This window comes from Pedobacter metabolipauper, assembly GCF_004362715.1.
In the GTDB taxonomy this organism is placed as follows: domain Bacteria; phylum Bacteroidota; class Bacteroidia; order Sphingobacteriales; family Sphingobacteriaceae; genus Pedobacter; species Pedobacter metabolipauper.
On sequence record NZ_SNYC01000005.1, the window covers coordinates 636,166 to 693,836 of the forward strand.

Annotated in this window: 45 protein-coding genes (2 of these 45 only partly in view); 15 read left to right on the top strand and 30 right to left on the bottom strand. The window is 40.6% G+C overall.

Annotated features, from left to right (window positions below; genetic code table 11):
* A protein-coding gene (locus tag ATK78_RS15160) for a TonB-dependent receptor (protein ID WP_133576956.1) crosses the window boundary here: on the bottom strand, nt 1–2,291 show its 5' portion. Its footprint begins 598 nt before the window's first position; the window shows 2,291 of its 2,889 coding nt (coding positions 1–2,291); its start codon is at nt 2,289–2,291; its stop codon lies off the left edge, out of view.
* A gap of 277 nt (nt 2,292–2,568) precedes the next feature.
* Here ATK78_RS15160 and ATK78_RS15165 point away from each other — a divergent pair, with 277 nt between their 5' ends.
* Genes ATK78_RS15165 through ATK78_RS15175 form a run of 3 tightly spaced genes read left to right on the top strand, consistent with a single transcriptional unit; the run spans nt 2,569 to nt 6,371 of the window.
* Entirely contained in the window at nt 2,569–5,004 is a 2,436-nt protein-coding gene (locus ATK78_RS15165) for a penicillin acylase family protein (protein WP_133576957.1), read from the top strand.
* Between the two features lie 4 nt (nt 5,005–5,008).
* On the top strand, nt 5,009–5,359 hold the full coding sequence (locus tag ATK78_RS15170; protein WP_133576958.1) for a hypothetical protein: 351 nt from the start codon (nt 5,009–5,011) through the stop codon (nt 5,357–5,359).
* A gap of 28 nt (nt 5,360–5,387) precedes the next feature.
* Complete coding sequence (locus ATK78_RS15175; protein WP_133576959.1) at nt 5,388–6,371, top strand: LuxE/PaaK family acyltransferase; 984 nt, start codon at nt 5,388–5,390, stop codon at nt 6,369–6,371.
* Nucleotides 6,372–6,379: 8 nt separating this feature from the next.
* Here the strand turns inward: ATK78_RS15175 and ATK78_RS15180 are convergent, their stop codons facing one another.
* The 3 genes from ATK78_RS15180 to tyrS form a co-directional block, all read right to left on the bottom strand.
* Entirely contained in the window at nt 6,380–6,832 is a 453-nt protein-coding gene (locus ATK78_RS15180; protein WP_133576960.1) for an RES family NAD+ phosphorylase, read from the bottom strand.
* Nucleotides 6,832–7,311, bottom strand: a complete 480-nt coding sequence (parS, locus tag ATK78_RS15185) for a type II RES/Xre toxin-antitoxin system antitoxin (RefSeq protein WP_243732544.1) — start codon at nt 7,309–7,311, stop codon at nt 6,832–6,834. Before parS ends, ATK78_RS15180 begins: the two co-directional genes overlap by 1 nt.
* An 80-nt stretch (nt 7,312–7,391) precedes the next feature.
* Nucleotides 7,392–8,678: a tyrosine--tRNA ligase gene (gene tyrS, locus ATK78_RS15190; protein WP_133576962.1), complete on the bottom strand. Its 1,287-nt coding sequence runs from the start codon at nt 8,676–8,678 to the stop codon at nt 7,392–7,394.
* A gap of 102 nt (nt 8,679–8,780) precedes the next feature.
* Here tyrS and ATK78_RS15195 point away from each other — a divergent pair, with 102 nt between their 5' ends.
* Genes ATK78_RS15195 through dapA form a run of 3 tightly spaced genes read left to right on the top strand, consistent with a single transcriptional unit; the run spans nt 8,781 to nt 12,414 of the window.
* Entirely contained in the window at nt 8,781–9,470 is a 690-nt protein-coding gene (locus ATK78_RS15195) for an ACP phosphodiesterase (protein ID WP_133576963.1), read from the top strand.
* Nucleotides 9,471–9,507: 37 nt separating this feature from the next.
* Nucleotides 9,508–11,523, top strand: coding sequence for an NAD-dependent DNA ligase LigA (ligA, locus tag ATK78_RS15200; RefSeq protein ID WP_133576964.1), 2,016 nt, complete (start codon nt 9,508–9,510; stop codon nt 11,521–11,523).
* 9 nt (nt 11,524–11,532) lie between these two features.
* Entirely contained in the window at nt 11,533–12,414 is an 882-nt protein-coding gene (dapA, locus tag ATK78_RS15205; RefSeq protein WP_133576965.1) for a 4-hydroxy-tetrahydrodipicolinate synthase, read from the top strand.
* 77 nt (nt 12,415–12,491) lie between these two features.
* Here dapA and ATK78_RS15210 read toward each other — a convergent pair whose 3' ends face one another.
* The 19 genes from ATK78_RS15210 to ATK78_RS15300 form a co-directional block, all read right to left on the bottom strand.
* Entirely contained in the window at nt 12,492–12,668 is a 177-nt protein-coding gene (locus tag ATK78_RS15210; protein ID WP_133576966.1) for a histone H1, read from the bottom strand.
* Between the two features lie 256 nt (nt 12,669–12,924).
* Nucleotides 12,925–14,166 carry an aminotransferase class I/II-fold pyridoxal phosphate-dependent enzyme gene (locus tag ATK78_RS15215; RefSeq protein WP_133576967.1) on the bottom strand — a complete coding sequence of 414 codons (1,242 nt, stop codon included), beginning with the start codon at nt 14,164–14,166 and terminating at the stop codon, nt 12,925–12,927.
* A 154-nt stretch (nt 14,167–14,320) separates the two neighbouring features.
* Entirely contained in the window at nt 14,321–15,961 is a 1,641-nt protein-coding gene (gene ftsZ / locus ATK78_RS15220) for a cell division protein FtsZ (RefSeq protein ID WP_133576968.1), read from the bottom strand.
* 129 nt (nt 15,962–16,090) lie between these two features.
* Nucleotides 16,091–17,449 (bottom strand): cell division protein FtsA, encoded by a 1,359-nt coding sequence (ftsA, locus tag ATK78_RS15225; RefSeq protein ID WP_133576969.1) that lies wholly within the window; start codon nt 17,447–17,449, stop codon nt 16,091–16,093.
* A 26-nt stretch (nt 17,450–17,475) separates the two neighbouring features.
* The gene (locus ATK78_RS15230) at nt 17,476–18,558 is read right to left on the bottom strand and encodes a cell division protein FtsQ/DivIB (protein ID WP_243732545.1); all 1,083 of its coding nucleotides are present in this window, start codon (nt 18,556–18,558) and stop codon (nt 17,476–17,478) included.
* The gene (gene murC, locus ATK78_RS15235; protein WP_133576970.1) at nt 18,551–19,906 is read right to left on the bottom strand and encodes a UDP-N-acetylmuramate--L-alanine ligase; all 1,356 of its coding nucleotides are present in this window, start codon (nt 19,904–19,906) and stop codon (nt 18,551–18,553) included. The genes ATK78_RS15230 and murC overlap by 8 nt, the downstream gene beginning before the upstream one ends.
* A complete protein-coding gene (gene murG / locus ATK78_RS15240) occupies nt 19,906–21,021 on the bottom strand; it encodes an undecaprenyldiphospho-muramoylpentapeptide beta-N-acetylglucosaminyltransferase (RefSeq protein ID WP_133577286.1) in 1,116 nt (371 codons plus the stop codon). The genes murC and murG overlap by 1 nt, the downstream gene beginning before the upstream one ends.
* A gap of 10 nt (nt 21,022–21,031) precedes the next feature.
* The gene (locus tag ATK78_RS15245; protein ID WP_133576971.1) at nt 21,032–22,201 is read right to left on the bottom strand and encodes an FtsW/RodA/SpoVE family cell cycle protein; all 1,170 of its coding nucleotides are present in this window, start codon (nt 22,199–22,201) and stop codon (nt 21,032–21,034) included.
* A 2-nt stretch (nt 22,202–22,203) separates the two neighbouring features.
* Nucleotides 22,204–23,550 (bottom strand): UDP-N-acetylmuramoyl-L-alanine--D-glutamate ligase, encoded by a 1,347-nt coding sequence (gene murD, locus ATK78_RS15250; RefSeq protein ID WP_133576972.1) that lies wholly within the window; start codon nt 23,548–23,550, stop codon nt 22,204–22,206.
* On the bottom strand, nt 23,547–24,785 hold the full coding sequence (mraY, locus tag ATK78_RS15255; RefSeq protein WP_133576973.1) for a phospho-N-acetylmuramoyl-pentapeptide-transferase: 1,239 nt from the start codon (nt 24,783–24,785) through the stop codon (nt 23,547–23,549). Before mraY ends, murD begins: the two co-directional genes overlap by 4 nt.
* Nucleotides 24,785–26,242: a UDP-N-acetylmuramoyl-L-alanyl-D-glutamate--2,6-diaminopimelate ligase gene (locus tag ATK78_RS15260; RefSeq protein WP_133576974.1), complete on the bottom strand. Its 1,458-nt coding sequence runs from the start codon at nt 26,240–26,242 to the stop codon at nt 24,785–24,787. The genes mraY and ATK78_RS15260 overlap by 1 nt, the downstream gene beginning before the upstream one ends.
* Nucleotide 26,243: 1 nt before the next feature.
* Nucleotides 26,244–28,337, bottom strand: coding sequence for a penicillin-binding protein (locus ATK78_RS15265; RefSeq protein ID WP_133576975.1), 2,094 nt, complete (start codon nt 28,335–28,337; stop codon nt 26,244–26,246).
* Nucleotides 28,327–28,737: an FtsL-like putative cell division protein gene (locus ATK78_RS15270; RefSeq protein WP_133576976.1), complete on the bottom strand. Its 411-nt coding sequence runs from the start codon at nt 28,735–28,737 to the stop codon at nt 28,327–28,329. The genes ATK78_RS15265 and ATK78_RS15270 overlap by 11 nt, the downstream gene beginning before the upstream one ends.
* Nucleotides 28,734–29,639: a 16S rRNA (cytosine(1402)-N(4))-methyltransferase RsmH gene (gene rsmH / locus ATK78_RS15275; RefSeq protein ID WP_133576977.1), complete on the bottom strand. Its 906-nt coding sequence runs from the start codon at nt 29,637–29,639 to the stop codon at nt 28,734–28,736. The genes ATK78_RS15270 and rsmH overlap by 4 nt, the downstream gene beginning before the upstream one ends.
* Complete coding sequence (gene mraZ / locus ATK78_RS15280) at nt 29,629–30,102, bottom strand: division/cell wall cluster transcriptional repressor MraZ (RefSeq protein WP_133576978.1); 474 nt, start codon at nt 30,100–30,102, stop codon at nt 29,629–29,631. The genes rsmH and mraZ overlap by 11 nt, the downstream gene beginning before the upstream one ends.
* Nucleotides 30,103–30,303: 201 nt before the next feature.
* Complete coding sequence (locus ATK78_RS15285) at nt 30,304–31,497, bottom strand: phosphoglycerate kinase (protein ID WP_133576979.1); 1,194 nt, start codon at nt 31,495–31,497, stop codon at nt 30,304–30,306.
* Nucleotides 31,498–31,528: 31 nt separating this feature from the next.
* Nucleotides 31,529–31,963 carry a GNAT family N-acetyltransferase gene (locus ATK78_RS15290; protein WP_243732546.1) on the bottom strand — a complete coding sequence of 145 codons (435 nt, stop codon included), beginning with the start codon at nt 31,961–31,963 and terminating at the stop codon, nt 31,529–31,531.
* On the bottom strand, nt 31,953–32,948 hold the full coding sequence (gap, locus tag ATK78_RS15295) for a type I glyceraldehyde-3-phosphate dehydrogenase (protein ID WP_133576980.1): 996 nt from the start codon (nt 32,946–32,948) through the stop codon (nt 31,953–31,955). Before gap ends, ATK78_RS15290 begins: the two co-directional genes overlap by 11 nt.
* A gap of 90 nt (nt 32,949–33,038) precedes the next feature.
* Nucleotides 33,039–33,800, bottom strand: coding sequence for a glycosyltransferase family 2 protein (locus tag ATK78_RS15300; RefSeq protein ID WP_133576981.1), 762 nt, complete (start codon nt 33,798–33,800; stop codon nt 33,039–33,041).
* A gap of 159 nt (nt 33,801–33,959) precedes the next feature.
* Between ATK78_RS15300 and ATK78_RS15305 the strand changes: the two genes are divergently transcribed.
* The 6 genes from ATK78_RS15305 (at nt 33,960) to ATK78_RS15330 (ending at nt 42,921) form a co-directional block, all read left to right on the top strand.
* A complete protein-coding gene (locus ATK78_RS15305) occupies nt 33,960–36,326 on the top strand; it encodes a GumC family protein (RefSeq protein ID WP_133576982.1) in 2,367 nt (788 codons plus the stop codon).
* Nucleotides 36,323–37,480 (top strand): glycosyltransferase family 4 protein, encoded by a 1,158-nt coding sequence (locus tag ATK78_RS15310; protein WP_133576983.1) that lies wholly within the window; start codon nt 36,323–36,325, stop codon nt 37,478–37,480. Before ATK78_RS15305 ends, ATK78_RS15310 begins: the two co-directional genes overlap by 4 nt.
* Nucleotides 37,473–38,588: a glycosyltransferase family 4 protein gene (locus ATK78_RS15315; protein ID WP_133576984.1), complete on the top strand. Its 1,116-nt coding sequence runs from the start codon at nt 37,473–37,475 to the stop codon at nt 38,586–38,588. The genes ATK78_RS15310 and ATK78_RS15315 overlap by 8 nt, the downstream gene beginning before the upstream one ends.
* Nucleotides 38,578–40,023: an exosortase Y-associated Wzy-like protein gene (locus ATK78_RS15320; protein ID WP_133576985.1), complete on the top strand. Its 1,446-nt coding sequence runs from the start codon at nt 38,578–38,580 to the stop codon at nt 40,021–40,023. The genes ATK78_RS15315 and ATK78_RS15320 overlap by 11 nt, the downstream gene beginning before the upstream one ends.
* A complete protein-coding gene (xrtY, locus tag ATK78_RS22785) occupies nt 40,020–41,501 on the top strand; it encodes an exosortase Y (RefSeq protein ID WP_166664895.1) in 1,482 nt (493 codons plus the stop codon). The genes ATK78_RS15320 and xrtY overlap by 4 nt, the downstream gene beginning before the upstream one ends.
* A gap of 82 nt (nt 41,502–41,583) precedes the next feature.
* Nucleotides 41,584–42,921 (top strand): TCR/Tet family MFS transporter, encoded by a 1,338-nt coding sequence (locus ATK78_RS15330; RefSeq protein WP_133576986.1) that lies wholly within the window; start codon nt 41,584–41,586, stop codon nt 42,919–42,921.
* On the opposite strand, the gene obgE is transcribed toward ATK78_RS15330, so the two are convergent.
* The 7 genes from obgE to ATK78_RS15365 all read right to left on the bottom strand — a co-directional run bounded on the left by obgE (nt 42,911) and on the right by ATK78_RS15365 (nt 53,645).
* Nucleotides 42,911–43,909 carry a GTPase ObgE gene (gene obgE, locus ATK78_RS15335; protein WP_133576987.1) on the bottom strand — a complete coding sequence of 333 codons (999 nt, stop codon included), beginning with the start codon at nt 43,907–43,909 and terminating at the stop codon, nt 42,911–42,913. The two genes, ATK78_RS15330 and obgE, sit on opposite strands and share 11 nt — an antisense overlap.
* Nucleotides 43,910–43,982: 73 nt before the next feature.
* Nucleotides 43,983–44,552, bottom strand: coding sequence for an adenylate kinase (locus tag ATK78_RS15340; RefSeq protein ID WP_133576988.1), 570 nt, complete (start codon nt 44,550–44,552; stop codon nt 43,983–43,985).
* A gap of 525 nt (nt 44,553–45,077) precedes the next feature.
* On the bottom strand, nt 45,078–45,722 hold the full coding sequence (locus ATK78_RS15345) for a DUF6266 family protein (protein ID WP_133576989.1): 645 nt from the start codon (nt 45,720–45,722) through the stop codon (nt 45,078–45,080).
* Between the two features lie 415 nt (nt 45,723–46,137).
* The gene (locus tag ATK78_RS15350; protein WP_133576990.1) at nt 46,138–47,655 is read right to left on the bottom strand and encodes a RagB/SusD family nutrient uptake outer membrane protein; all 1,518 of its coding nucleotides are present in this window, start codon (nt 47,653–47,655) and stop codon (nt 46,138–46,140) included.
* 17 nt (nt 47,656–47,672) lie between these two features.
* On the bottom strand, nt 47,673–50,882 hold the full coding sequence (locus tag ATK78_RS15355; protein WP_133576991.1) for a SusC/RagA family TonB-linked outer membrane protein: 3,210 nt from the start codon (nt 50,880–50,882) through the stop codon (nt 47,673–47,675).
* A gap of 226 nt (nt 50,883–51,108) precedes the next feature.
* Nucleotides 51,109–52,614 (bottom strand): family 43 glycosylhydrolase, encoded by a 1,506-nt coding sequence (locus ATK78_RS15360; protein WP_133576992.1) that lies wholly within the window; start codon nt 52,612–52,614, stop codon nt 51,109–51,111.
* A 146-nt stretch (nt 52,615–52,760) separates the two neighbouring features.
* Nucleotides 52,761–53,645 (bottom strand): AraC family transcriptional regulator, encoded by an 885-nt coding sequence (locus ATK78_RS15365; RefSeq protein WP_133576993.1) that lies wholly within the window; start codon nt 53,643–53,645, stop codon nt 52,761–52,763.
* Nucleotides 53,646–53,991: 346 nt separating this feature from the next.
* Here ATK78_RS15365 and ATK78_RS15370 point away from each other — a divergent pair, with 346 nt between their 5' ends.
* The 3 genes in view from ATK78_RS15370 to ATK78_RS15380 are tightly spaced (at most 11 nt apart) and all read left to right on the top strand, a layout consistent with a single transcriptional unit that may run on beyond the window.
* On the top strand, nt 53,992–54,501 hold the full coding sequence (locus ATK78_RS15370; RefSeq protein WP_133576994.1) for a (2Fe-2S)-binding protein: 510 nt from the start codon (nt 53,992–53,994) through the stop codon (nt 54,499–54,501).
* Nucleotides 54,494–55,513, top strand: coding sequence for an FAD binding domain-containing protein (locus tag ATK78_RS15375; RefSeq protein WP_133576995.1), 1,020 nt, complete (start codon nt 54,494–54,496; stop codon nt 55,511–55,513). Before ATK78_RS15370 ends, ATK78_RS15375 begins: the two co-directional genes overlap by 8 nt.
* 11 nt (nt 55,514–55,524) lie before the next feature.
* Nucleotides 55,525–57,671, top strand: partial view of a xanthine dehydrogenase family protein molybdopterin-binding subunit gene (locus tag ATK78_RS15380; protein ID WP_243732547.1) — the 5' portion only. Its footprint extends 115 nt past the window's final position; the window shows 2,147 of its 2,262 coding nt (coding positions 1–2,147); the start codon lies at nt 55,525–55,527; its stop codon lies off the right edge, out of view.

Consider the following 57,671-nt stretch of genomic DNA (forward strand, 5'->3'; position numbering starts at 1 on the left):
CCTCTGGCATCAAAATCATACGTTTGCAGTAATGCTCTGTTTGGAGCTCCTGTAGATACAGAAGTAAGGTATGCCCGGTAACTTGCATCCGTATATGGCTTGTTTGTAAACAAATTATATTTATTTAAGCTTTCTGGTAATCCACCGATCAGACGTTGTCTTCCACCGGCTACAGACAGGTCAATGTATTGATTCTGCGTAGTTGGATTCCGGTAACCCGTTTGATAAGATACGCGGATATTATTGTTTGGTGCCACAGTAAACACACCAGATATTCTCGGTGTAAAACGTCCGTCAAAATTGGTGCTTTTATCGTATCTGCCCGATACGGACAATTTAAACTTTTCCTGAAATAACTTTTTACTCAGTTGTGCATAAGCGCCATATTCATCGATATTAAGATCGCGTGTAAGATCGTCAAATATCGTTCCTCCTGATCTCAACTGATAAATTCTATACGAACCACCAACCTGCAGTTCAAAAACATTATTTAATGCATTGGATAAGTTATACATTCCTTCATAATGATAAAGATTTGTTTTATCATCAAATTTGGCTCCCTGGCCGGAAGAAATTGTCGCATTTGCAATGCCGTTTTTTACCGTATTAAATTGAGTGGTACCAGGCATTAAACGTCCCTGATCTGCTACTCCCCTTGCCGCATTGTGCGCTACTTCATCAGTAGCGCCTTGTGCACGTGCAGTCGAGTAGGCTAAAGCATATTGTGCAAACCATCCTGATGTTGGGTTAGCAGCAGGGCCTACACTAGGTTTATACGCTTCATTAATGAAAGAACCAAGAATAGATGAAATATAAGAATCACCAGAACGCTCCTGGGTAGTATATGCCCGGACAAAGAAATCCTGACCCTTTAATTCTAATTTATATTGACCGATGTTAAAATTTCGTAAAGAATAGCGGTCTGAACCAGTATATACAGAAGTACCTGTTCCCCAGTTTAATTGTGCAATAGCTTCAATTGTAGGTGAGAACCTGTAATGCATGGAACCAGACATTTTCATAGATTCGGTATCGTAGTCTACTAAATTCGCCTCATTATATCCTGTTCTGGAAACATCCTGGCTGCTTGTTGTATTCTTATTTAAGCTATAAAGTACGCCAAGGTATGGAAGTGCCGGGCGTAATGTTGCATAAACAGGGTTGGTATTGATGGCAGTAACCAGGTTCGCATAGCTTGCTCCTGATCCGATCAGATTGTTAAAAGCTGCAAATCCTGCAGGAGACGCTGCAGCAAAACCTTGCTGTAAACTTCTGGATACCGACAAGATGTTTGAATTTGTCTCATCACCATATACGTTTACCCCATCATAATTTGGATCAGTTACCCGGTTTCCACTTTTAACCGTGCGGGATGTACGGTCGAAGTTATTATAGTTATCCGCCTGCCAATCCTGAGCCTGCAAGAATGAGAACGTACCTTTGATTGCAAACTTATTACCCCAGGCTTTAGCCATACGCACATCAAGTTGCTTATATTCCTGATTTCCTGTATTGTCATCATTCACATGATTAATCCCCGTTTTAAACTGAAAACTTACACCCTGGTAATCAAATGGGTTTTTTGAGGTCATCAGCATCGTACCATTTATACCACCCGCACCATAAAGTGCAGATGACGCACCTGGCAATAACTCCACATTATCGAGGTCCAGATCTGAAATACCCACAATATTACCTACTGAGAAGTTTAATCCCGGAGCCTGGTTATCCATTCCATCCACATATTGATTGAAACGGGTATTACCATTCGAGTTAAATCCCCTGGTATTTATTGATTTGAAAGTTAAACTCTGTGTACTGATCTCTACACCTTTCATATTATTTAACGCATCATAAAATGATGGGGCAGAGATTTCCTTAATTGCATTTACCCCCATGCGCTCCACAGTTACCGGTGATTCAAGGATCCGCTCTGGTGTTCTGGACGCAGAAATTACCACATCCTGGCCCAGGGTAACCCCGGCTTCTATTTCAAGATCAAGACTGGATGTGCTTCCTGTAATTTCTTTTTCAACCGTAGTATAACCTACATAAGTAATTACAATAGTAAAAGGGGCTTTTTCTGTAGTGCTTAAAGAGAATCTTCCTGCACTATTTGTTGAAGTTGCTGTGGTTCTTCCTTTAATGGTAACACCAACACCTGGCATTGGTTCTTTAGTAGCTTTATCTTTAATAATACCACTAATTGTTACACTTTGTCCCTGTGCGAATGATGCTGTAAAAAACAACATTGAAAGCGCAAAGATTGCTCTGGTAAAAGTTTTGCTCATACGTGAATTTGTTTGTATTTGGTTAACGTGTACATAAATCTAAAACATTTTTTTAATTATCCAAATTATAATTTTATTAAAATTTTTTATATCAAAATATAATTTTCATCATATGATATTTATTTATAAAATTTTCCGCAAATCTAATTTTATTTGTGTGTTTATTTCAGCTTTATAATTATTTATGTTTCCGTCTTAACTGACATAGTTTTTGTTAAATTGCAGAATTAAAACCAAATCTTTACTTTGCAGGATCAGGTATCCTTAAATGAGCGATATGAATAAAATCAAAGCCTTTATTTGCGTAGTTATACCAGTTCTGCTGATCTATGCGCTCAATACAAAATTTGGCGATACACCGCCCATTCTTAAATTCCTTAATCCCTTTACCGGTTTTTGGCAAAATGCGGAAAACACTACAGTTAGACTTAGCAAAAAAATAGTTCTTAAAGAAACCCATAACACGGTTGATATCTTATTTGATGACCGTATGATCCCTCATGTGTTTGCACAAAATGACCATGATGTTTATTATGCACAGGGTTATGTTACTGCCATGCACCGGTTATGGCAAATGGACTTTCAAACACGGTATGCCGCCGGCCGGCTGAGTGAAGTTGTTGGTAAAAAAGCCATTGAACTGGATAGATATCAGCGCCGTATGGGAATGGTGTTTGGCGCAGAAAAATCATTGGAAGGAATGTTGGCAGACCCTCAATCTAAAGAAATGATCCTGGCTTATACAGCTGGTATCAATGCTTATATACATAGCTTATCTCCTGCTAAATTTCCAGTTGAATATAAGATACTGGACTTTAAACCTGAAGACTGGACCCCAATTAAATGTGCGCTCCTCCTGAAACAAATGTCCGCAGTTTTAGCCATGGGCTCCGATGAATTTTACATGACCAATATCCGGAAGAAATTTGGTACGGACGTAGTTAAAGACCTGTTCCCGGACTATCCATTTAAAGAAGATCCGATTATTCCTGTGGGGACTAAATGGGATTTTGACCCGCTGCCTATCCCTACCCCTCCTGCTGACTTTACAGAAACAGCATTCGCAGCTGTTAAAACAAAGGAGAAAGAGGAAAGTATTGGCAGTAACAACTGGGCAATATCCGGCAGCAAAACTGCATCGGGCTATCCCATTCTGGCAAATGACCCGCATCTTGATCTCTCGCTTCCATCCATTTGGTACCAGATCCAGCTCCACTCACCAGGCTTAAACTCATACGGTGTTTCCCTTCCGGGAGCCCCTGGTATAACCATTGGTTTTAATCAGGACATTGCCTGGGGAGTAACCAATGTTGCCGCCGATATACTTGACTTCTACCAGATCAAATTTAAAGACAATTCTCACCAAAGCTACTGGCATGACAACCAATGGAAAAACACAACGGTTCGTTTAGAAAAGATTGCGATCAGGGGTGGTAAAACGGAAACAGACACCGTTTTTTATACCCATCATGGGCCTGTTGTTTATTTACAGCAGCCAAAAGACTTCTCCAGATCCGATAACGTTCCTATCGGAAATGCACTGAGATGGATTGCCCATGAAAAATCTAATGAGCTCAAAACATTTTACCTGTTAAACCGGGGTAAGAACTATGCAGATTACCGGAAAGCACTTACCTTCTATACTGCCCCTGCACAGAACTTTATTTTTGCATCGGCAGAAAATGACATCGCCATCACTGCAAACGGGAAGTTCCCATTAAAATGGAAAGACCAGGGTAAGTTTATCCTGGATGGTACAGATCCAAAGAGTGACTGGCAGGGCTGGATCCCTGCATCGCAAAACCCAACGGTAAAAAACCCGCCAAGGAATTTTGTCAGTTCAGCCAATCAATCTTCAACAGATCAAACCTATCCATATTATATAAACTGGTCCTTTAGTCCTTATGAAAGGGCTAAGCGCATTAACGACAGACTGTCTGTGATGACAAACGCCACGGCAGACAGCATCCGGGCCATGCAAACGGATAGCTATAGCATTTATGCGCAAAATGTATTGCCCGCTATCCTGTCAAAGGTTGATGGAAGTACATTGAATGCCACACAGAAAGAAGCGCTAAACATCCTCAGTAAATGGAACAAGTTCTATCGTGCCAATGAAATTGCACCCGGAATATTTGACCTTTGGAACAAACGTCTCGATTTTAACATTTGGTCTGATGAATTTACGGTTGCCGATGTTCCAATGCGACACCCATCAAGAGACAGAACATTACACCTTATTCTAAATGAGCCCAATTCGAAATGGATTGACAATGTAAATACGCCGGCTAAAGAAAGCTTAAAAGATCTTGTTAATGAAGCTTTTAAATATGCGTGCGACAGTATGGAGCGTAAATATGGAGCCATTGGTAAAACCTGGCAATGGGCCAATGTAAAAAACACCAATGTTCCACACCTTGCAAAAATCCCGGGATTCGGTTCTAAGATCCTGATGAATGATGGTGGAAAAATGACCATCAATGCACTTAGCGAAAGTAATGGTCCTTCATGGAGAATGGTAGTTGAATTAGGGAAGACACCTAAAGGGCATGGCGTTTTTCCTGGCGGACAGTCTGGAAACCCGGGCAGCAAATTTTATGACAACATGATCGACACCTGGGCAAGCGGCCAGCTATATGATCTGTTCTTCATGCAATCTGAAAATGATCCCTCTGCTAAAATAATTTCTAAATTAAAAATAACCAAAAAATAACCTTATGGTATTTATAGTCATACTTATCGCTTCGTTTTTATTGCAGATGGTATTACCTTGGTGGATCATCGTACCCGTTTGTTTTGCAACAAGCGGCTTGATTGGAAAAACCGCAAAAATCTCTTTATGGGCTCCATTTTTTGCCATCTTTCTATTGTGGACCGGAATGGCTCTTTATAAAACGCTGCCAAATGACAACATTCTTTCGTTAAGGGTTGCTCAAATGTTTGGCGTAAAGGCCTGGTGGCTTATCTTGCTGCTGAGTTCAACACTTGGAGCTTTTGTAGCCGGCATAAGCGGTTACTGCGGGTATCATTTTAGAAAAGCAGTACTTAGCATGAAAACAACTGCGTAATTAAACTTTCTTGTGTATTTTTGCAGCCGTGAAAGATCTAATCCCTCAAGTTTTCTCTATTGATACGCCGCAATCCTTTGAAAAAGTATGCCTGGATGTATTTAATTATCAAGCTGAAAATTGTGCAGTATACAGAGAATACATTTCACATCTGGGAATCGTACCTCAAAAAATAACACAGTCCGCTCAAATCCCTTACCTACCGGTCAGCTTTTTTAAAACACATAACATTATAAGCAATACCGATCCTGTACAAATCATATTCAGCAGTTCTGGCACCACAGGGATGTCTCAAAGCCAACACCTCGTAACAGATGTATTGGTTTATGAAAAAAGCTTTAACCTGGCTTTTGAACAATTTTACGGCGAAATTGAAAACACCTGCTTTTTAGCCTTGTTACCATCCTATCAGGAAAGAGATGGTTCTTCATTAATTTATATGGTGGATGCACTGATTGGTAAAAGCAGACATCCGGATAGCGGCTATTTTTTACACAACCATACCGATCTTTTTGAGAAACTTAAAGCGTTAAAACTGACCAATCAGAAAACAATCTTAATTGGTGTAACCTATGCCCTGCTTGATTTTGTGGATCAGCATCACATTGACTTCCCAAACCTCCTCGTTATGGAAACTGGTGGCATGAAGGGAAAGCGTAAGGAAATGGTTCGCGAAGAACTGCACCAGACCTTACAGGATGGCTTTGGCATATCCGCAATACATAGCGAATATGGTATGACAGAGCTCCTGTCTCAAGCCTATTCTTTTGGAAATGGGATCTTTAACTGTCCACCCTGGATGAAGATCCAGCTACGCGAAACTAATGACCCTTTAAGCGCAGCACCAATCCATAAAACCGGCGGGATCAATATCATTGATCTGGCAAATATCAATTCCTGCTCTTTCATTGCCACACAAGATCTTGGAAAAATATTTCCTGATGGTTCATTTGAAGTATTGGGCAGGTTTGATAATGCTGATATCCGTGGATGTAACCTGCTTGTGAATTAGCAGTTTGGTTAGTACAAACGTTTATCGAAAATAAAAGATTTAACTTCTTTTATTTTAATAGTTCCAAACAATGGATGATTGACGTTTACGATGTAATTATACTCATCTTCAACAATTGCCGAAGGAACTTTCAAAAGAAGATGCTGGTTTGATCTTATAAAAGCGTTACCTGTAGCTTTAAGGACAGATGGGGCCGGATAGCTATTCCAGTTTACAGGTAAAAAAGTCTTTTCTATTTCGCCAATACTTTTATCCGGGACTTCAAAAACACCGATACAAAAATCTTCAGGATCTTGTATGGCGGTTAAATGAGCTAAAACTTCCAATGCCGCCAGGGCTCTGCTGCCAGCAAGGTAAAGCATGGGCACACCGATGCTATTCCACCGTCCGCCAAATAGTTTGGCTCCTGTACCGCTAAGATCACGGGCACGTTTACATAAAGAAATCCGGTATAGTAACATTAACTAAAAATACCATATTCGATACGGCCGAGCGTTTGCAGGATCAAATCAAAACCGATAGAGGTATCTAAGAGATTAAATGGTGTTTCGCCGTTTAACGTGTAGTTTGGCGTTTTCATCCAATCGTTAAAATTATCCATTGTACCAAAAACTTCTACGCCGCGCTCATATAAGCGGGCCAGTTCAATGGCTTTTTCTGCATGTTCTGTTTTAATGATGGTTGCAGGCGCATAACGCTGCAGGGTGCGCTCTGAAATGTGCATAATCCCTGCAACTTCTTGTATGGTTAAAGAAATTTGTTTTACCAGGCTGATGAGTGCTTTTTTTGAAACCCCTTTACGGGCTAGATTTAAAAGATCAAAATCTGTTGATGGTGTATAATCTGTTCCAAGCAATCCAATTAAAGAGGTTGTACCTAAAGTACCATAGGCAGCTACAGGTTCTGAAACCTGGTTCTCAATTTGTATTTTCTTTTTCATATCCATCAGACATTATACACAAACATAATCCTTTTTGTCTGGTAATGCAATATTTAAATCAACAAATAATCTATCAGAACTTATTTGGCAATTAACAAATAATAATTCTTTTTGCCTTTCTGAACGATGATGAATTGTCCGTTTAAAAGGTGTGATGTGGTCATCCGGCTTCCAGGATCAGCTAATTTTTCCTTATTAACAGAAACACCTCCACCCTGAACCAATTTTTTAGCTTCTCCTTTTGATGTAAAGACAGTAGATTTCTCTGCAAGTAAAGTAGCTGCATCAATACCTTCTTCAAGTTCAGTCATGGAGATCACGTATTGCGGAATGCCTTCAAAGATCTCCAGTACCTGTGCCTCATTTAGTGTATTAAAAAACTCCAGAGATCCATTACCAAATAAAAAATCAGATGTTTTTATTGCCGTCTCTAAAGCTTCCTCAGAATGTGTCCTGACTGTAATATCTTCTGCCAAAGCCTTTTGAAGCACGCGTAAATGCGGTGCTTCGTTATGAGTAGTTTCCAGTGCTTCTATTTCTTCTTTGGTTTTAAGCGTAAAGATCCTGATCCATTTTTTGGTGTCGTCATCTGATGCATTTAACCAGAACTGGTAAAATTTATAAGGAGATGTTTTCCCGGCATCCAGCCAAACTGCACCGCTTTCAGTTTTACCAAATTTGGTACCATCAGCCTTCTTGATCAGGTTTGTGGTAATAGCATAGGCCGTACCTGAATCTTTTCTACGGATCAGTTCAGTTCCCGTTACAATATTACCCCATTGATCAGAGCCACCCATCTGTACCAGGCAGTTGTGGTGTTTCCATAAATAATAAAAATCATACCCCTGGATCAGCTGGTAACAAAACTCAGTGAAAGAAAGACCAGACTCTCCTTCAAGACGTCTTTTTACACTGTCCTTAGCCATCATATAGTTTACAGTAATGTGCTTACCAATATCGCGGATAAAGGTAAAAAGACTCATATCCTTAAACCAGTCTGCATTGTTGATCATAACTGCACCATTTCCGGCATCCTCAAATTTAAGGAACCTGGAAAGCTGTTTCTTTAACTCCGAAAGGTTATGTTCTACCATGTCTTCCGTTTGCAGGTTCCGCTCTGCAGATTTACCGGAAGGATCACCAACCATCCCGGTAGCACCGCCTACCAATGCATATGGCTTATGGCCAGCAAGCTGAAAATGAATCAATGTCATGATCTGGGTCAGGTGTCCAACATGCAGAGAATCTGCCGTAGGGTCAAAACCGATGTACCCTGAAGTCATTCCTTCATTCAATTTTTCTTCTGTACCAGGCATAATATCCTGCAACATGCCTCTCCAGCGTAGCTCTTCAACGAAATTGGTCATTATTATATCCTTTTGTCGCAAATATAGGAAAAGCTCCGTTATACTATAAATTCAACACGATCTAAACGCCCAAAATCAATAAAAATAGCTACTTTTAGAAAAATGAACTTCTTATCACACTTCTACTTTGAACGAAATAATCCTGACGAAAACATGGTTATGGGCGTCGTTTTACCCGATTTTATCAAGAACGCCGAAAAAGGTAAAAACCTGTACCCTGCAAAAGAAAAATACATTTTCGAAACTATCCCATCTCAAAATTCTATCCTTAAAGGATGGGAAAGACATGTACTGGTAGACAATATTTTTCACAACTCAGACTTTTTTAAGTTACAAACTGCTGCTTTAAAGCAAATTATACTTCCTATTTTTGAAAACAGTCCAGTTAAGCCATTTTTCCTTGCACACATTGGCCTGGAACTTATCCTGGATCACCTTCTAACGATAGACAGGGTCGTTAACACGAACATATTCTACGATCAGCTGATCAAAACAGACAGACAGGCATTGGATTCATTTTTACAAACCTGCTCATTGCATGATACTTCCACCTTTTTTAAATTTTTGGACAGCTTTATTTCCAGCAGATACCTGCTCAGTTATCAAAAGATTGAAAACATATCTTATGCATTGAACCGGATCTGTATGCGCTTATGGGACAATCCATTTACAGATACACAGGTTGCGCTGCTTACTGAAAAGCTAATTCTGTTTAAAGACAGTTTAGCACAAAACTACCTATCTATATTTGAAGACATAGAACTTAGTTTAAATGTAATACGGGCTAAATAAAACGCCATAAAATTATTTAATTTGTATCTTCGCTCTCATGTCAAGATCTGATATAAAAGACGAAATGGATGCATTGGTTAAGGAGCTTAATCAACATACTTACAATTATTATGTACTTGCAATGCCCACCATTGCAGATTATGAATTTGACAAGAAATTAGAAATCCTCAGTAAATTAGAACTGGAGCATCCTGACCTTGCAGATCCAAACTCACCTACTTTAAAAGTTGGAGGTGATATCACCAAAACCTTTACCACTGTAAAACACCGCTGGCCAATGCTCTCTTTAGGAAACACCTACAATGAGCAGGATTTGAAAGATTTTGATGAGCGGGTAAGAAAAACACTGGGCGACAGTTTTGAATATGTATGCGAACTTAAGTTTGATGGGCTGTCTATAAGTCTTACCTATGAAAACTCAAAACTTCAAAGGGCAGTAACCCGCGGCGATGGTACAAAGGGCGACGACGTTACTACAAACATTAAGACCATTAACAATATACCACACCACCTGAAAACAGGCGCTGATATTCCCGGGCTCTTTGAGATCCGGGGAGAGATCTTTATGCACCGTGCAGCCTTTGAGCGGTTAAATAAGGAACGGGAAGAGCTTGGAGAGGTGCAATATGCAAATCCAAGGAACTTTGCTTCAGGCACCGTAAAAATGCAGGATTCAAGTGAAGTAGCAAAACGGCCGCTAGATTGCTTTTTATATTCTTTAAACACAGATAAAGACTACTTTAAAACCCATTGGGAAAGCTTACAGGCACTAAAAAGCTGGGGCTTTCATGTATCAGAACATACTAAATTAAGCACAAATATTGATGATGTACTCGCTTTTATAGCCTATTGGGAAAATGAGCGTTTCAACTTATCATTCGATATAGACGGTATTGTCATAAAGGTAAACAGCTATGCGCAGCAGCAGGAACTTGGGTTTACAGCCAAATCCCCACGCTGGGCAATATCATTTAAATACAAAGCACAGGAAGTAGAAACTATTCTTGAAAAGGTAAGTTACCAGGTTGGCCGAACCGGTGCAGTTACACCAGTTGCAAATTTAAGACCGGTACAGCTGGCTGGCACAACTGTTAAAAGGGCAACGCTGCACAATGCAAACGAGATAGAAAGATTAGATCTTCATGAAGGGGATAGTGTATTCGTTGAAAAAGGCGGGGAGATTATTCCAAAGATCATCCAGGTAAACCTGGATAAACGTCAAAAAGATGCAGTACGGATCATCTACCCTACTACATGCCCCGAATGTCAAACACCACTGATCCGCAAAGAAGGAGAAGTTGCATTTTACTGCCCGAATGATGAAGCTTGTCCGCCGCAAATAGTAGGAAAGATCCAGCACTTCATTGGTCGCAAAGCGATGAACATCGATGGACTTGGTGATGAGACCATTGAAACATTTTACCAGAGAGGATTGATCAAACACATCAGTGATCTTTACATCCTGCATGAAAAAGCAGATGAATTGAAGACATTGGATAGATTTGGAGAACGTTCCATCGTAAATATGCTTCAGGGAATTGACCAGTCCAAACAAATGCCCTTTGAAAAAGTACTGTTCGGATTAGGGATCAGGTATGTTGGCGAAACAGTAGCCCGGAAATTGGCTTTTGGAACAAAAAATATCGAAAATCTGATTGCTGCAAGTCTGGAAGAACTAACTGCAATAGATGAAATTGGTCAGCGCATTGCAGAAAGCATCATTGAATACTTCGGAAAGCCGGAACATGTACTCCAAATACAGCTGTTAAGATCACAAGAATTACAATTTGAAGTAATAGAAAATGAAATTGCGCTGCAAAGTGACAAATTAACCGGAAAAACATTTGTAATTTCGGGCGTTTTTGAAAACCACAGCAGAGAGGAACTCAAGTTGTTAATAGAAAGTAATGGAGGTAAAATCTTAAGCGGCATTTCTGCCAAACTAAATTATCTTCTTGCCGGAGACAATATGGGGCCATCAAAACTGGAAAAAGCCAATAAACTGAATGTACCGCTGATCTCAGAGGACGATTTATTAGAGATGTTGAAATAATAATTAAAAATGAATAAATTTCATGGAACAGGTGTAGCTTTGATTACACCATTTAAAGCAGATGGATCGGTAGATTTTGACGGATTGGAAAATCTGATCAATTATCTGATCGACGGAAAGGTAGATTACCTGGTATCATTAGGTACCACAGGAGAGGCATCAACACTCAATAAAGAAGAAAAGAAGAAGATCTGGAAGTTCACAGCTGAAATAAATAATGGCAGATTGCCACTCGTTGCCGGAATAGGCGGAAATGATACTGCAGCACTTGTTCAGGAAGTAAAGGATTTTGACACCAATGGATACGATGCCATTTTATCGGCCAGCCCATATTACAATAAACCAACACAGGAAGGCATATATCAGCATTATAAGGCAATAAGCGAAGCCAGTACCTTACCGGTTATACTTTACAATGTGCCCGGACGTACAGCCAGCAATATGAGTGCTGAAACGACCTGCAGACTGGCCGCTGATTTTGAAAACATCATCGGTATTAAAGAAGCCTCAGGCAATTTTGATCAGTTTAACCAAATCATGCGTGATAAGCCAAAGGAATTTTTATTAATTTCTGGCGATGATCCTGTGGCTATGCCTATGATCTCCATTGGCGCGGTAGGGGTAATTTCTGTGATCGGCAATGCATTACCGGCACAGCTATCAGCCATGATCAGACTTTGCCTTGAAGGAGATTATACAAAAGCTTTACCGCTGCATTTGAGCTTGATAGAATTTACACGGTTAATGTTTGCAGAAGGAAATCCGGCAGGCACTAAGGCCGCACTTAACTACTTAGAGGTTTGTGGTGAAGAGATCCGCCTTCCTTTAGTTAAGGTCTCTGAAAGTCTGAGAACAGCGATCATCAACGAAACAAAGAAGATCAGCAGCTAGAATCAGAAAATGTTCTGAATATAAAAATAGAGAGTGCCCTAAAAGCACTCTCTATTGGTTTAAAAACAAAAGCGGTTCTATCCTTTGTTTTTAGCTTCCTGGATCTCTAAACGAATCGTTTGAGCTAAGTTTTTAAGATCCTGCATACCCTTACGTACACGTGTTCCAGCAGCGCTGTTTGCTTTGTTGTAAAACTTGTCAGCATCTGCTTCCAGAGAAGCAAGAAGTTCTTTTACTTCATTAAATTTTTTCATGGTCAATTTACTCCTAAAGGTTAATGTTTTGATTTATACTCTATTACTAAAGTAAGTGGATTATTTTAATAAAAAAATTTTTATAAGAATAAATAAATTCTTAAAAGCGTCTTTTTTTCCACATTCAAGGCTATTATAAACAAAAAAACATATTTTTAATCAGCTATTGATCTGATATATAGATAATTGTAAAATTAATTCTAAACTAAAAAACCCTCCTATATTTAATAGAAGGGTTTTCTTATAATAAGAATTATTAAGCTACAGAGAACTGGTTCTCCTTATAATAGCCCGTTTTAAGCTTTTCAGAGACCTCACTAAATGCATCCAGCGTACGCTGAACATCTTCAATGGTATGCATAGCAGTAGGTATTAATCTCAATTCGATCAATCCTTTTGGTATTACCGGGTAAACAACAATGGAACAAAAGATACCGTAGTTCTCACGAAGGTCCATGGTTAAAGCAGTAGCTTCAAGCAATTCTCCTTTTAAAAACACAGGCGTAACCATGGTATTGGTAATGCCAAGATCAAATCCGCGTGCTCTTAATCCGGTCTGAAGCGCAGTAGCAATGGTCCATAGCTTCTCTCTTAACTCCGGATTATTTTTCAATAGCTCCAGCCTCTTAAGCAACCCGATAACCATAGGCATAGGCAATGCTTTTGCAAAGGTTTGAGAACGCATATTATAACGGAAAAAATTAGTGATCTCTTCTGTCGATGCCACAAATGCACCAATACCAGCCATAGACTTAGCGAAGGTACCAAAATAGATATCTACACCATCTATACAATTCTGTTCTTCATGAGTACCCGCACCTGTTGGTCCCATGGTACCAAATCCATGCGCATCATCAATCAGCAAACGGAAATTAAAGTCCTTCTTTAAATCAACGAGTTCTTTTAATTTTCCCTGCGCACCAGACATACCAAAAACACCTTCAGTGATTAGTAATATACCGCCGCCGCTTTGCTCAACCAGTTTGGTTGCACGTTCTAATTGTTTACGCGCACTGTCAATATCATTGTGCTGGTACACAAAACGCTTACCCATGTGTAAACGCAACCCATCAATGATACAAGCATGAGATTCTCCATCATAAACAATTACATCATTTCTATCTACCAGGCTATCGATAATAGAAACCATGCCCTGGTATCCATAATTTAATAGAAATGCATCAGGCTTACCTACAAATTCAGCAAGTTCCTGCTCCAGCTGCTCATGATACTTAGAATTTCCAGACATCATACGGGCACCCATCGGATAAGCCATTCCAAAATCTGCCGCTCCCTTTTCATCTGCTTTTCTTACTTCCGGATGGTTTGCTAATCCTAAATAGTTATTTAAGCTCCACACTAAATGCTCCTTACCGCGAAAATTCATGTGAGGTGCAATATCACCTTCTAGTTTAGGAAAGGAGAAGTATCCATGTGACCATTTGTGGTGTTGCCCAAGCGGGCCCATATGCTTTGCTATCTTTTCAAAAATATCCAATGTTCTATGTGTTAAAGTTTATGCTACAAATTTAAGGTTAAAATGCATGATTATCAATAATCTTGAAGTATTGATAGGTTAAATGCATTTGGTGTATTTGCTAAAAAAGCCTCAACAATGGATGTTAAGGCTTTTAAGTAGCTATTAAATTGAATTAATCAACGTTATCGTGTAAAAAAGAATTATTAGGCCTGATTTCAGTTGAACCATCTTCATCATTACTTAATGTAAATCTGGACACTTGTGATTCTGACGAATGCTGCACTTGCTGCAATTGCATTTGTTTGCGTTTATAAGCAGGCTCATTTTCCAGTTCCTGTAAACCATTGCTTGTTCTAAGCTTCATACTCAGGTCTTTTAACCTTAAAATACGTTCTTTAGATTTTTTAAGCTGGTCCTCAATAGAATCATCATTTTTATCATCGTCTGCTCCAGGTTCCGAAACTTCTTCTTCATGCTGAGGCAGTACATCATTATTAAAAACAGATACAGGGGTTTCAAATACAAAATCTGTTTCAGCAAGCTTTATTTCGAACTCAAAACCTGACTCCTGAGGAGCTGATTCCTGAACAGGGGTTTCTTCTTCAACCAGGGTATGCTTGATGATCGTATTTTCCGGTTCCTCAGCGTATCTATTTTTATTGGCGTTAAACAGATCACCAAAAAGATCAGATTGTTTGATCTCTTCTTTGGCTTTCATTACAGGTTCAGTAGCATGAGACTCTACTTTAGGCTCAATAAATGAATTAACAGGCTCTACAGGTCTTATTAAAGGTGCCTCTTCAGGAGTTAGCAAAGAAATCTTCTTCACATTCTTTTTATCCTCTTCACGCTGTTCTTTAGTTTGGAAACCAGTAGCAATGATCGTAACCGATAGCTTATCTCCTAAATTCTCATCAATACAATTTCCCCAGATCAGGTCTGCCGATAGACCAGCCTTTTCCTGAATATAATCGGTAATGATCGTAACCTCATCCATGGTTACTTCACGTAAACCAGAACTGATGTTCAATAGAATATATCTGGCACCTTCAATCTCGTTGTCTTTTAACAGTGGAGATGCCAGTGCACCTTCAACTGCATTTAATGCACGGTTCTCACCATCACAGGCAAAACTACCCATGATCGATACACCACTGTCTTTCATCACAGTGCGCACATCTTTAAAATCGACGTTTATATATCCCGGTACAGTTATAATCTCAGCTATTCCTTTTGCGGCCGTTGTCAAAATATCATCTGCCTGTGCAAAAGCTGACCCTAATGTGAGGTTACCAAAGATCTCACGCAGCCTGTCGTTAGAGATAACAAGGTATGAATCGACATATTTTTTCAATTCATCCAAGCCGTCATTTGCCTGCATCTTACGTCTTTTACCTTCAAAGGCAAACGGGGTAGTAATAATGGCAACGGTTAATATATCTAATTCTTTTGCTGCTTTTGCGATGATCGGACTTGCTCCTGTTCCGGTTCCACCACCCATACCTGCTGTAATGAACAACATCTTGGTGGTACTGCCTAACATTTGCTTAATGTCATCAATATTCTCAATGGCAGAGTTTTTTCCTACCTCCGGAATTGAGCCTGCACCCATCCCTTCAGTTAAACTTGCACCTAGCTGCACTTTATTTGGGATCGGGCTAAATTCAAGCGCCTGGGCATCTGTATTACAAATAATAAAGTCTACCCCGGTAATTCCCTGACGGTACATATGGTTTACCGCATTACCACCACCGCCACCAACACCAATTACCTTGATGATTGATGACTTATCTTTTAACATTTCGAACTTCATATCTTTATGAATCAGTTATTTAAAAATTCGTTTTACCTGTTCATCTCTCTATGTAATATTAACACTTTTTTAACAGGCGTTTTCCACAAGTGTTAAGAATGTGGAAAAATCGTGTTTTGTGGAAAAATACTACGGTTTAATATAATCTTCATCACTAACATTCATATCGTCTTTGATAAAATCTTTGGTTTTTGCCAATAATTTATCAAATAATCCGCCTCCCGAACGTTTTACTTTCTCTTTATCTTTAGGGCGCTCTACAAAAACCCCAGGTTGTTTCATCTCTTCAATCAACTCTTCTGCTTTCTGAATACCCTTGATCAAAAGACCAACACTCGTAGCATACATTGGACTTTTAAGATCATCATAAACCGTTTTCTGCATATCTTCATACTTAGATAAATGTTCATTTGGATATCCAACCCTGCAATCTAAACCGGTAACGTATTCTACCAATTGCGAAAGGTGCTTTAATAACGCCCCGCCACCAGTAATCACCACACCGCCAATCAGTTTCTTTTCATATCCTGATGATTTAATTTCATAATATACATGTTCAATGATCTCTTCCATCCGCGCCTGAATTACGTAAGCAAGGTTTTTTACAGAGATCTCTTTAGGCTCTCTTCCCCTTAATCCCGGCACACAAATGATCTCGTTCTCTTTATTCTCTTCCGCCAATGCAGATCCAAAACGCGTTTTAAGCAATTCTGCCTGATTTCTCATCACAGAACATCCTTCCCTGATGTCTTCCGTTACACTATTTCCACCAAAAGGGATTACCGCAGTATGGCGGATAATACCTTCATGGAAAATTGCAATATCCGTTGTACCACCACCAATATCAACCAGGGCTATACCAGCTTCTTTTTCTTCGTCGCTCAACACCGATTCTGAAGAAGCCAGCGGCTCTAAAATTAGTTCCTGAGTTTGTAACCCGGCATTGGTTACACACCTCATAATATTTTTAACGGCAGTTACCTGACCAGATATGATGTGGAAGTTCGCTTCTAAACGTACACCTGCCATACCAATCGGATCTTTGATACCCGGCTCGTTGTCAATTGTAAACTCTTGCGGCAATACATGGATAATTTCTTCTCCAGGCGGCATTACCAGTTTAAACATATCATCAATCAGTTTATCTATATCCTTCTTCCCAATCTCGTTATTCAACTCTCTTCTGGTTAAGATACCTCTATGCTGCAAACTCTTGATGTGCTGACCAGCGATACCTACGTTAACAACGCGGATCTCCACATTAGATTGCCCGCTTGCAAGTTCAACAGCCTGCGATATTCCCTGAACCGTTTTTTGAATGTTTGATACTACACCACGGGTTACTCCTGCCGATTCCGCCTTACCTATCCCGAGTACTTCTATCTTTCCATGCTGTGTTCTCCGGCCAACGATCACACAGATCTTAGTGGTACCAATATCCAATCCTACTACTATTGGAGATTGAATGGTTGATGTTTCTTTGCCCATAACTATATTGATTTGTTGAGTTTATATTATTTGTTTTTCTTGGTATCTGTTTTACTTTTTTCTTTTACTTTTTTGGTCTCATTGACTGAAACCTTTGCCAGCTGAGCTGGCTGAGCAGGTTTTTCTGGTTTCTTCTCCGCAACCTTATCCTTCTTCTCCGCAACTTTCTCTTTCTTCACGATCTCTTTTTTCTCTGCAACTTTCTCCCCGGTATTCTGATTGATGTCTTTCTTTATTTCCTGTACAATTTGTTGTTGAACAAGATCTGGCTGCCCGGCACCATTACCCATCGTATCTGGTGGTGTAGTTATCTTCTCCTGCCGTACCGCCAATGAATCAATTTTTTCGCAGACAATCTGGTTGGTATATTTAATGTTGATGGTTCTGTATGTATCCCAACCTACTTTAGGCATGGCTTGTTTGTAAAAGGCCAATAAATTTCTCATCTTAACTTCAAGCGAATCCGCAGACCCTAAAATGATGTGCTGGTTGCCCACCCTGGGCACCAGTTCAATGTCGTTTTTATCATTTACAAAAAGCTGTTCAATCTGCGCATCCCACAACGAATCTCTTTTAATAAATAAAGCGGTCTTATACAGATCAACAGCCATCTTAGTAATTAATGTATCCACCTTACCGCTAAAATATTCAAGGATCTTTCCATTGGCAACCAATACATTCGCTGTGAAATTAGGTGATACCGGCATTTTCAAACCATCACGGTCAATGTAATAATCCTGATCACTTGAATTGATCACCCTCAAAATCGGCTGACGCTGACTAATCTCAATATGGATCACCCCATCCATATCTGCGAAGACCTTTGCCTGGGCAATGTATGGGTTGGATTTAATACTTTTCTCAATATTTTCCAGGTTGATCTCCTGTAGTTTCTTACCAATCAGTATTCCCTGACTTTGCTTTAATATGGCATCAATCTCTTCACGCTCTATAAAATTATCTGCACCAGGAATCAGGATCTTAATATTTGTGCAGCTTACTGTTTGTTTTTTAATGCTCACAAAACTCATCAGCACAACCACTCCGCTCAGACAAACAATCCAGGCAAATCCCTTAAATAACAATTTCCAATTGATCTTCTTAAGCATGATCAAATACGTTTTTAAGTGGTTGTATCAATGTATCTATGTCCCCGGCACCTACCGTTAACAGCAATTCCGGATTTTTATCCGCAATGTATGCGATGACCTGATCTTTTGTACAGATCTTTTTATCGCTTGCCGTAATCTTATCCAGCAAAAATTGAGAATTAATTCCTGGTAAAGGTAATTCTCTGGCCGGGTAGATCTCCAGCAGCAGCAAATCATCGGCTGTACTCAAAACCCTTGCAAACTCATCTGCAAAATCCCGGGTACGCGTAAATAAATGAGGCTGAAAAATTACAGTCATTTTTTTATCCGGATACAACTGCCTCACCGCATTAAAGCATGCGTTTAATTCTTCCGGATGATGCGCATAATCATCAATGTATATATGTTCAGGAGCATTTACAACATATTCAAATCTTCTTTTTACACCTTTAAAACTAGCAACCGCCTGCTTTACTTTTTCTGCATCAATACCTATTTTCAGCGCGACAGCCATTGCAGCTACTGTATTTTCAACATTATGAATCCCCGGAAGCATCAGACTTACCGCATCAATGCTGGTATCACCATCCGTGTAATCAAACACAAAGTTTGAGTTTTCAATACGTATATTTTCTGCACGTACCTGAGAATGAGAACCTGCACTGTAACTAATGCCCGATGTAATTGGTAATCCTTCCTTAATAAACAAAGTACCCTCTGGTTTTAACTGACCGGCAAACAAGCGGAAGGATTCATGAAGCTGCTCCGCATCTCCATAAATATCCAGGTGATCTGCATCCATAGAGGTAATCACAGAAACATCCGGATGAAGTGTTAAAAACGACCTGTCATATTCATCTGCTTCAACCACCACCACATTGTTATCACCAATTAAAAAGTTACTGTTGTAATTCGTTGCAATACCACCCAAAAAAGCAGTACAGCCAAATCCAGTATCTGTTAAAATATGCGCAACGATAGATGATGTTGTAGTTTTACCATGTGTACCAGCAACCGCTATACAAAACTGTCCCTTGCTAATGATCCCTAAAACCTCAGAACGCTTCTTTAACGTAAACTGATGGTCTTTAAAATAATTCAATAGTTCTGAATCCTTAGGAATCGCTGGCGTATATACAATCAGCAATTCTTCTGTATCCTTGTGGAATTGAACTGGCAAAGCAGATAACTCATCGGAATAGTTGATTAGAATCCCCTCCTGCTCCAGAGCAATCGTCAGGTTGGTCCTTGTTTTATCATAGCCGCAAACCAAACATCCTCTTTTAGCAAAATAACGGGCAATCGCACTCATACCGATCCCACCAATGCCAACAAAATAAACGCCTTTTATCGTATTCAGTTCCATCAGTCCGATTTCCTCCCTTCTGCTAAGCTCATCACTTCAATAGCGATGATATCATCGGCATCCGGCAACGCCATCTTACCAATGTTTTCCGAAAACAGTTTAATCCGTTCCTTATCTTTCAATAAATCAATCGCTTCACTAACCAGTGTATCCTCCGCAGAGCGATCCGTAATTAATAAAGCAGCATTGCTTTTTACCAATGCCATCGCATTCTTAGTTTGGTGATCTTCCGCTACATTTGGAGAAGGCACCAGGATCACGGGCTTTTTAATCAGGCACAATTCAGCAATGGTACCTGCCCCTGCTCTTGAAATGATCACGTCAGCTGCAGCATAAGCCATATCCATTTTATTCAGAAATTCTAAAATGCGTACGTTAGGATGAAAATCCAACCCCAAACGTTCAATAATCCCTTTATAATAAAACTTACCGGTTTGCCACACCACCTGTATATCTTCTTTCAGTAATTCAGGTAAATGCTTTTCAATACTTTTATTTAATGTACCCGCACCTAAGCTGCCACCGGTAACCAAAATCGTTTTCTTTAGCGGATCAAGCTGCAGCATTTCAGCGCCTTCATGGTGTTTATTGAAAATATTAACCACATCTTTCCGAACCGGATTTCCGGTTTTCAAGATCTTTTGAGCCGGAAAGAACTGGTCCATATCATCAAAAGCAACACAAATCTTAGCCGCATTCCTACCCAGCCATTTATTGGTGATACCGGCATATGAATTTTGTTCCTGAATTAAATAAGGAATATTTTTAACAGATGCCGCAAAAAGTACAGGTCCCGATGCATAACCACCAACACCCACCACCACATCTGGCTTAAATGAGCTGATCAGCTGCATCGCTTTACGTACGCTTCCCAATACTTTAAATGGTAAACCCAGATTCTTAGCAATAGAGCCCCTTTGAAAACCACTAATCGTTAGGCCAACTATTTTGTACCCGGCGGCAGGAACCTTTTCCATTTCCATTCTGCCGGTAGCACCAACAAATAATATCTCACATCCAGGCTCCATGCGCCTCAATGCATTGGCAATTGATATGGCCGGGAATATATGCCCGCCAGTACCGCCACCTGAAATAATTATCCTTGTTGGTCTCATCATCTTTATATTATGCCATTGCAGGAATTTCTCCTACAATTACTTTTTTATCATTTCTTTTTTCTTCAACATCCTTGCTCACACTCAGGATGATCCCAAATGCGATACTTGTAAACAAAATGGATGTTCCACCCATACTTACCAGAGGTAAAGGAACTCCCGTTACCGGACCTAAGCCTACTGCAACAGCCATATTTGCAAAAGCCTGAATGGTTAAGCTAAAACTTAAGCCAGCCGCCAGCAAGGCTCCAAAAGCTTTAGGACTCTGTGTTACAATACGGATGCACCGGTATAACAAAACCAAGTATAACACCACCATTGTTAGTGCACCTATTGAGCCGTACTCTTCCACTATAATTGCAAAAATAAAATCTGAATACGGGTGCGGCAGAAAATTACGCTGCGTACTGTTTCCAGGGCCTTTTCCAAATACACCGCCAGTAGCCAGTGCTATCTTGGACTGATCTGATTGATAAGACTTATCAGAATCTACCAGTTCAGGATGCAAAAATGTCTTAATCCTTGAGCGATATGTTTCACCCCTTGGACCAATTAATAGAACAGCGGCAAGCAATGCACCACCGGCAATACTAACAATTGCAATCTGTTTAATACTGATCCGTCCAATGATCAGCAATAAGATACTCACCCCAAACAGCATCATGGCGGTAGACATGTTTGCAATCGCAATCAATACCGTTACCGCACATACCGAACTGATGATCGGGATGAATGAGCTTTTTACGTCCTTAATATTCTCCTGCTTCTTGGTTAGCATCCTGGCTAAAAATGTGATCAAGGCCAGTTTGGCCAAATCGGATGTTTGGAATGTCAAACCAATTACCGGAATTTTTACCCATCGTGAGGCATCGTTAATGTGCGACCCAAATATAAGGGTGTAAAATAACAATGGCACCGTAATGATCATCAGGATTTTAGATATACCGGCGTAATATTTATAATCCAGCAAATGGGCAAAATAGATCATTGCAATGCCGAGCATCACAAAGATCACATGCTTATACAATAAGTAGCGTTCAACGGCAATCCCTTTATTATACGCAATAGTACCGGTAGCACTATATACTGTAATTATAGAGATCATCGACAACAAAATAATGATCAGCCAGATCCAGCGGTCACCTTTTGTTTTATCCAGAATAGTACTTATACCAATCATAGTTATAGTTCTTTTACAGCAGCCTTAAACTGGTTGCCCCTGTCTTCATAATTCTTGAACAGATCAAAACTTGCACAAGCCGGAGAAAGCAATACCGTATCTCCCTTTTTTGCCAGGTGATAAGCCACCTGCACGGCTTCATGTGCAGAAAATGTATTTACAATGATCTCTACATCGTCTTCAAAAGCCTCATGGATACGTTTATTGTCTTTACCTAAACATACAATAGCTTTCACTTTTTTGTGCACCATCTCTTTAAGCATATTGTAATCATTACCTTTATCAACACCACCCATAATCAGGATCACTTCTGAGCTTACACTTTCCAGTGCATACCAGGTAGAGTTTACATTGGTAGCTTTAGAATCATTGATGTAATCAACACCCGAAATTTTAGCAACATGCTCAAGCCTGTGTTCAATATTCTTAAAGTCACCCATACTTTCACGAATGGCAGAATTTCTGATATCTAGTACTTTTGCTACTATGCCCGAGGCCATAGAGTTGTAAATATTATGCTTACCCTGAAGGGCTAACTCTGTAATGGACATGGTTAATTGATCGTTTAGGTTTATATTTATTTGTATGTTATCGCTTTCCAGAAAGGCACCGTTCTCAATTTTCTTACGAATAGAAAAAGGGTACATTTTTGATTTGACCTTTGTATGCTTTAAGATCTTTAAGGTCTCTTTATCATCAGCACAATAGATAAAAGTATCTTCACTGGTCTGATTTTGTATAATGCGCATCTTCGATGCCGCATAATTTCCTAGTTTATAATCGTACCGGTCTAAATGATCCGGTGTTATATTTAATAAAACAGCTATATCTGCTTTAAAGTCGTGCATGTCATCCAACATAAAACTGGACAGTTCCAGCACGTACCATTCGTAATCAGATTCAGCAACCAAAGCGGCAAAGCTGTTACCTATATTTCCTGCCAGACCTACGTTTAACCCTGCATTTTTTAAAATGTGATAGGTCAGCATAGTCGTGGTCGTTTTACCATTAGAACCAGTAATGCAAACTGTTTTAGCATTGGTATACCGTTTTGCAAACTCTATTTCCGATACAATAGGAATACCTTTCCTGATGATTTCCTTAATGATCGGAACGGTATTGGGTATCCCTGGACTCTTAATCACTTCAGCAGCATCCAGTATCATGGCAGAGGTATGCTGTTTTTCTTCAAATGCAATATTCAACGCCACCAGCTTCTCTTTATACTGGCCTGCAATTGCACCAAAATCAGATACGAAAACATCAAAACCCTGCTTTTTAGCAAGCAAAGCTGCGCCAACACCGCTTTCTCCGGCCCCTAAAACAACTATTTTGCCGCTCGTGATCATCGCAGTTTTAAAGTGATTATGGTAATAATAGCAAGCAGTATCCCAATGATCCAGAACCGGGTAACGATCTTGGCTTCATGATATCCCTTTTTTTGATAATGGTGATGCAATGGCGACATTAAGAAAACCCTTCTGCCTTCGCCAAAACGTCTTTTTGTATATTTAAAGTAACTAACCTGAATAATTACAGACAAACTTTCAATCAGGAATATACCGCACAGTATAGGGATCAGCAGTTCCTTACGGATCATAATTGCAAATGCGGCAATGATGCCTCCAATCGCTAAACTTCCGGTATCCCCCATAAATACCTGGGCAGGGTAAGAATTATACCATAAGAATCCGACACATGCCCCCACAAATGCGCCGGCAAAGATCATCAGCTCACCAGAATTGGGGATATACATGATATTGAGATAATCCGCAAAAACGGTATTACCAGACACATAGGCCAGTAAACCCAGCGTAATTCCAATAATGGCAGAGGTACCCGTGGCGAGTCCATCTATTCCATCAGTTAAATTTGCACCGTTAGACACCGCAGTAACAATCGTAACTACGAAAAACAGGAATACAAAAACTGCATATTTCTCATATCCTTCACCTAAGAACTTCAATACTTTGGCGTAATCAAATTCATTATTTTTATAAAAAGGAACATTGGTCAGCGTTGACTTTACATCTTGTGTATATATCCCCTTCGGTCTCAAAACCATCGGTGCATCTGATTTAGAAATACCAGAATCATCTACCGTCTGCCGAACCACAATATTCGGGTTAAAATACATGGTCCAGCCAATGATCAGTGCCAGGCCAACCTGACCAACAATTTTAAATCTTCCTGCTAATCCCTCTTTATTCTTTTTAAAAACCTTAATATAATCGTCAACAAAGCCAATGGCTCCCATCCAGACCGTGGTAATGATCATCAAGATCACATAGATATTAGAAAGATTGGCAAACAAGAGCGTAGGTACTAAAATACCGAGCAAAATCATGATACCACCCATAGTAGGCGTACCTTGTTTTTGCATCTGTCCCTCTAACCCTAAATTCCTTACCGGTTCACCAACCTGCATTTTCTGCAGATAATTAATGATCCTTCTTCCATAAACGGTAGTAATGATCAGTGAAATAATGATCGCAAGAGAAGTACGGAAGGTGATATATTGAAACAGCCTTAACCCTGGAAAGTCATAGTTCTGATTTAAATATTCAAATAAATAATATAACATTAGCTGAGTAAGTTTAGTTGTTCCGTTAATACTTCTTTATCATCAAAATGGTGTCTAACCCCATTTATCTCCTGGTATTTCTCATGTCCTTTTCCTGCAAGCAAAATGATATCACCTGGCTTAGCGAGATGGCAGGCCGTTTTAATTGCCTCCTTACGATCCAGTATACTAATGGTCTTGCGTTTATTTGTTGGCGAAACCCCTTTTTCCATATCTTCAATAATGGCCTGAGGGTTTTCTGTTCTGGGGTTATCTGAGGTTAAGATCACTTTATCACTCCAATCGCACGCAACCTGCGCCATAATTGGCCGCTTGGTCTTATCCCTGTCGCCGCCGCATCCAATAATGGTGATCACTTGCTCGGTACCCTTTCTAATGTTCTGAATGGTACTTAATACATTCTGAACAGCATCCGGGGTGTGTGCATAATCCACAATTCCGATTATATTCTGATTAGAGGTAACATATTCAAATCTGCCTTCGGCACCAGTAAGCGTACTTAACGCAGTAAGCACCGCAAGACGGTCCTGCTCAAGCAAAAGAGCCGTTCCATAAGCAGCTAACAAATTGTAAGCATTAAATGAGCCTACCAGTTTAAAGAACACATCTGTACCATCCACATCCAGGTTTAATCCACTAAAACTATTTTCAATGATCCTGGCCTTAAAATCGGCAAGCTGTTTAAGCGCATAGCTCTTTTTAGAAGCCCTGGTATTTTGAAGCATCACCATTCCATTCTTATCATCTGCATTTGTTAAGGCAAAGGCCGATTTCGGAAGACGGTCAAAAAAGCTTTTTTTGGCCTTAATGTAATGGTCAAAAGTTCCATGAAAATCAAGGTGATCATGGGTAATATTAGAAAAGACACCGCCAGCAAAAATTAGTCCTTCTATTCTGTGCTGTACAACCGCATGAGAGCTTACTTCCATAAAGCAGTAGCTGCAGCCGGCATTAACCATATCATTCAACAAGCCATTTAAAGCCAAAGGATTAGGTGTAGTATGTGTTGCCGGAATAATATCATCATTGATGTGGTTTTGAACGGTAGATATTAAACCTACTTTATAGCCCAGTTCCCTGAACAGCTTAAACAGCAGTGTAGCAATAGTCGTTTTTCCGTTCGTACCGGTAATACCAATCAACTGTAATTTAGAAGAAGGGTTGTGGTAAAAATTAGCTGCCATAATTCCGAGGGCTACAGCACTGTTTTCTACCTGGATATAGGTTATCTCAGTCTCCAGAGTTCCAGGCATCTGCTCACAAATAATTACAGAAGCACCTGCACTTATTGTTGATGCAATATAATCATGCCCGTCAGATAAGGTTCCTTTAATGGCAAAAAATACATCACCCTGAGCCACCTTACGTGAATCAAAAACCAACGCGTTAACATCCAGATTGGTTGTTCCAACCAATTTAGTTATTGCTGCACCATATAGTATTTCCTGCAACTGCATCTTAACGTAATTCTATTTGAACTAATAATCCTCTGCCTATTTTACTTCCGGCCGGAATGGACTGGCCAATCACTTTTCCGCTTCCCCTTACCCTTGTTTTTAAACCAACATTACCTGTCAGGAACAAGGCATCTTTCAACCCCATTCCTTTTATATTCGGCATTACTCCTTTTACCGCATTGTAGTCCTGATATACAACCCCATTGCTGGTATCTACAGAATTAAAATAACTGGATTTAGATGCATAAAGGGCTTTAATACCAAATGCACTGTAAACCTTTTTAGTGGCTTTACTTTGTCCCGCTTTTGCTTCAGGATTATTGGTATTTCCTACCAGATGCTCGGGCATGCTATTATACATCTGAATATCCCGTGCATAGATGCGGTCTGCAATTTCCCGGAATGGGGGACCGGCAACCAGGGCTGCGTAGTAAGCTCCTTTAGGCTCATTGATCACTACAATCAGGGAATATTTAGGATTATCTGCGGGAAAATATCCACAGAAAGAGCTTTGATATTGTTTTTTTGCATAACCTTTATTGCCATCAGCAACCTGAGCTGTACCCGTTTTACCAGCAATCTGATAAAATTTTGAAGCCAGGCTTTTGCCGGTACCTTCTGTAAATACACCTTTAAGCATAGCCTGTACTTTACCAAGAGTGGCATCAGAACACATCTTCTCATTAATTACCCTGGCATGAAATTGCTCAATCGGATTCCCCAGCTTTCTAATCTCTTTAACAAAGATTGGGGCAACGTATTTACCATTGTTGGCTACCGCATTATAAAACGACAACATTTTTAAAGGTGTTAACTGCATCTCATAACCATAGGCCATTTGAGGCAGGGTTAATCGTTTATTCCAGCTTTTATTCTTAGGATTTTTCACTACAGGCTGCGCTTCACCAGGGATCTGCAATTTCAATTTTTCATTGAGGTGCCAGTCGTACAAATGATCCGTAAATTTAGACTGGTCATCCTTATAATGTTCATTAACCATTTGGGCAATCGCCGCATTTGATGATTCTTCAAAAGCTTTTTTAACTGTAACGACCCCAATACTTCCATGCGAGTCTTTAATCAACTTACCGGGAACCTGGTAATTGCCAGTTCCGATCATAGAATTTGTATCTACCTTATTATCTTCCAGCAATGCCATATAAGAGGCCAGCTTAAAGGTTGATCCGGGATCCTGATTTCCGGCAATGGCGTAATTAAAGGTTTCTTTATATTTTCCTTCGGCCACCCTGGTATAGTTCGCCATCGCCCTGATCTCCCCGGTTTTTACTTCCATTAAGATCACAGTACCGTGGTGCGCATCACTCGCAATCAATTGCTTTTCTAAAGCACTTTGTGCCAGATCCTGCATATTGATATCGATCGTAGAAATAATATCCGCACCTTCTTTAGGTGCAACTTCAGCCTCATCATTAATTGGCATCCATACCCCGCCAGCAATACGCTGAACCAGTCTCCTTCCGCTTTCTCCATTAATATATTCTCCAAATGCACCCTCCAGCCCAACACCATTACTCACATTTTCATTTTTATAGCCAATGGTCCTTGCCGCTAAATCTTCAAATGGACGAATTCTTTTATTTTGCTGTACGGCAATCAATCCGCCAGTATACTTACCCACATTATACAACGGGAACGTCCGGATTACTTTTAAATCCTGGTAACCCACTTTACGCTTAATCAATAAATAACGGGAACTATCCTGCCTGCCAGATCTCAGATAACGGGAATATTCCTTAGGCGTTTTATCTTTAAAATACCGCGCTAAACACATCGCCAGCGAATCAACCTTACCATCAAATAATTTATCATTACTGATTCCTCCCGCATAGGTATCCATACGCAGTTCATATTCAGGAATAGAGGTGGCCAGTAAGCTTCCGTCAACAGAATAGATATTTCCGCGGGCAGCTTCAACGGTGATATACTTTGTAGAGAGACTATCGGCCATGGCACGCCATTTATGTCCCTCCACAAACTGTACATCGCATAGTCTGATCAGTACTGCCACGGCAAACAGCAAGATCAGTCCGAAAGACAGGTAAACCCTTAATAATATGTTAGCTCTAATGTTCATTACTGCTTACTATAATTTTTCTAGGTGGTTCCGTTAATTCTTTTATTCCAAGGGTATCTACTTTTTTAGCTACCTCCGTCAGTTTGCTTTTAAACATTAAATCCGCTTTCAGCGATTTATATTCCCAGCTTAGTTCTTTTACTTCTTTACTTAACTTATCTATATTCCTGATGTTCTTAACAGCCATGTGGCTATTGGCAATATAAAGCATACATAAAACGGCCAGAAAAATCAGGAACGGCAGCATTTCAGTAGCTGCTTCTTTGCTGATCACCCCTTCAGTAAACAATTTCTTAATTACCAGATTATCAGGCTCAGGGGTTTTCTTCTTAACCTTAATCTCGATTTCATCAGGTAATGAATCTTCGTCTTCTATATCTTCTCTGAACCGGTTATTCATAACTTCTCCCCAATTCTAAGTTTCGCACTTCTGGATCTGCTGTTCCGCTCCAGCTCATCGGCATCAGCCATTACAGCCTTCCTGGTTATTACCTTAAAAGGCTTTTGCTCGTTGCCGTAAAAATCTTTTTCAACCTCACCCCTAAACTTACCTTTGGCCAGAAAACTTTTAACCGGCCTGTCTTCCAAAGAGTGGTAGGACATTACCACCAGCCGTCCACCGTTTTTAAGCACTTCAGCAGTTTGGGTCAGAAAACTTTCCAGTACATCTATCTCTGCATTTACTTCAATCCGCAAAGCCTGAAACACCTGAGCCATATATTTATTCTCTTTTCCCTTAGGAATATGAACAGCTACGGCCTTTTTAAAATCAGCCAGAGTCTCAATAGGCTGTTCAACACGACCGGTCACAACTGCCTTAGCGAGCGACTTCGCATTCTTAACCTCACCATAGATCCCAAAGATCTTGTGAAGCTTATCTTCTGTATAGGTATTTAAAACTTCAGCAGCAGTCAACTTCCCCTGCTTATCCATCCGCATATCTAATGCAGATTCAAAACGGGTAGAAAAGCCACGCTCAGGCTCATTAAACTGATGGGAAGAAACACCCAGATCAGCCAAGATCCCGTCAACTTCTTTATAGCCCAGTAAACGGAGGTTATTTTTTAAGAAAGCAAAATTCTGATCTACAAAATGGAAGCGTGGGTCGTCTATTTTATTTCTCTGGGCATCAGGGTCCTGATCAAAAGCAATCAAAACACCAGCTGCACCCAAATGCTTAAGGATTTCCCTGGAATGTCCGCCACCACCAAAGGTAACATCAACATACACTCCATTTGGCTTGATAGCCAATCCATCGATACATTCTTTTAACAATACAGGAACGTGGTAATTATTTTCCATCTTCAGCCCTCTTCTTTCCGCCCATAACCTCTTCTGCAAGAATTGCAAAATCTTCCGGCTCTTTATCAAATAAAGCTTCGTATGCTTTTTTAGACCACACTTCTATTTTATCAAACTGGCAGGCAAGAATAAGTTCAGCATTGATCTCTATCCCTGCAGATTCCAGTAAAGATTTTGGTAAATTGACCCTGCCGGTAGCATCAAGCGTTAACTCTGTTGCTCCGCGGGTAAAGTATCTAATAAATTCTCTTGTTTTTTGTTCGTATGGATTCAGCTTACTCAATTCCTCCACGATCCCTTCCCATACTTTTTTAGGGTAGATGACCAGGTGTTTTTCAAAACCACGGTTAATCACCAAGCCCTCTTGCTCAACATTAGGCAATTGCTTTTTTAGACTCGAAGGAACCATTAAGCGTCCTTTCGCATCTAATTTACAATCAAACTCTCCTAACAACTGAACCATATTATATATGCGCTTTTTATGTAGTGTAAAAATAGATACTTCTACCACTTTTTACCACATCCTACCACAAAAAGTTTTCCACATATTAATTATCTACCACTTTTGCCCATTTTTATATAAAAAAGGCACATTTACTGGTGGTAAAAAAAACAGGCGCCCTACTAAAAGCAGGGCGCCTGTCCTAAAAATCAATCAGTTATACTAGCCATTAATTGCCTTAACACCAGGCAATTCTTTACCTTCCATATATTCAAGCAATGCACCACCACCGGTAGAAACGTAACTTACTTCGTCTTCAAGACCAAATTTAGCAATCGCAGCAGCTGAATCGCCACCACCGATTAAAGAGAAAGCACCATTTTCACGGGTTGCCGCAACAACAGCGTCAGCAATTGCACGTGTACCCTGCTCAAAATTAGCCATTTCAAAAACACCCATCGGACCATTCCACAGCAAGGTTTTAGAATTTTTGATGATGTCAGAAAACAAGGCTATTGATTTAGGACCGATATCAAGACCCATCCAGTCAGCCGGAACCTGTCCGCTATCTACCGTTCCTTTACTCGCTTCATTGTCAAACTTGTCTGCAATAACAGTATCCAGCGGCAATACCAGGTTAACCCCTTTAGCTTTTGCTTTTTCAACCAATTCCAGGCAAAGTTCCATCCGGTCTGCTTCCAATAAAGAAGTACCGATCTCACCACCCTGTGCCTTGGCAAAAGTATAAGCCATACCACCACCGATAATTAAATTATCGACCTTATCCAGCAGGCTTTCAATCAGTAAGATCTTATCAGAAACTTTTGCACCGCCCATAATTGCAGTAAAAGGTTTATCAGCACCGTGATTTACTTTCTCTGCATTTTTCAATTCTTCAGCCATTAAATAACCGAAGTACTTATCATTCGGGAAAAACTCAGCAACGATCGCGGTAGAGGCATGCGCACGGTGGGCAGTACCAAATGCATCGTTTACATAAACATTACCCAATTTAGCCAATTTTCCGGCAAAGTCTTTATCTCCTTTTTCTTCTTCTTTGTAAAAACGAAGGTTCTCTAAAAGGAGAACTTCTCCAGGAAAAAGATTTTCTGCTTTGTCTGTTGCTTCTTCGCCAATACAATCGTTTGCAAATTTCACTTCCAGATCAAGCATTCTTGAAAGATCACCCAGGATGTGTTTCAAAGAATATTTATCCTCCGGTCCGCCTTTCGGGCGACCCAAATGAGACATTAAGATCACAGAACCACCATCGTTCAATATTTTTGTGATCGTAGGCAATGCAGCACGCATTCTTTTATCATCTGTAATGTTATAATCCTTATCCAGAGGGACATTAAAATCAACCCGGATTAAAGCTTTTTTATCTTTGAAATTGCATTGGTCTATAGTTCTCATTCTTTATTTATTGATTTACGGATGTATATAGTTACTTCAGTGATTTAAGCATGTTAAAATGCGGGCCTATTCCCGGCACTTCAAATTCATCAGATATGATTTCATATCCTTGTTTTTTATAAAACACCACAGCAGAGCTGCGTGCATTGCACCAAATATAAGAAGCATTTGCGGATGTGAGCTCTTGTGCAGCAAATTTTATTAGCGCGGCGCCATAGCCTTTACCAGCAAACTCAGGATTTGTAGCCATTCCACGTAATCTGAACCCAGATTCACCCTTTTCAGGATAATCTTCCGGAAAAAATGTAGCAATGGAGATCAGCTGATCTTCAACAAAACACCCCAGGTGGAAAATACCCGCTATTTCATCAGTAGGGAAAATGCATTGATCAGGAGCAAGACCATTTCTCAGCACCATACTTCTTAAAGGCAGCACCTCTTCCGCCAACACATATTTAATCATCATTTTGAGTTATTTTCTGAACAAGATCAACCAGCCTCGACGAGTAACCGGATTCATTATCATACCATCCAACTACCTTTACCAGGTCGCCCACGATAGAAGTTAAGCTCGCATCAAAGATACAGGAATGTGGATTATCTAAAATATCAACCGACACGATCGGGTCTTCCGTATACTCCAGAATATCTCTCAATTCATTTTCTGATGCCTTTTTAAATGCGGCATTGATTTCTTCAATGGTTGTAACTGATTTTAAGATACAGGTAAAGTCCGTTAGAGAGCCGTTTAAAACCGGCACGCGGATCCCTGCTCCACCGAGCCTGTTTTCGAGATGCGGAAAAATATTGGTAATTGCCTTAGCAGCACCCGTACTGGTCGGGATAATGGAGGCCGATGCCGCCCTTGCCCTTCTCAAATCCTTGTGCGGGGCGTCATGAAGGTTTTGATCACCTGTCATGGAATGGATTGTGGTAATGTATCCATCCAGAATGCCCCAGTGATCATCCAGGATCTTAACCATCGGTGCTACATTGTTTGTAGTACAGGAAGCATTGGAAAGAATGGGCGCCCGCAGATCAGTATCCTGATCATTTACACCGATCACAACCATAGGAATATCCTTATCTGCAGATGGAGCAGAAATGAGCACCTGTTTCGCACCAGCATTTAAATGGCGCTGAGCTCCGGCCCTTGTGGTAAATTTTCCGGTTGACTCTAAAACCAGGTCTATCCCTAAAAGACCCCAGGGTAATTCTTCAGGGTTAGATTTGGAATACACCAGGATCTTTTTTCCATTAATGATCAAACCATCACTTTCAAAGCTCACATCACCCTTAAAACCGCCGTGTACGGTATCATACTTAAAAAGGTGTGCCAGTGTAGCCGGGTCAGTAAGATCATTAATAGCAACAACATTTAAGTTTCTCTCAATTGCCGAACGTAAGAACACACGACCAATCCTGCCAAAACCATTTATCGCAATATTCATTCTGCTCATTTAATTTATGCGCGCAAAAATACCGATATTCTAATTAACATTCAGTACCCGCCACAACATAATTCCAATCCGTTTAAACAATTATGTACGCGGCCTCCGGATAAAGAATTGCCCTACTTTCCGAACCTTTTTAGACAGCACAACAAATACAGGAAAAGGCATTTTATGATACACAAGGATCCGGTAATCATGATATATAGCAGAAAGGACCTTACTCAAAGAACCATTACTAAGGCCGCCTGCCCGCATAACCACCATAAATTGATCTAAAAAAACAGCCTTTAACTTATTTTCATAAAAAACCCGTAAGATCAGGTCATAGTCTGAGCAGCTGCCAAAATCGAGTGAATAGTTGCCAAAATCCTCATAAACTGCTCTTTTAAGATATAAAGTTGGATGGGCAGGCATCCAGCCAAATCGGAACCTTAGGGCTTCAAAAGGCATTGACCGCCACTCGCGGGTTACTTTAAAAGGGTTATTCTTAGAAACAAAAGATAAATTGCCATACACACCATCACAATCCTGTAATTTAAAACAAGCCACAATGGATGAGATTACCCCTGTGTCTGCCAGGTAATCATCCGCATTCAGAACACCAATAATCTGACCGGTAGTCATCGCCAGCCCTTTATTCAAAGCATCGTAATAGCTGGTATCATTTTCCGACGTATGGTAAGCTATTTTACTGTTGTATTTATTGATGATCGTAATGGTCCCGTCAGTAGAGCCGCCATCAATGATAATGTATTCAATATTCTTGTAATCCTGCAAAAAAACAGAACTGATACAACATTCCAAACTGCTAAAACTGTTCAAAACAACCGTCACTATGCTTACTTTCATAAATATTTATATATTTGCTAAACAAGAATAAATAAAATATTATTAATTACTGTTATTTTTTAATAATAAATATTATGACTAATTATTTAAAATATTAATAAAAACAACAAGATTTTTAATGAAGAACTAAAATACTGACATACATCTAACCCCTAAATTATGTACCGCAACAACAGGATGTCTCCAGGAATTGAAGCCAATGAATTCCTTGAAATTAGCTATATCAAGACCATTAGGATGCTTTTAAGCAGATGGTACTGGATCGTTATTTCTACCTTGTTTGGCGCACTGGCCGGCACCATATATTTATACTTTAGTCAGCCAATATATTTAGCAGATGCATCTGTAAAATTCGATGAAAAGAAATCAGAGATTGCTGAATTGGTCAGCGTAAAGAATCTATTCGACAGGGCCAACCGGATCGAATCAGAAAAACTGGTGATCCGATCCAGAAATGTATTAACAAAAGCAATCGGCTCTTTAGATTGCGACGTGTCTTTCTTTACCAAAACACGTTTCAGATTAAAGGATCAATATCCCAATAAGCCGGTAAACATTCATATCATCTATAGAAACTGGCATAAAAACAGCAACCGATATTTCGAATTAAAACCTATCAGTACATTAAAATATGAACTGATCTATAAACTAAACAAGACAAAGATCCGTAAAATCTATAAATACGGACAAGTCATAAAGTTCCCCGATTTAAAATTTATTATAACTACAAAGGAAGAATATAAGCAGGAACCATTGATCATCCTGTTCAACGACCAGAGCCAGCTTATTGAAAAAATCAGTACCGCATTAAAAATAGATGACACCCCAAATACAAGCCTGCTTCATTTAAAAATTGCAGATGCCAATCCCAATTTTGCAGTTGATGTTATGAATGCCATTGTAACTGCCTATATGGATTTTGAGCGTGTTCAACGGTCAGCATCCGCATTAAAAACCATAGATTTCATCAACCCTTTGCTGCAGAACCTTTCCAATAAGGTTAAAAATTCAGCAAAAGATATTCAACAATTCAAGGAGCACAATCAGATCCTGAGCATCTCTGCCGCTGCAGCACATAACGAAAATCAACTTGCAGCACTGGAAAAGGAACAGCATGAGCTAAATATCCAAAATCAGTTTCTCCAATTTTTTAAGGAAGACCTCGCATTAAACCAACATCAGGACGAACTAAACTATAGCCTGCTTCAAAGTACAGACCCTCAATTAACTACATTAATAAATAAATACAATGAACTGGTCATTAGCAAGAAAGATGCTCTTAACCTTTATACACCTGCCTCTGTTTTTGTGAGGCAGATAGACAACAAGATTGACGCCTTTAAAACAGCCATCACCAATAACATCTCAGCAACATACTTCAGCAATAACAAAACGCACTTGTTATTAATTAAACAGTGCGACAGCATTCGGGAACAACGTTCTGGCATCCCTAAAAAAGAAGAGACACTAATCCATCTTCAATCTAAATTCGACATCAACCAAAAAGTATACAACTATCTTGCAGAGAAAAAACTCGAAGCTCAAATTTCTGCAGCTTCTGTTATTTCAGGAGCAACAATAATTGATCAGGCTGTATTTCCAATTGAGCCTATATCTCCAAATATAAATAACACATACACTGCATGTATTCTTTCTGGATTTATAGTTGGAATATCCGCGCTGTTTGCCGTACAAACTCTCAATCCATACATCTACACTAAAGAAGCCATTGAGCAGCTCACCGAGGTTCCAATCCTGGGTATCATACCGCAACTTAATAAAACAACTGCAAATCCCTTAGCGCGGTTAACATCTATCAACACCCAAAGATCATTATTCTCAGAATCAATTCGGTATTTGCGCAGTAACCTTCATTTTATCGCATCAGAAAAGGACCCAAAAATTGTATGCATTACCTCAGAAGTCTCCGGTGAAGGCAAATCCTTCATTTCTTATGCCCTCGCCTGTACATTAACATCAATTGATAAGCGTGTACTCCTGATTGCTGCAGATCTGCGAAAATCTAAACTGCATGAGCGATTAGGAATCAGCAATGAAAATGGATTTAGTAAATATCTTTCCGATCAAAACACATCAGAACAGATCATTTTCAAAACAGGCATTAAAAATTTAGACTTTATTCCTTCCGGCCCAATTCCGCCAAACCCTTCAGAGCTGCTGCAGAAAAATAGAACAGCAGATCTGTTATCCGAAATTAAATCCAGGTATGATTACATTATCCTGGATACTGCACCAATTGGATTGGTTAGCGATGCCAAACCGCTTCTAAAGCTAGCCAATGTAAACCTGTTTATTTTGCGCTGTGGATTTTCAAAAAAAGGAGCTGTCCACACCGCAGAACACCTCAGGAAAGAGTTAAACCTCTCTAATGTCGCCATTATCCTAAATAATTTCAAGGCCGATAATTTCCACAGTTATTTAAATAACCAAACCCGCAAACAGAATCAGCAATACTATACCGGCCAATCGAACCGGCCCAGTGCTAAAAACTATTTTGAATCATGATCCTGTTTCTTACCCTGGATAGTTTTAGCCATACCGGAGGCATTCAAAAAGTTGCCAGAACGTTATCCTATACATTGGGGAAGTTATCAAAGGCAGCGAATCGAAAAATTACCTACTATAACTTCTCTTTATATGATGATCAACCAGATAACAGGTACATAGCCCCATCTCAATTTAAAGGTTTTAAGGGAAATGTGTTTTGCTTTATCTTACAGACCATTATAAAGGGAGTATGCTGTAAAACTATTGTCGTCAACCACATTAACCTGCTTCCTTTAGCCTGTCTGATAAAAATAGTCAATTACCGGCTGCAAATCATATTGATTGCGCATGGCACTGAAGTATGGCGTGAACAGACTTTTTTGAAAAATGCCTGTTTACAGTCCCGCATTCAGATCTGGGCAGTTAGCAATTACACCAAAAATCTATTAAAAACGCAACATCGCATCAAAGCGAAAAGGATCTTCGTACTCCACAACTGCATTGATCCGTTCTTTGAAATCCCAAAAGCATTTAATAAGCCCGGCTATTTACTCAAAAAGTATGGCCTTTCAGCAGATCAACCCATACTGTTAACAATCTCCAGACTTAATCGATATGAAAATCAGAAAGGCTATGATAAGATTATCCAGCTTCTGCCCGAATTAATGAAACAATTTCCAAATCTGCATTACCTCCTTTGCGGAAAATCAGATCAACAGGAAGTACTCCGTTTAAAGAAACTGATTACAGAAAGAAAACTAGGCAAACACATTACATTAGTTGGCTTCATCCCTGAGAGCGTATTGAGCAATCACTATTTGCTGGCAGATGTATTCGTATTGCCAAGTCAGAAAGAAGGTTTTGGACTTGTTTTCATAGAAGCTGCACACTGTGGATGTCAAATTATATCAGGCAACTGCGATGGTAGTTATGAGGCCATGCTATATGGAGCACTTGGAACCACAGTGGATCCGAATAACATCAACGCAATCAAAAATGCACTCATCAAAAATCTCTCTGAGCAGGGATTTCCGGCGCAAAGATCAGGCAAACAAGATCCAGCGATACAAAAGTTAAAAATACAAAACACGGCCATACAAAATTTCAGCTATACGCAATACCGGCGAAAGATTGCTGCGCTCCTTGCAATTAAAACCACAAGACATGATTAAACTAGCAATCGTCTGTACGCATCCCATACAGTATTATGTACCCGTTTTTAAACTACTAGCACAGAAAACTGAAATAAAGGTCTTTTATACACGTGGTAAGGATGCCGTTTATGATAACGGTTTTCAGCAGTTTATTCATTGGGACATTCCTTTACTGGATGGATATGATCATGAGTTCCTCATCAATACCGCGCAACAGCCAAATTCAATACATTTCAATGGCATCAAAAACCCTGAAGCCATCGCATCCATTTTAAAATTTAACCCAGACCGGCTTTTAGTATACGGATGGGCACATCACAGCCACCTGCAGATCATCCGGCATTTTAATAGAAAATTGCCCATCCTGTTTCGTGGCGACTCAACCTTATTAAATTCCACCCCATTTGTAAAAAGGCTGGCAAAAAAGTATCTGCTCAACTGGATATACAAACAGATTGATATCGCTTTGTATACAGGCAGCCATAACAAGAAATATTACAACGCATACGGATTAAAAGAAAGGCAGCTGATCTTTTGTCCGCATGCCGTAGACAATGCCCGTTTCCATCAGCAAGGAAACTTGCCGGTCAGGGAGATCCTGAATGTACAGGAAACAGACCTGCTGATTGTCTTTGCAGGAAAATTAGAACCCATAAAGAACCCAAACCTATTGGCACAGGCTTTCCTGGAACTAAACCTCCCTCATACACACCTGTTATTTACGGGATCAGGAATTCTGGAAAAGGAATTAAAGACAAGGTGTTGCTCCAACAATAACATTCATTTTCTCCCTTTTCAAAATCAACAAAACATGCCTTCCATTTACCAGGCAGCAGACCTGTTTTGTCTGCCTTCAATAAAAGAATCCTGGGGATTGGCCATCAATGAAGCGATGGCAGCAGGAAAAGCAGTTCTTGTTTCAGACCAGGCCGGAGCCGCAATAGATCTTGTCCGGCAAACAAATGGAACCACCTTTAAAAGCGGCAGTAAATCCGACTTAAAACAAAAGCTTACTGAGCTCATGACCACCCGCAACGCATTAAGGCTACAAGGAGCGTCGTCATTAACGATCATTCAAAGCTGGAATTTCGAAACACAAGTAAAATCAATCCTCAATGCCTTATAATGATCAGACCACTATCAGCCATCGCTTTAAAACGGTTGTTCCATTTAAAACGATTATCCCGATTTACCTGCCCTTATTGCTATCCGTTCTGCTACAGCATAATCCTATACTTTCTTATTTAATTTCCTGGTCCGGGTCTTTCTTCATCTTCTACATTAGCCTATTCTCAAAGGTAAGGTTCATTAGCTGCGACGTGCCTTTAAAGGATCAAATCATGCGCCCGATCGCGTTAACCCAAATCATCTTTGCAGGCTTTATGTGCTGCACTTCTTTTTTTTATTTCATGGATCATTTGGGTTATGCATACTTAAGAGATCTGGATCCCTATTTCCAGTCCAACGCGCAAACCAGGCTGATTGCTAAATGTCAGCGGCTTGCGTTACTGGCACACGCAGCACTGGTAACCGGAATGATCCTGCAGATCAAACCTTTCCCAGCCGTTAAGTACCATTACAAAACCGATCAATTCTTACTGATCAAGCTGGGTATTGGCTTTTATTTAGCTGCACTTTTAATGAATATCACGACAGAATTTATTCAATTTAAATACACTTTAACCTCTCTTTCAATCAGCTGCAGTGCCTATATTTTTATTCATGGGCTGATCTACAAAAAAGCGTTGTCCGTAGTTTTTGGCTGTACAGCTTTTGGCATAAACTTTCTGAATACTACACTAACAGGCTATAAAGAAAGTATCATTATAAATTTAATTATTCTAATGGCCATTGCTTTCCCTTATTATAGAAAGACCATCCTGTTTCTTTTTATCCCCTGCATATATCTCGCAATCTATATCCTGCCAACCTTTACCATGGTCATCAGATCTCAGTCCTGGTTTGGAGGAAAAACAAATACCGTTGCCCGTGAGCAAGCCTATCAAACTTTTTTTGACGCACACAATGATGAACAAATTGCCGGCAACAACTGGGATTTTCTAACCAACCGGTTCAGCGAAACCGGAATGTTTACCAGTTATGTACGCCAGGTTCCGGATCAGCATCCATATTATGGACTGCATATTCTAGAAAACTCCATGTATGCATTGGTTCCAAAAGCATTCTGGAAAGAAAAACCAAGCACGGAGCAGATTGCCATGGAGCGGGTTTATCAATTGGGCATCGTAAACCGTGCATCCGCAGCCTCGGCAAAGACAAGGCCCGTTACAGACTGCTACCTAATGGCAGGGCCGATGGGTATATTCCTGGGCCTGCTTCTATATGGCATGGTTACACAATGGCTCTGTAATACAGCAGAAAGATTATTTGGAGGCTACCAAATGGGTTGCATAATCATTTTTAACAGCTTATTTCAACAACTATGGCGCGGCAATACGTCTGAATTTCTCATTAACACCATCTTTTATAGTTACGTATTGATGCAATTCCTGCACTTTATTTTAAGAAGGCTTAAAATACTTCAAACGGGTCATTTATGAAAACTGCAGATTTCTCATTCATCATTCTAACCTATAACGAAGAGCAGCATTTGCCGCGGTTATTGGATTCTATATTGACATTAAATGCCCCCGTTTACATCCTGGATTCAGGAAGCACAGATCAAACTCTGACAATATGCCAAAAAAACAAACTGCATACCCGGATTCATTCTTTTAAGAATCATCCCATGCAATGGGATTACGCATTAAAAAACTTCAAAATCGATACACCATGGATCATTGGACTGGATGCAGATCAAATCATCACACCAGAACTCCACCAGTTGCTTTATAACTTTAGAGACGATGCACATCATGGCATTAACGGGATCTATTTTAACCGTAAAAACTACTTTAAGGGTAAATGGATTAAACACGGCGGCTTCTATCCAAAATACCAGCTTAAAATGTTTAGAAGCGGAATTGGATATTCAGATCAAAATGAAAACATGGACCATCGCTTCCAAGTTCCCGGAAAAACAATAATCTGGAAGAACGGACACCTGATTGAGGAAAACCTAAAAGACAACACCATCAGCTTCTGGATTGAAAAACACAATAAATACAGCTCACTGCTTGCTGAAGAAGAAATTGAGCGCAAAGCGCAAAGAAAGCGTAAAGCGCGTAGTGAACGTGGAGAGCATGGAGAGCGTGGAGAACATACAGAAAGTCCGAGTTTTAAAGTTATAAGACCCAAACTTTGGGGTATGCCAAATGAGCACAATGCCTGGCTTAAACGATTATGGTGGAATTCTCCAAAGTACATTCGCGTATTCCTCTATTTTACGCACCGGATGATTTTTCAATTGGGAATCTTAGACGGCAAAACTGGTATCATCTATCATTTTCTGCAAGGGTTCTGGTTTAGGCTGATTGTAGACATCAAGATCGATGAAATGCAGGCAAAGCAAGCAAATGCCAGGGATAAGAATCATCCGCTGAAATTCCTGACATCCTTTCTACTGTTATTCGCCCTGCTACACAGTTTTAATATTGCTTTTATTGGCGTTACCACTCCCGGAGGCATCTACATCGCTATGCTTGACCAACATTTCAATTACATCCGTTACTGGAGAGATCTTTATGTCAGCTCAACGGCACTCGTCTTAAAACACTTAAATTATATAGTAACAGAAAACAGCCAGGGCCTCCGTGTAAAAGACCACTCAGGTTTCAGGCTCATTTATTCCTGCCTTGGCTATGGGTTAATGAGTTTTTTTTCAGCTTTTGTACTGGCCTTTCCTAAACCCCTGTACAAAAAACTTATTTTCTTAATTCTTGGGTTAATCAGTATACAGGTGTTAAATACTACAAGAATGGTCCTGATTGCCATTTATTATCATCCAAAATATGTATTGCCATATATCGATCACCATCATCTTTTTAATGGCCTGCTATATCTTCTGATGGGGATCATGATCTATCGATGGATTAATTTCAAGCCCATTCTAAGAAAACATCAAAAATCACCCCGATAGCCTGTGTTTTGAATTATCTTGGTATAAAAGATAAAATTTCGAACTAAATAGTATAACTTTCGGGGTTTAATTTTAAAAATCTATGGCTACATCCCGAAAGGCTGCGTTGAGTTTTATTTTCATCACCTTACTTCTTGATGTTGTTGGAATAGGATTGATCATTCCAATTTTCCCTCAATTAATTGAACAACTGATAGGCGGCAACATCAGTCAGGCTTCCAAATGGAGTGGCTGGCTAACCTTTGCTTATGCGGTAATGCAGTTTGTTTGTGCGCCAATCATGGGTAACCTGAGCGACCGGTATGGCCGCAGGCCTATATTGCTCCTGTCATTATTTGGTTTCGGGATAGATTACCTGTTTTTAGCCGTGGCACCAACCATTTGGTGGTTATTTATAGGGCGTATCATTGCTGGTGTTTTCGGTGCCAGCTTCACTACAGCTACAGCATATATTGCAGACATCAGCACCAATGAAAACCGGGCACAAAATTTTGGAATGATCGGGGCGGCTTTCGGATTAGGCTTTGTAATAGGCCCTGCACTTGGCGGCTTGCTGGGAGAATTGGGTCCGCGCATTCCTTTTGTTGCCGCAGCCGGATTAACACTTATCAATGTATTGTATGGATATTTCGTTCTTCCAGAATCTTTAGATAAAGAACACCGCCGCAAATTTGAATGGAAAAGGGCAAACCCACTGGGTTCATTACTGCAGCTTAAAAAATATAAGGGTTTAGGGGGATTGGTCTTCTCGTTGGTGTTTGTTTATATCGCCAGCCATGCCGTTCAAAGTACCTGGACATTTATTAATATAGAACGTTTTAACTGGAGCCCATTTACTATAGGAATTTCATTAACAACCGTAGGCCTGCTCATTGCGGGGGTACAAGGCGGATTAATCCGTTTCATCAATCCGCGCTTGGGTGATGAGAAAAGTATCTATATGGGACTGGGTATGTATGCATTCGGACTCCTGCTATTTTCTTTTGCATCAGAAAGCTGGATGATGTTCGCATTCCTGGTTCCCTACTGCATGGGTGGAATTGCCGGACCTGCATTACAGTCCATCATGTCAGGAAATGTGCCTCAAAATGAACAAGGTGAATTACAGGGTGCTTTAACCAGCCTCATGAGTGCCACATCTATCATTGGCCCTTTATTGATGACTTATCTGTTCGCGTGGTTTACAAGGCCTGGTGCTGCAATAAAATTCTCCGGCGCACCATTCTTTGCCGGTGCAATACTGATGCTGATCAGTGCCCTGCTTGCTTACAGGACCATGAAAAGAGAATCTTTTTTAAACCGAAAAGACGTTGAGAACGTTGAGAGCGTTGAGAACTTTGAGAATGCTGAAAACTTCGCAAACGACAATATCTCTGAGAACGTGGAGAACGTCGATAACATTAAGAGCGTTAAGAGTTAATTGCAGTCCAAAGCATATCTTTTAATTCTACCAGGTTCTTTTGAGCTACTGAAGAGATGAAGATGGCAGGAATATTAGCAGGAAGCTCTTTTTTCATTTCAGCAACCAACTCTTCATCCAGCATGTCAGATTTGGTAATGGCCAGTAAATGCGGCTTCTGCATCAGTTCAGAGTTGTAATCCTGAAGCTCAGCTTTTAAAATTTCATACTCTTGTTGTATCGATCTTTCTGTATCCGCAGGAACCATAAAAAGCAAAACAGAATTACGTTCAATGTGTCTTAAGAATCGAAATCCAAGACCCTTTCCTTTAGATGCACCTTCTATAATCCCTGGAATATCGGCCATTACAAAAGACTTGCTGTCACGATAAGAAACAATCCCCAGATTAGGGACTAAGGTGGTAAAAGGATAGTCAGCAATTTCAGGTTTTGCAGCAGACAGCACGGACAGCAATGTTGATTTACCTGCATTTGGAAAACCAACAAGGCCTACATCAGCAAGAACTTTGAGCTCAAGCACCATCCATTCTTCTTTACCGGCTTCACCCGGCTGGGCAAAACGTGGTGTTTGAAGGGTTGGTGTTTTAAAATGCCAGTTACCCAATCCGCCACGACCGCCGGCCGTTAAGATCTTTGTTTCCCCGTCCTGTGTAATTTCAAAAATAACTTCTCCGGTTTCCGCATCCTTGGCAATGGTACCCAGGGGAACATCGAGAATTTCATCTTTACCAGATTTACCGGTAGATGTACCACTTGAACCTGGTAAGCCATCAGGAGCAATGATGTGTTTACGGTATTTTAAATGAAGCAGCGTCCAGAACTGGGAGTTACCACGAAGGATAATGTGTCCGCCCCTTCCGCCATCACCACCATCAGGACCACCTGTGGAGGTACGTATGTCACGGTGCAAATGTGCAGAGCCAGAACCTCCTTTTCCGGAGCGGCAGCATATTTTAACATAATCTACAAAATTCGAACCTTGTGACATACTCTTTATTTTTTTATAAATAAAAATAGCGGGAAGAACTTAGCTCTGTCCCGCTATCTATACCATTTAATGATTAATATTGATCAACTACAGCGCATAGTTCAGCAAAGATGTCATCGATCTTACCAATGCCATTTACTTTACTTAATTTATTTTTTGCTTCGTAGTAAGGCAAAACATGAACTGTTTTGTTAAAATATTCTTCTATACGTTTTTGAAGCTTATCAGCCTGGTCATCAACACGACCCGTTTCCAGCTGACGCTGAGCGATCCGCTTAGTCAGTTCTTCCTGATCTACATCCAGTGCAATTACACCAGCTATAGAAGTACCTTTACTTATTAAAAACTCATCCAGTGCCTCAGCCTGAGGTACTGTTCTTGGAAAACCGTCAAATATAAAACCTTTAGCATCAGGGTTCTTATCCACTTCTTCTTCCAGCATGGCGATGGTAATTTCATCCGGAACCAATTGTCCTTCAGCAATTAACGCACTTACACGCTGTCCTAATGGTGACTGATCTTTAATGTGGGCCCTAAAAAGGTCGCCTGTAGATATATGGATCAATTGATATTGACTGATCAATTTTTCTGATTGGGTGCCTTTGCCTGCACCCGGTGGGCCAAAGAGAACAAAATTAAGCATTTGGGTTGTCTTTAAATCAAAGCCTTCCTGCCGCAGCAGCAAATCTTTTCGTTGTTTAAGTCTTTTCAGATATCATCCCAGAGGGTTGAAACTCGTCTTCAAAACCATTCAATTAATTACTTTTTGCTATTTCAAATTGATCAGGCATGAATTAAACCAAACCATATCTAAATCCTTTAAAGCGTGCAAATATATAATTATTTAAATTAAATATGGGGTTAAGGCTTTAACTTTATCCGTTGGTGCCGGTGCGTGGTTTATCTGCTCCATCTTTTGGAGAATCAAAATAGGCGCCGTCTTTCCAATTCCTGTTTACTTCAAACCATTCCAGTAAGCAACCCATGAAACCCAACTTACTTTATGCGCAAAATCTTTGTCTACCGTAGGGTAGTGACCATCCAACACAATACTAAGCGGCTTCTAATTTAATATCTAAAGCTTTGGTTTCGCCATAATCTATTTTCTGCATTTTTAAATTATAAAACCAAGTTTTATGAAAATTTATTTTAATTATTTTTTACTCCCCTAAAAAATAATAGCATGCCCCGCATATACACTATTCGAAATGCCCAGCTTATCGTCAGAAATAAAAGAAATATAAGTTTGCAGTTCATAACCTTTGAAAGATGAGGGTAGCTCCATTACATCACTGCCTTCATTTCTGCGGGCACCACTAAGGGTGTAATAAGAACTCTTTAATGCAGGTACATAGACCAGCAACATGGCTCGGGTCCATTGCTGATCAAACCTATTGCGGTCATCAACATCCCAGCTAAACTTTAACCCGTTTTCTACCGCTGCTACTCCCGGGTTTTCCGCAGCGGGAAGATCTCCTTCAGTTAGCCTTACTTTGGGATAATCGATAGTCTGATCCGGGTACGTTCCATTAATACTGTTTCGAATCTGGTATGATTTTGCCGCATTATTTGCGGTACGGGATAAACCCTTTACCGCCTGGTCAAAGCCCAGTGCAACAAATGGCGTCATGCTGTTGATCATCTCATTTGCAATAATAAGCTTTTGACATACGCCCAGTTGCTTTGGTGAAAGAGGGACTGTCCGTTTTTTCTTGCATAGTTTAACAAATGCTTCGCCATTCCTGATAAAACATTCAACTGGTCCTAGTTTACCCGATACCCCTCCAAGAATTCCATTTCTAATTCGTGCCATAATTTCAAGTTTAATGATTAATTAAAACACAACACACTGACAACTAATTTGTTTCGATCTAAATTCTACCATAAAGAAAACATATTTCTTCTTGTAGCCAAGGTATAAGTACACAATCATTGGGTTTTTCCGCCCAATGTCCGAAGACTCTCCAAAGATTCTCCGGAAATAAGGCGCTCACTTATACTTTCCTTATAAGAAACTTCCCGCCATCAGATAATTCATAATTAGTTAACAAATGAGATTCATATGTTAATTCAATGGAATTTCAGTGCAGTATAAGTCACCAAAAGCCACCAAAAAATCCCCGGGCAAACACCCGGGGATCCAACATTCATAACCAACGCTAACTTAATCTATTTATTAGAAAAGCTGCACCAGCTACTATACTTGCCTGATGCAGCTGCATATAAATTTACTGTGGATTTTGAGGCAAATTATCCAGAATGACCTCCCGCTGCGGGATTTGTAAAAGGATCTTATTTAGCGTAAGCATATAAGCTCCGGATGGATATTGGGCCGGTGCCTTCGCAATTTCACGTTGTCCGTGAGCATTCATCACCTCTACTGCTTTTCCGGTACGTACTAAGTCAAACCAACGGTGATTTTCAAATGCCAGTTCAACCTTACGCTCCTGATAAACTGCCTCACGAAACGCATCCTGAGAAGCTACATTTAATGCCGGCACCGGATTCCCGAATGTTTTAGCCGGGATACCGCCTCGTCTGCGAATCTCATTCAACAAGTTAAATGCCTCCCCATTTGGAACAAAGCCCTGTTCGTTTAAACATTCCGCAATCATCAGCATCACATCCGCATAACGGATCACCGGAAAATTAACATTCGTTTGTCCCGGCTGCACAAACCCCTGGTTGTATTTCTTGATGTAAGGAACCGCAACAAAACCCGTTGATCCGGTAAATCCTTCTGCTAAAGAAACATCTTTACGCACATCACCCGCTTCATAAGAAGCAATCAGATCGGTGGTAGGTGTATTCCAGCCGCTGGTAAAGCTTAAGTTTGTTCCCGGATCCTGCGTTACTGCAGTGCCAGAATTAAACGGTGCAAACTGGTACATAAAGTTGCTCGACAGATTGGTACCCGCTGTTGAATAGTACTGAATTTCGAATACAGACTCTACATTGTTCTTATTCGATGTTAAAAATATACTGGCATAGGTTGGCATCAGGCTATATCCGGTAACTTTTCTCAAAGCGGTCAAAGCATCACCAAACTTTTTCTGTGTCATATACACTTCACCCAATAATGCGTTTGCAGAACCTTTTGAAACCCTGCCTTTATCAGCCGCCGCATAGGCACTTACTTCAGGTAAATTCGTTGCTGCTTCGTTTAGGTCTTCAATAATCTGAGTATAAACAGCCTCAACCGTAGCCCTTCCTTTTGAAGGTGCATCACCCGGCGCTTTGGTTACATCAAGACGAAGCGGAACACCACCAAACTGCCTAACCAGGTTAAAATAATGAAATGCACGGAGAAACTTAACTTCGCCAATGGCCTGTGCTTTTCCGGCGTCCGACATTGGAATAGCGCCTACATGATCCAGCACATCATTACACCTGAAAATAGAGGTATAACTATCTCTCCAAAAATCCTGCAGCAATGTATTTGCAGAGTTTGCAATGAACTGATCAACTTGCTCCCTGTTTTCCTGTCCGCGTTGTGGCGCATTGTATTGAAAAGTGGTATTGTCAGAACGCATTTCACCAAATAGCCAGAAGCTAAAGGTTCCCATCCCACGAAGTGAGCTGTATGCGCCGGTAACACCCTGCTTCAGGTCAGATTCCGTTTTCCAGAAATTAACGTTCGTTAAGCTCGACTCCGGACTTTGGTTTAAAAAATCTTTCTTACACCCTAAAAACGAACAGGCTAAGATAGATAAGACTGTAAATATATATTTTGATTGAGTTTTCATAGTATCTAATTCTTTAATTAAAAGGTCATGTTAATTCCTGCAGTAATGATTCTTGGCAGTGGGTAAGCAGTAAAGTCGCGTCCTGGAGTAAGTGCAGAGAAACCATCATTCGTTCCTGCCTCAGGATTTGCACCACTATATTTAGTGAACGTAGCAAGGTTCTGCACACTGGCATAAACCCTTAAACCTTTGATCACGTTAGAGGAAGTGATGAATTTCTGCTTAAAATTATATCCCAATGAAACATTTTGAATGCGAAGAAAACTGGCATCTTCAATCCAAAGCGAACTTACTTCACGATACAATGTTCTGCCGCCTACTGTGGTTGGAGCCAATCCATTACCCGGGTTTGAAGCAGACCGCCATCTGTCCAATACTTTACGGTCAACATTAAATACACCATCTGTATTGGTCAGAAATTCATTACCGGTTTTCATGATCTGACCACCTTGTGAGCCAACAACCAACACATTGAGATCAAAGTTTTTATAACCGAAGGTATTGGTAAACCCGTACGTAAAATCTGCCTGGGCATTACCGATCACATCAAAATCTTTAACCGCTTCTATGATCCTATTACCATCAATGTCTTTATACCTTACAGAACCAACAACAGACGAACCGTCTTTAGGCTGGGTATTCAATTCTTCCTGACTGCGGTAAAGGCCGTCAAATACAAATCCAAAGAACTGACCAATTGGCTTTCCTACTTCAGTTTTATGGGTAGAATATCCGCCACCGCTCCGGCCGCTATAAATTGGGGCATTGTTATTACCAGGATTTAGTTCTAACACCACATTGCGGTTAATACTGATGTTTGCATTTGTATTCCATGTAAATTCTCCAGTTAAGTTTTTAGAACTTACACCCACTTCGAAACCCCTGTTTCTAACTTTACCCAGATTTATTGTAGAGTTAGAGAATCCGGATGCCGATGGCAGCTCAGCATTTAACAGCAATGAACTGGTAATGCGGTTATAATAATCTAATGTTAAACTTAACCGGGTATTCAATACCGACAGGTCAATACCTAAATCCAGCTCATCGGCCTTTTCCCAGGTTAGATTCTCATTGGCAATTGAACCTGAAACACGCCCGCTGGCCAGTCCGCCGCCAAAAGAATAGTTAGATGATCCGATACTCGATGCATACTGGTAATTTGGAATGTTAAAATTCCCCGTACGTCCATAACTTGCACGAACCTTCAGGTCGCTTAACCAGCTTACATTTTTAAGAAAATTTTCCTGAGAGGCTCTCCACGCAAAAGCACCGGAAGGGAACACACCATACCTGTTATTTGCACCAAAGCGGGATGAACCATCAGACCTAACCGTTGCGGTCAATAAATAACGATCTTTAAAAGTATAGTTAACCCTGGCCAGGTAAGAGATTAATGCCCATTTTTCAATTCCTGCTCCTGCACCGTTCAGTAAAGTTGATGCATTGATCGTTTCGATCAGGTTATCCGGATAATTGGTTGCGCCAAAATTGTACCCCTCGTATCTTTCTTCCTGTGCAGTATAACCAGCAACAGCATTGATGCGGTGATCTGTTCCAAAATTCTTATCGTAAGACAGCGTAATCTCAGACAACCAGTTGGAAGTCGTGTTCTGAGCAGTACTTGATGAAGGAATAGATGGATTGGGATTCGCATTCCCTGTTTCACCAATCACAAAGGATGGGCTAAATGAGAACGAACCATTGTTCGTATAATCGTAATTGAAGCTATATCTGGCTTTTAACGCATCAAATATTTTATACTCAGCAAACGCAGTTGCCAGGCCTCTGAAATACTTGGCTTCTGTACCTGCAAATTCGAGCGTATTTAGCGGGTTTCCAGCGCCGATAGCACCTGGAGAAGTAATAAAAACAGTTCTGTTTCCGGCAGCATCAGCAATTGGAACAATCGGACTTAACCATAGGGTACGTGTTAAAATATCACGCTGACCAGATTCAAATCCATTCCTGTTCTGAATCCCGCCGCTTGGTGCAACACTGATACCTAATTTTATTTTCTTGCTGATGTCCGATTCAATGTTGAAATTTAAGGAGTACCGTTTGTAATCGGTATAACGGATCGTTCCTTCCTGTTCCAGGCGACCGAAGGATGCAGAATATCTCGTATTCTCAGACCCGCCGCGAAGGCTAACATCAATATTATTCTGCATGGCTGTGCGCAGAACCGCATCGTACCAATCTGTACCGGCCCCATATTCGGATGGGTTTCTAAACTGAACCGGAATATCGGCATCAGTTGCGGTTAAACCTCTGGATGCAAAATCATCAATGATCATTTCCTTTCTGAACTGCGCATATTCCGTTCCATTAAGAACTTGAGGACGGCCCTTCTGAGGGATCTGCTGCGATCCGATGTAAGAATTTACACTCACTACCGGAGGGCCGGTCTTACCGCGTTTGGTGGTAATTACCACAACCCCGTTTGAACCTCTTGAACCATATATTGCGGTAGAGGAGGCATCCTTTAAAATGGTTACCGATTCTATATCATCCGGACTGATCACATTTAATGGATTATAAACCTGTCCGCCAGAATTTGATATGGCAAAACCATCCACCACAAAAAGCGGATTATTACCAGCGGTGATAGATCCGGTACCGCGGATCTTTACGTTTACCCCGCCACCTGGTGCTCCCGTTGGTGCGCTGATCTGAACCCCGGCAACCTGGCCAATTAATTTCTGATCAATAGAGCTAACCGGCAAATCTTTTACCTGCGCTGAAGAAACGCTGGATACGGAACCTGTCAGGTCTTTTCTTTGTGTAGTTCCATACCCAACAACGACAACTTCTTCCAGGTCGCTCGCTGAAACAGTCAGCTGAATGGCCGACAGATCTGCCGAAGCCGGAAGTTCCCTGGTTGTGAAGCCCTGATAGGTGATCACCAGAATGTCGCTTGAGGTTACATCCTTAATGGTAAATTTACCATCAGTATCCGTTATTGTTACCGCCTTACCCGTCTTGGCCCTAACGGTGGCTCCCGGTATCGGTTTATTCTCTGCATCCACTACCCTTCCGGATACATCAATCTTATTGTTCTTAATTAAAGTACCGCGGGGAACAGCCTTTTTGATGGCATTCGCAAAAGTCCCGGTAGGAGATAAAATAAGCATGGATGCTAAAAGACAGATCAACACCTTTAGAAATGACCCATCTTCTCTTACACGAAGTAGTAAGAGCGTACTTCTTTTGTAGTTACTTTTTTTCATATGCTGGTAGTTTTAAGTTTATATTTGGATTAATTTTAAGCTCATAAAACTGGGCTTTGCGGGATAACTAGATTTAAATGCCTTTAAGTGTGATGCATCTTACCGTTCATTTAAAAATGAACCCAGGCTAAAAATTTGACGCAAAGAAGTCCAGGGGCTGCCAGTTAACCATCACAAAGGCCAATCAGCAACCGTATTATTTAAAAATTTATTACGGGATTAAAAGCTATTCAATGAGCCAGTTAAACTTCAGTTTCCGGTTCTTTTCAACGGTAAACGTCTGACCATAATCGGTGCTGATAGCAGCATTATCAGTACCAGAATTAGAAGCGGAGTCGTTGTAAGCAAAGCCATAAAACCCTTTTCCGGTATCAGACTTCAGTACAAATGTATATTGCTTTCCTGACGTTACACTTACATTCGGGTTGACCACAAACCCCCTGGCAGACCATCCCAGTGAATCTCTCGGAATGATGATCTTTGCCAATGGTGATCCCTTGATTTTTCCAGCTTCAGATTCGTAAAAATCCAGGCTCAGATCTTCAAGCGGATATCCATTTTTAAGCGTCGTTACCTCAAATGTTTTTAACCGCCCGGATTTAGCCGCCGTAAAAGATTGCGATCTTTGAATCTTACCGCCAATGTCAGAGAATGCCTTAAAGTCATTAGTCTCTAATGGAGCGGAACCCGAAGTATTTTTCTTGCTTTTAGTTACACTAAAAGATTTGATGCATTCCATCGGATTGATAGATCCGTCTTCTGCAAATGTTAACGGTGCCCAATAGAAGTTAGCCAACGCTTCATTCTTAGCTGCATTGTTCCAAAGGTCACTGCCATATAAGTATATGGTTTCTGAATTAACCTTCATCGTTGACACAAAAGAAGGCTGTCCGCCGCATGAATTATCGCTGATTTTTTTTCCTTCAGACCACGGACCTAACGGGGATCTAGCCGTTTTATAAGATGTACCTGTTCCTGAACAGTAACCGCAGTTTGGGTCTGAATAGGTTACATAATAGATCCCTTTGCGTTTAAATAATGCCGGTGCCTCAGTATTGCCATTCGTAATTGATCGGGCTACTTTACCTGTTCCTGATAAATAATCATCCGTTAATTGTTCAATCACAATAGTGCCCCGTGTTCTCCAGTCTGTAAGGGCCAGGTAACCGGTACCATCATCATCTATAAAAAGATCATGATCACCATTGTTTAAGCCTGCAGCAGGCATATTGCTGTTCACAGCTATTTTCGGTTCTTTGGTTTCGATAAATGGCCCGATAGGTGTTTTCGCGGTAAAAACACGATAACCGGATACGTTATCGTAAACGTTGATCCAAAGGATGTATGTTTTGTTTTTCTTATTGTAAATGACATGAGGGCGGAAACAACCGTAGGTCTTTCCGTCACAACGGGATTGCCACAATGGCGTCTTCGCATCGAACAAATATCCTTCATCCTTCCAGGTAACCATGTCTTTTGAAGAGTAAGACTTAAAGCCGCAAAAGGGTGCGGTCTTATTGTTCCATTCAAAACCACAGTCGTAGCTTGTACCATACAAATAATAGGTACCATTAAAATAGGCAATTTCGCCATCATGGGCATCCACTGCGTTTCCTAAATTATCAAATTTTGTAATTTGCTGCCCCTCTTGGGTGAAGTTCTTAATCAACTGCGCTTTGGCAGCAAAACTAAAAACCAGGGCGATCAATAATGCCGGGTAAAACTTTCTCATATTTGGTTCAATTTTATCATAACTACATCTTAAAACAAGCGTTAAGTAAGCAGTAAGTGAAACAGTTAACCAAATTTAATTCATTCAATTATGCTATAGTTATAGAATTTGACAATAGATTCGTACTTTATGACTTAACGCTACACCTATGATTTGCCGTTAGCCCTCAGCCTAAAGGCACTTGGCGTTAGCCCTGTTTTCTCCTTAAATAACCTGGAGAAGTAGAAATAAGAATCAAACTGAAGCTCATAAGCAATTTCTTTGATGGGTATCTTTTGATCACACAGCAGCTCTTTAGCCTTTTCAATCTTTAACTGGATATAAAACTGACCGGGAGAAATACCGGTATAGGTTTTAAAGAGCTTCCTAAAATGAGAATAGCCAATCATCAGTTCTTGTGCGGCCTGTTCAGGAGAAAACACCTTAGTGATGTTCGACCTGAAAAGCAGTCTTGCCTTATTAATGATGATTTGCTTTTCTTCATTTTGAACAGACTGTTCCTTTTCTACAGAATGGATACAACCCAACAAATGCAGGGTTGCTCCCGATATTTGCGGCTGATAGCCGGTATCTTCTCTTTTTGTTTTTTCAATGATGGAATTGAACAGATTAAAGGTATGCTCATTAAAGCCAAGATTAATGCAGGGGTTTTCCCGTTTAAAGAATTTCTTCTCCACCAGGTCATCCATAATCTTCCCCTTAAAACCAACCCAGTATTCATCCCATCCCGTTTCTTTAGACGGACGGTAGCGGTGCCTTTCTCCAGGAAACAACAGGATAATGGTACCTGCCTTTACTTCGGCTTGCTTAAAGCTGTCCGATTCAAACAATCCATGTCCTTCAGTAACATATATAATCTGGTATTCACTCAAAACACGTCCGGTTTGCCATCTAAAATTATGATCGTCCGGATGGGCGTTTATAGGATAACCGCATGCAGAGCCAACCCGGGTGCAGCCTACGTTTAACACACAAAGTCCCCAATTTTCATCCTCTTTACCAACGGGCAGATATTTGTAGTAGTCAATCATATAGTTCTTATATAATAAAGCTAACCTACTTAAAAAATCCTATTGATAAAAGCAAAAGAGAGATTGGCAATTAAATCATCCGGTCCTGTCAGAAATTTTCACGCTGTAATTAAAGCTTAATATTAGGCTAACGAACAGCTGTTTATTCCTATAAGGAATAAATTTTAAGGTTTCAATAAGGAAGCGGCTAAAACAATGAATTTATTTAAACAATCACAACGCCAGTTGGTTATAAAACAAACCTGCTATCATGAAAAATACCATTATTTTTATCCATGGTATATTCCAAAATCCCCTAAACCGGGATCGGCGAAACCATAAATCACCTTTATAAACAGACACCGCTATGATTACAGAAAACATAAGTACACCAGTGATCAGCCATAAGAAAAAATTGAGCCTTACCATAAATGGCGAGGTAAAAACTCTGGAAGTAAAGCCATGGGTTAGCCTGCTGGATTGCCTTAGGGAACATCTGGACCTAACTGGTACAAAAAAAGGCTGCGACCATGGACAATGCGGTGCCTGTACAGTCATTGTTGACGGCAAAAGAATCCTCAGCTGCCTTACACTGGCAGTGATGAAGGATGGTGCCAGCATTACAACTATTGAAGGTATTGGCAAAGACGGCGAACTTCATCCGCTGCAAAAAGCATTTATTGATCATGATGCATTCCAGTGCGGCTACTGTACGCCCGGACAAATCTGTAGTGCAATTGGAATGATTGCTGAAGGAAAAGCAAAAACACGTACCGAAGTTAAAGAGCTGATGAGCGGAAACTTATGCCGCTGTGGAGCCAATACCAATATCATTGATGCGATCATGGAAGTTCAGGAGGGATTAACAAATGAATGATTTCAATTATACCAGGGTTTATTCGATGGACGAAGCCCTTGCCAATGTAAGCCTCGGCAAAGGACACCGGGTTATTGCCGGCGGCACCAACCTGATCGACCTGATGAAATATTTCATCACTACAGCAGACGAATTGGTAGATATTAACCCTATTTCTGAACACCAAACTATCGAAGAACTACCTGATGGCCGGCTCCGTCTTGGTGCTTTTGCAACCAATGCCGATACCGCTTACCACCCATTAGTAGAATCGCGTTATCCGCTGCTGAACAGGGCAATTCTTGCGGGAGCATCCGCACAGATCCGTAACATGGCTACAAATGGTGGTAATCTTTTACAACGCACACGCTGTTATTATTTTTATGACATCAATACGCCCTGCAATAAAAGAGAGCCGGGAACAGGTTGTTCGGCAATTAATGGTTACAACAGAACCATGGCCATTATGGGTACCAGTGAACACTGCATCGCCGTATTTCCATCAGACATGTGCGTGGCACTTGCTGCACTGGATGCGGTAGTGAACATTGTTGGTCCCGAAGGAACAAGACAACTCCCTTTTGCAGATTTCCACCGTTTACCTGGTAATACACCTCATATCGATAATAACCTGATGGACAATGAACTCATCAGCAGCATTGATCTGCCTGAAAAAGGTTTTTCCAGCAGTTACAGTTACCTGAAATTGAGGGATAGAAATTCCTATGCATTCGCGCTGGTTTCTGTAGCTACCGCACTTGATCTGGAACACGGTCTGATCAAAGAAGCCCGGATTGCCCTGGGCGGCCTTGCCCATAAACCATGGCGGGTACAGGAAGCAGAAGATTTTTTAAAAGGTAAACAGGCCAGTAAAACCAATTTTGAAGCAGCGGCAGACCTCATCCTTCAGGGAGCAAAGTCTTTCGAATTCAATGCCTTTAAGATCGAGCTGGCTAAGCGCGCCATTGTCAGGAACTGCATGATGGCCCTGGATCCGGATACACAGCAACCGGGTGCCCAACCCTCTTTATAACCACCGATATTATGAGTACAATGGAAAAAAATTATAAACCAGAACAACCTGCCGTTGGACAGTCCATCAGCAGACTGGAAGGTTATGAAAAGGTTACCGGAGCTGCCAGGTATGCTGGGGAGTTCAATGTTTCTGACCTGCTTTATGGTTATGTGATCAACAGCACCATTACCAAAGGCAAAATAATTAGTATCAATACAGAAAAGGCAGAAGCTATTCCCGGTGTTGTTAAAGTCTTTCACCATAAGAACAGGCCTTCATTAGCCTGGTTCAGCATGCAGTACGCCGATATGGATGCACCTCCGGGAAGTCCGTTTCAGCCTTTGGCAGATCATAAGATAAAATACAATGGCCAACCCATTGCACTGCTTGTCGCCGAAAGCTTTGAACTTGCACGCTATGCGGCCACACTTGTAGAAATAACCTATGAACAGGAAGACTTCAAAACCGATCTGATTGCCAATATTACAGAAGCCAGGGCCCCAAAAGGCGGACTGGCAACGTTTTTAAAACCACCGCCGCCAAAACCTGTTGGCAATTTTGAAAAAGCATATGAGAACTCCCCTTTTCAGGCATCAGGTAAGTTTGTACATGGAACAGAACACCATAATCCCATTGAACTTTTTACTACAACAACTGTATACAAAGGTAAGGGAAAGGTAACAATATATGATAAAACACAGGGCACAGTAAACTGCCAGCTCTATGTAGCCAATGTATTCGGACTGCATTTTAAAGATGTCCGGGTAATTTCTCCATACGTGGGTGGTGCTTTTGGTTCAGGCTTGCGTCCGCAATACCAGCTTTTCTTCTCTGTTTTGGCCGCATTGGAGTTAAAGAGAAATGTACGCGTTACGCTGGACAGGCATCAGATGTTTACCTTTGGACACCGCCCTCCCACTGTACAGTTTACCCGTTTCGGGGCTTCGGCCGATGGAAAGGTCAATGCATTGAACCACGAAGCCATTGCAGAAACGTCCAGGTTTGAAGATTATACAGAAGTGGTAGTCAACTGGTCACACATGCTGTATCCTGCAAAGAATACGTTATTTAAGTACAACCTCGTGCCGCTGGATGTGTTTAGTCCGCTGGATATGCGTGCGCCAGGCGGCAGCACCGGACTGCATGCCATAGAAAGCACAATGGACGACCTCGCTTACCAGATGAAAATAGACCCGCTAGAATTCAGACTAATCAATTATGCAGAGCAGGATGAAAGCGTTGGCAGGCCTTATTCCAGCAAAGAACTGAGGCAGTGTTACCTGCAGGGTGCTGAACAGTTTGGCTGGAACAAGCGAAATCCTGAGCCGCGCAGCATGCGCAGGGGAAATAAACTGGTTGGTTACGGCATGGCGACAGGAATATGGGAAGCCATGCAATTGCCTGCACGTGCATCGGCAACCATTACTACAGAAGGAAAGTTACACGTAAACAGCGCAGTTACAGACATTGGAACTGGTACGCTAACCGTAATGTCACAGATTGCCGCAGATGAGATGGGACTGCACATGGATGATGTTACTTTTACTTATGGCGATAGCAAAATGGCATTTGCTCCAATACAAGGTGGCTCCTTTACGGTTTCATCCGTGGGTTCTGCCATCAAGGCCGCCTGCAATGCGCTAAAGAAAAAGATTCTAAAAAAAGCCAAAAGCATCGGCAACAGTCCGTTTAAAAGAGTTAAAATTGACGAAGTTATATTCGCAGACCGCAAAATGATCAGCATTGACAATCCCGCTGTCTTTATCTCGTATAGTGACATCATTGCTGCAAATGGCCACAAGGTGATCAAGTCGGTTAACTTTGCGATGCCTAAGGTCTTTAAGCTAAAAAAATACTCCCGCGCAGCACACAGTGCTGCGTTTGTAGAAGTGGAAGTGGATGAAGAACTGGGCATTATCAACGTGACAAGGGCCGTTACCGCAGTGGCAGCCGGAAAGATCATCAATCCTAAAACTGCAAGAAGTCAAATTCTGGGCGGTATGATATGGAGCATCAGTAAGGCCTTACGTGAAGAAAGCATCACCGATCACCGGTTTGGAAAATATATGAACATGAATATTGCTGAATACCACATTCCGGTACACGCAGATATCCACGATTTGCAGGTGATCTTTGTAGAAGAAAAAGACGACATTGTGAATGAGCTGGGCACCAA

Excerpts from the sequence above, each read along its gene's own strand:
- xrtY (WP_166664895.1), top strand. The coding sequence starts at position 40,020 with ATGAAAACTGCAGATTTCTCATTCATCATTCTAACCTATAACGAAGAG.
- murC (WP_133576970.1), bottom strand. The coding sequence starts at position 19,906 with ATGGAACTGAATACGATAAAAGGCGTTTATTTTGTTGGCATTGGTGGG.
- ligA (WP_133576964.1), top strand. The coding sequence starts at position 9,508 with ATGTCAAGATCTGATATAAAAGACGAAATGGATGCATTGGTTAAGGAG.
- ATK78_RS15260 (WP_133576974.1), bottom strand. The coding sequence starts at position 26,242 with ATGCAGTTGCAGGAAATACTATATGGTGCAGCAATAACTAAATTGGTT.
- ftsA (WP_133576969.1), bottom strand. The coding sequence starts at position 17,449 with ATGGGCAAAGAAACATCAACCATTCAATCTCCAATAGTAGTAGGATTG.
- ATK78_RS15210 (WP_133576966.1), bottom strand. The coding sequence starts at position 12,668 with ATGAAAAAATTTAATGAAGTAAAAGAACTTCTTGCTTCTCTGGAAGCA.
- rsmH (WP_133576977.1), bottom strand. The coding sequence starts at position 29,639 with ATGGAAAATAATTACCACGTTCCTGTATTGTTAAAAGAATGTATCGAT.
- ATK78_RS15355 (WP_133576991.1), bottom strand. The coding sequence starts at position 50,882 with ATGAAAAAAAGTAACTACAAAAGAAGTACGCTCTTACTACTTCGTGTA.
- parS (WP_243732544.1), bottom strand. The coding sequence starts at position 7,311 with ATGAAAAAGAAAATACAAATTGAGAACCAGGTTTCAGAACCTGTAGCT.
- ATK78_RS15310 (WP_133576983.1), top strand. The coding sequence starts at position 36,323 with ATGATCCTGTTTCTTACCCTGGATAGTTTTAGCCATACCGGAGGCATT.
- murD (WP_133576972.1), bottom strand. The coding sequence starts at position 23,550 with ATGATCACGAGCGGCAAAATAGTTGTTTTAGGGGCCGGAGAAAGCGGT.
- ATK78_RS15305 (WP_133576982.1), top strand. The coding sequence starts at position 33,960 with ATGTACCGCAACAACAGGATGTCTCCAGGAATTGAAGCCAATGAATTC.
- ATK78_RS15285 (WP_133576979.1), bottom strand. The coding sequence starts at position 31,497 with ATGAGAACTATAGACCAATGCAATTTCAAAGATAAAAAAGCTTTAATC.
- mraY (WP_133576973.1), bottom strand. The coding sequence starts at position 24,785 with ATGTTATATTATTTATTTGAATATTTAAATCAGAACTATGACTTTCCA.
- ATK78_RS15245 (WP_133576971.1), bottom strand. The coding sequence starts at position 22,201 with ATGATTGGTATAAGTACTATTCTGGATAAAACAAAAGGTGACCGCTGG.
- ATK78_RS15270 (WP_133576976.1), bottom strand. The coding sequence starts at position 28,737 with ATGAATAACCGGTTCAGAGAAGATATAGAAGACGAAGATTCATTACCT.
- ATK78_RS15365 (WP_133576993.1), bottom strand. The coding sequence starts at position 53,645 with ATGATTGACTACTACAAATATCTGCCCGTTGGTAAAGAGGATGAAAAT.
- dapA (WP_133576965.1), top strand. The coding sequence starts at position 11,533 with ATGAATAAATTTCATGGAACAGGTGTAGCTTTGATTACACCATTTAAA.
- ATK78_RS15300 (WP_133576981.1), bottom strand. The coding sequence starts at position 33,800 with ATGAAAGTAAGCATAGTGACGGTTGTTTTGAACAGTTTTAGCAGTTTG.
- ATK78_RS15350 (WP_133576990.1), bottom strand. The coding sequence starts at position 47,655 with ATGAAAACTCAATCAAAATATATATTTACAGTCTTATCTATCTTAGCC.
- ATK78_RS15165 (WP_133576957.1), top strand. The coding sequence starts at position 2,569 with ATGAATAAAATCAAAGCCTTTATTTGCGTAGTTATACCAGTTCTGCTG.
- mraZ (WP_133576978.1), bottom strand. The coding sequence starts at position 30,102 with ATGGTTCAGTTGTTAGGAGAGTTTGATTGTAAATTAGATGCGAAAGGA.
- tyrS (WP_133576962.1), bottom strand. The coding sequence starts at position 8,678 with ATGACCAATTTCGTTGAAGAGCTACGCTGGAGAGGCATGTTGCAGGAT.
- ATK78_RS15370 (WP_133576994.1), top strand. The coding sequence starts at position 53,992 with ATGATTACAGAAAACATAAGTACACCAGTGATCAGCCATAAGAAAAAA.
- ATK78_RS15320 (WP_133576985.1), top strand. The coding sequence starts at position 38,578 with ATGCCTTATAATGATCAGACCACTATCAGCCATCGCTTTAAAACGGTT.
- ATK78_RS15340 (WP_133576988.1), bottom strand. The coding sequence starts at position 44,552 with ATGCTTAATTTTGTTCTCTTTGGCCCACCGGGTGCAGGCAAAGGCACC.
- ATK78_RS15330 (WP_133576986.1), top strand. The coding sequence starts at position 41,584 with ATGGCTACATCCCGAAAGGCTGCGTTGAGTTTTATTTTCATCACCTTA.
- ATK78_RS15230 (WP_243732545.1), bottom strand. The coding sequence starts at position 18,558 with ATGCTTAAGAAGATCAATTGGAAATTGTTATTTAAGGGATTTGCCTGG.
- ATK78_RS15315 (WP_133576984.1), top strand. The coding sequence starts at position 37,473 with ATGATTAAACTAGCAATCGTCTGTACGCATCCCATACAGTATTATGTA.
- ATK78_RS15345 (WP_133576989.1), bottom strand. The coding sequence starts at position 45,722 with ATGGCACGAATTAGAAATGGAATTCTTGGAGGGGTATCGGGTAAACTA.
- ftsZ (WP_133576968.1), bottom strand. The coding sequence starts at position 15,961 with ATGAAGTTCGAAATGTTAAAAGATAAGTCATCAATCATCAAGGTAATT.
- ATK78_RS15170 (WP_133576958.1), top strand. The coding sequence starts at position 5,009 with ATGGTATTTATAGTCATACTTATCGCTTCGTTTTTATTGCAGATGGTA.
- ATK78_RS15180 (WP_133576960.1), bottom strand. The coding sequence starts at position 6,832 with ATGTTACTATACCGGATTTCTTTATGTAAACGTGCCCGTGATCTTAGC.
- ATK78_RS15290 (WP_243732546.1), bottom strand. The coding sequence starts at position 31,963 with ATGATGATTAAATATGTGTTGGCGGAAGAGGTGCTGCCTTTAAGAAGT.
- ATK78_RS15195 (WP_133576963.1), top strand. The coding sequence starts at position 8,781 with ATGAACTTCTTATCACACTTCTACTTTGAACGAAATAATCCTGACGAA.
- ATK78_RS15265 (WP_133576975.1), bottom strand. The coding sequence starts at position 28,337 with ATGAACATTAGAGCTAACATATTATTAAGGGTTTACCTGTCTTTCGGA.
- murG (WP_133577286.1), bottom strand. The coding sequence starts at position 21,021 with ATGAGACCAACAAGGATAATTATTTCAGGTGGCGGTACTGGCGGGCAT.
- ATK78_RS15375 (WP_133576995.1), top strand. The coding sequence starts at position 54,494 with ATGAATGATTTCAATTATACCAGGGTTTATTCGATGGACGAAGCCCTT.
- gap (WP_133576980.1), bottom strand. The coding sequence starts at position 32,948 with ATGAATATTGCGATAAATGGTTTTGGCAGGATTGGTCGTGTGTTCTTA.
- obgE (WP_133576987.1), bottom strand. The coding sequence starts at position 43,909 with ATGTCACAAGGTTCGAATTTTGTAGATTATGTTAAAATATGCTGCCGC.
- ATK78_RS15360 (WP_133576992.1), bottom strand. The coding sequence starts at position 52,614 with ATGAGAAAGTTTTACCCGGCATTATTGATCGCCCTGGTTTTTAGTTTT.